The following is a 57,671-nucleotide window of genomic DNA, read 5'->3' as shown; positions in this document are numbered from 1 at the left end:
CGGTTCGCCGAATGGGTGCAGGTTGCCGATCACTTCCAAGCCGGTGACGGGTTCGCCGTACTGGGTGAGGTCGACGTGCTGGAGCAGGAAGAACCGGCCGGGCATCCATTCGTAGCGCACGGTTCCTTCGGCGCCGCCGCTGACCTTCCAGGTGCCGACGAGGCGGTCCAGGGCCTGGAGTTCGGGGGTGGGCTGCTGGATGTCGTTCATTGTTTTACTCCTTCTGTGTGGGTCGTTCGCTGGTACCTCGGAGCGGTCGAAGGGTCTTCGACATCACTTGACTGTGATCTGGATCACTTTCGAGCCGTGTCGGGATCTGCCAGATGACTCCGAGGTAGCAACAGATCCAGATCGCGATCGACGGTTCGGCGCCTGCACCGGATTACCTGGGCGGCACGGCACCGGCGGCGCTATCTCGATCGAGCAGGTCACGGTCGCATCCCGGCTACCGTGACGAGAACCCACCACATCGGAGGACCCCGTGAAATATCTGCTGCTCGGCTACACCCCGGCCGCCGCGTGGGACGCCGCGACCGCCGACACCCCGTCCGAGGAGGCGCTGGCCGCATTCGCCACCTACCAGCAGCTGGAAAAGGAACTGTTCGCCTCCGGTGAGCTGGTGAGCACCGAGGGCCTCGGCCATCCGGCTGTCAGCACCACCGTGCGCAAGACCGACGATGGCGTGGTCGCCACCGACGGGCCGTTCGCGGAGTTGAAGGAAGTGCTGGCCAGCTTCGCGGTGATCGACGTCGCCGGACATGAGCGGGCGGTGGAGATCACGGCCCGCATTGTCGAAGCACTCGGTGAGCCGATCGAGATCCGCCCGATCATGGGCGAGGAATTCGGCGCGTGAATCCCGAGATCGAGGACCTGCTGCGCGCCGAAGCGCCGCAGGTCCTCGGTGCGCTGGTCCGCCGGTTCGGGCGCTTCGACATCGCCGAGGACGCCGTGCAGGAAGCGCTGCTGGCCGCGGCACAGACCTGGCCGGACGAGGGTGTTCCGGACGGGCCGCGCAGTTGGCTCATCCGCGTCGCCTACCGGCGCATGGTGGATCTGCTGCGCTCCGATCAGGCGCGCAGGCGCCGTGAGCTGGAAGCCGGTGCCGCCGAGCTGGCCATGGCCGAACCCGCGCGTGCCGGGCAGACCGGCGGAACCGACGACAGTCTCACCCTGCTGCTGCTGTGCTGCCATCCCGCGCTCGGCCACACCTCGCAGGTGGCGCTCACCTTGCGCGCCGTCGGCGGCCTGACCACCGCGGAGATAGCGCACGCCTACGGCACGTCCGAGGCCACCATGGGCACCCGGATCAGTCGCGCGAAACAACAACTCGCGAAGGCGGGCGCCCGTTTCACCCTCCCCACCGGCGCCGACCGTGACACCAGGATGGCCGCGGTGCTCCAGGTGCTGTACCTGATTTTCAACGAGGGCTACACCGCCACCGCCGGAGCCGACCTCACCCGCGTCGACCTCACCGCCGAGGCCATCCGGCTCACCAGAATGCTGCACGCCACCATCCCCGATGATGCGGAGGCGACGGGCCTGCTCGCATTGATGCTGCTCACCGAATCCCGCCGCGCGGCCAGGACCTCAGCCGGCGAACTGATCCCCCTGGACCAGCAGGATCCCTCGCAGTGGAACCGCGAAATGATCACTGAGGGAACAGCTCTCATCGACAGCGTCTGGAACCGCGCACCGGCGGGGCCCTACCAGATCCAGGCCGCGATCGCCGCCGTGCACGCCGCCGCCGAACCCGGCCGCACCGACTGGCCCCAGATCGCGATGTTGTACCTGTGGCTCGAACGCCTCACCCCCACACCGCCGGTCCAGCTCGCCCGCGTGGTCGCCGTCGCCCACGCGCACGGCCCCGCCCGCGGCCTGGCCCTGCTCGACGACCTCAACCAGCGCCACCACCTCGACACCAATCCGCTGACCAGGCAACGCGAATACGCCGTCCGCGCCCACCTCCTCCAGCAGGTCGGCGACACCACCACCGCCGCCGAACTCTTCCGCCGCGCCGCCGAACTCACCGACAACCAGGTCGAGCAGCGCTACCTGCACGGCAAGGCCGACGGGATCGCCTGACCACCGCCAGGCGATCGCTACCGCCACCCGAGCCGACTCGACCGGCCACCGCCATCGCACGATCTCCCCGCCGTGTGCACGCGATTCCACGACCACCGCCACCACGCGATCCGCCGCGTCGGCCAGGCAGCCTCGATTGTCCACTGCGCCTTCACCCCTCGACCGGACGGCGGCGGCCAGCAGGGCGAGGCCGTTCCATTCCCGCGTGGTGGCGCGCAGGTCGGCTGGCCTCCAGGCGTGCCACGCGGTCGGCCGACAAGACTGGCCGCCACCACGCCGACCGCGGAAACGATGGCGGCTCACAGCAAGTAGAGGCGTTCGGTCGGCGGCCGGGGCGGACCGCGTGGGTCGGTGGCGAGGATGGCGGCGACGGCCAGCAGGGCGAGTGAGCCAGTCCCACTGGTGACGCCGGCCGGCCGGCCGGGCGGTTCACCGGATCGGCCGACTCGACTGGCCGCCACCGCGCCGAGCGCGGACACGGTGGCGGCTCACAGCAGATAAAGGCATTCGGTCGAAAGCCGAGGCAAGCGGCACGGTCGGGCAACTCGATTGACCACTGCCACCACGCGCTCGCCGAGATATCGACGCCTCACAGCAGGTAGAGGCGTTCTGTCGGGAGCCGGGGCAGGCCGCGCGGGTCGGTGGGCAGGATGGCGGCGGCGCCGGGATGGTGGCGGGTGCGCCATTCGGTGATGAATCGTGTTGCGGCGCTGGGGCAGATGGCGAAATCGAAGCGCAGGCCGTGCAGGAAGACGCTCAGGTGGACGTCGGGTTCGTTCGGGCGCGGTGAATCGCTCATCGGGGGTATCCAGTGGTGGGGGTGCGCAGCCAGCCGCCTCGGCCTGCGCAGGTGCGGATCGAATCGATCACGGTGAGGCCGGAGGGGCGGAAGGGGCTGCGGGGTGGCTGGATCCAGCGGCGGAAGCGTTCGCCCTGGTCGGTCGGGGAAGGCAGGGCGATGGTGGCGCCGGTGCGGACTACCGAGACGTCCAGGCGGAACATTTCGGCGAACAGGGCGGTGTCGTCGGGCAGATCGGGGCGGATCAGGAAGGTCCAGCGGCCCGAGCGCATATGCGAGATGATCGGGCCGACACCGGAAGCGGAGTCATGGTCGCGGGAGCGGCGCAGATCGCCGTGCACCGCCAGTCCGAGCGCCGAGGGCATCATCAATCCCCACACGTGATCCGCGCGCATCACTATGCGCCCGATCTCCGGCGGGTCGATCCACGCGGGCAGATCGCAGACACGCCGATAGAACTGGCAGCGGGAACGCGGTGTGTCGCCGAACGGAACATTCTCCATCGCAGCACCTTCGAGTCGCGGGTAGACTTGGGCGCGCTCGGCCCGGTGTGATGACGGACACCGGATCGAGAATTGAGGGAGGGGCGTTTCCCGGAGCAACTCCCACCGAGCGCGAACACAGTTGAGCACCGCCGATCCGGCCGAATCCAGCCGATCGAGCGATGTCCGCGAATTGCGGGGAATCACCAGGACCAGGGGCATCTTGATAGCGGTTTGCTGTCGTAATGACAGCGCCGACCGGGGAATTCCGGCAGCGCACAGCTGCCGGACCGACAGACAGCCAAGGGGACACGTCATGAACACTGAGGACGGCACCGGCCCGTCACTCCCACTTCGCCAGCTGGGAAATTACTTTCGCCGCGCCCGCAGCGACGCCCACCTGACCTTGGACCAGGTGGCGGCACTGATGGAGTGGAGTCCGAGCAAGTTGAGCCGGTTGGAGCGGGGGCAGCCGGGGAAGTTGACGACTCGGGACATCGCGGCGCTGTGCGAGTTGCTGGAGTTCGAGGACGACCAGAAGGCAACGATGATCGGCCTTGCCCAGCGAACGGCGGTCGAGCACTGGTGGTACGCCTACACCGATTTGATTCCTGGGATGTTCAACGTGTACGTGGGCCTGGAGAGTTCAGCACGCCACTTGACCTTCTTCCGGCCGGACATCGTCCCGGGTCTCTTCCAAACCGCCGAGTACGCCCGCGTCCTCGATCAGGCCTATTTTCCAGACGACTCTCCGGACGAACAGGATCGCCGGATCGAGCTGAGGATGAAGCGGCAGAAGATCTTCACCCGCAAGATCAAACCCGTGACCGTGGAGGCGGTGGTGCATGAGTCCGTGCTGCGCACCGTCGTCGGCAATTCTTCCGTGATGGCTGAGCAGCTGGGCCACCTGGCGGACATCAGCACACGACCCAACGTCGACATCCGCGTATTGCCGTTCACCGCAGGGTATCCGGTCGGGTATGCGGTGGGGTCGTACATCATTCTCGAATTCGGTTCTGCCCGTTCGCAGCCGAGTGTCGTATACGCCGAAAACTACACGGGCGACCTGTACCTTGAAGGAGAATCTGATTTGCGAAAGTACCGCTCGGCGACCGCGACCATCCAGCGAGCCGCGCTGGATGCCGTCTCCAGTAGAACGCTACTGAGGCAGACTGCAAAGGAGTACCGAAGTGAACGCTGATCTGCGCGGGGCACACTGGTTCAAGAGCAGCTATAGCGCAGGCGGAACCGAATGCGTCGAGATTGCCCACCTGAACCACGGTCATGTCGGCGTCCGCGATTCCAAGAACCCGACAGGCCCCGCCCTGGTGTTCGCACCGACGGCGTGGGACCGCTTCACGTCGGCGCTACGAAGTGGGGTGTTCGCGTGACTCCAGGTTTGTCCGGTGCCCGCTGGTTCAAGAGCAGCCGAAGCTCGATGGGCAAGGAATGCGTCGAAGTTGCCCACCTGACCCACAACCACGTCGGCGTCCGCGACTCCAAGAACCCCACCGGCCCGGCACTCATCTTCACCCCCACTGCCTGGGACAGTTTCACCTCCACACTCCAGCAGCAAGGGTTCCCGCCCGACGCGTAACCGCACCCCGCCGAGCGCTACATGAGCGAGAGGCCTTCTCGACCGATGCCTGAGCCATGTAGCGCTCGGCGATGCGCCACCGGAATGAGTGCGGGCGAGAAGTTCTGGGGTGGTCACGAGAACGTCACGATGACCGCCACCACAGCGCGGCGTTACTGTGATCTCCATTACGCATGGGCGCTTGTCCTGATCACGAGCATGATCAGATAGCCGCAGGTAGCGAGTGATAGCGGGTCGGCACTAACGTCCAAGAATGAATTTGAATGATGGATTTTCACAAAATCCGCTGGTAGATAGCCCTTTCCATTCTTGGGACGGACGGTTGGGTCCGCCGTAAACTCCGCGCCGTCCGGCAATACGCCGGGCGTTTCGCGTGAGTAAGGGATTCCAGGAATGAAGTTCGGCACCTTCGCCGCCACCACCGTCGTCGCCGTCGCCGCCCTCGGCATCTCCGCGGGCACCGCGCATTCGAAACCACCGACGGTCACCGAGGAACTGCGCGCCCAGGGTGTCGAGCAGGGCATCGACTACACCACCACCTCCGACCCGTCGGGCCGCACCATCACCACCAAGGTCGAGGACGGCACCTTCGAGGTCGTCGAGGGTGAAGCCGACAAGGCCGATCGCGCGGTGCTGAAGTCCGAGGACGGTGCGGTGGTCGCGGAGATCCCGCTGGCCTACGAGATCTCGGGCGCGAAGGTGTCCGTCGCCCACGAAATCGCCGACGACGGCCGCGAACTCACCCTCACCACCAAGCCTTCGGCCAAGGAGATCGGCGAGATGCGGCCGATCAGCTCGATGTCGCGGCTGGTCGCCGAGCTGGAGAAGAACGTCGTCGGTGTGGTCGCGGGCGCGGTGATCGGCGGCCTGATCGGCGCGGTGATCGGCATGGGCTTCTTCACCCTGCTCACCGGCCCGATCGGCGCTGTCGTCGGTGCGCTCGCCGGTGGCGCGATCATGGGCGGGCAGCCGTTCGTCGACGCGATCATGGCCGTCCTCAACGGCCAGCCGTGACCGAGCCCATGTCCGGCAACGACAATCCCACCCCGAGCCGCAGCAAGCGGCGGATGACGAATACCGCGCTGATCGTCGCGATCGGCGCGTTCGTCACCGCGGGCATCCTGATCGTCGGCGTCTCGGTGCTGGCCTCATCGTTCGAATCCACCGTCGCCGAGGCCAAGCAGGGCGCCACCTCGACCGGTACGACCACCACGGCCGCACCCTCGCCGGCGAAACCCGCTCCGGCGACGCAGCCGGGCCTGGCTCCGCCGGTCACAACCACGTCGAAGACCACCACCACCTCCGCCACGCCCATCGCGGCGAACAAGACCGCGAAGGAAGCGGTGGCGCTGCAAGTGGACGTCGGCGACTGCGTGGTCCTCGACCCAGATCCGAAGAAGGTGGGCACCACCGCCTGCGGCAGCCCCGATTCCACCTACCGGGTGGTCGACAAGACCGGGGAGGGCGGCAGCTGCCCCTCCGACGCCGACCACTCCCACTCGGTCGACAAGACCACCCTCTGCCTCGACATCGACTGGACCGTCGGCTCCTGCATGACCCTGAAGCCCGCCCCGGCCCGCATCCCCTGCACCTCCCCGGACGGTGTGAAAGTGGTTGCGGTGAAACAGAACACCACCGAGGTGGACACCTGCCCCGACGCCGACCGCGGTTTCGTCTACTCCGAGCGCAAGTTCGTCATCTGCTTCGCGGACCTATAGTTGTTCGCACACCTTCTGGTGTCTTCGCACAGGTTGGAACTTGTGCGAAGACACCACAACCTGTGCGAGGACGCCGCAGTCGTGGCGGGTGGACGCCGGTCTGCCCGGCTAGCATTGGGCGGGTGCTCTTGATGCCGCGGATTCGTCCGGTTTTGGCCGGGCTGCTGGTTGTGGGCGCGGTGGCGCTGACCTCGTGCGGGCAGGAGGTGTCCGGCGAGGCTCAGCCTGTCGCCGGGAACGCCGGCGCGTGTGATGCAGCGGTAATGGTCGTGCTCGATGTCTCGCTGTCCATGGAGGCCACCGATGTGGCGCCGTCACGGTTCGTGGCGGCCAAGCAGGCCGTGCGGGATTTCGCCGACGGCCTGCCGGAGGACACCCGGCTGGGATTGGTGACGTTCGCCGGCACCGCGAGCGTCCAGAGCTGGCCGGACACCGATCGCCGCGCGTTCACCAACGCGCTCGAGTCCGTGAAGCTCGCCGAGCGCACCGCGACCGGTGAGGGCCTCTACTCCGGGCTCTCCTCGTTCAGCGGATTGCCCGAAGGCGAAGTGCCGCAGCGGATCATCCTGGTCTCCGACGGAAAGCAGACAGTTCCCGCGAGCCTGGACGACCCGCGCGGCGCCTACACCGCGGCGCGGGACGCGCAGCGAAAGAACGTGCGCATCTCAACGATTTCCCTGGGAACGCAGGGCGGGTTCGTCGAGGTGCCCGGTTCCTCGGGCGCCCCAGCCCAGCAGGTCCGGGTCCCCACCGACCCCGAATCGCTCCGCGAGATCGCGCGACTGGCCGACGGGGACTTCCATGAAGCGGCGAGCCCGGAGCGGCTTGCGGCGGCCTTCGACGCGATGACCTGCTCGTAACAGGGGCCGCGGCGTTTCACAAGGGACGCGCAGGAGAGCCGCTCGCAGATCGCTCCGCGAGCGGCCCGCAGTGCTTCCCGATCCTCCGGGCCGAGCCGGAGCGGTTGCGCTTACTTCCCGATGGCGCCCGTGCTCAGGAACCCGAGCAGGTCGTGGCGGGTGATCACGCCGACGGGCTTGCCGTCCTCCACCACCATCAGCGCATCCGAATCCGACAGTGCCTTGGTGGCCGCGGAGATCGGCTCGCCGGAACCGATCAGCGGGAACGACGGCGACATGTGCTGGGCCACCGAATCGGTGAGGTGCGCGCGGCCCTCGAACACGGCCGAGAGCAGGTCGCGCTCGGAGACGCTGCCGGCGACCTCGCCCGCCATGACGGGCGGTTCGGCGCCGACGACCGGCATCTGGGAGACGCCGTACTCGCGCAGGATCTCGATGGCGTCGCGCAGGGTTTCCGACGGGTGGGTGTGCACCAGGTCGGGCAGGGCGCCGGACTTGCCGCGCAGCACGTCACCGACCAGCGGTTCGGCGGTGGTGCCGTCGAGGCGGGTGCGCAGGAAGCCGTAGGAGCTCATCCACTCGTCGTTGAAGATCTTCGACAGGTAGCCGCGGCCACCGTCGGGCAGCAGCACCACGACCAGCGCATCGGGGTCGCGGCGGGCGACCTCGATGGCGGCGACCACGGCCATACCGCAGGAACCGCCGACCAGCAGGCCTTCCTCACGGGCCAGGCGGCGAGTCATGTCGAAGGAGTCGGCGTCGGAGACGGCGATGATCTCGTCCGGCACGCTCGGGTCATAGGCCGAGGGCCAGAAGTCCTCGCCCACGCCCTCGACCAGGTACGGCCGGCCGGTGCCGCCGGAGTACACCGAGCCCTCCGGGTCGGCGCCGATGATCTGCACCTTGCCGCCGGACACCTCCTTGAGGTAGCGGCCGGTGCCGGTGATGGTGCCGCCGGTGCCGACGCCGGCCACGAAGTGGGTGACCTTGCCGTCGGTGTCGCGCCAGATCTCCGGGCCGGTGGTCTCGTAGTGGCTGTCGGGGCCGCCGGGGTTGGAGTACTGGTCCGGCTTCCAGGCGCCGTCGATCTCGCGGACGAGGCGATCGGAGACGCTGTAGTAGCTGTCGGGGTGGTCCGGCGGGACGGCGGTCGGGCAGACCACCACCTCGGCGCCGTAGGCGCGCAGCACGTTGCGCTTGTCCTCGCTGACCTTGTCGGGGCAGACGAACACGCACTTGTAGCCGCGCTGCTGCGCGACCAGCGCCAGGCCCACACCGGTGTTGCCCGAGGTCGGCTCGACGATCGTGCCGCCCGGACGTAGCTGCCCGGATGCTTCGGCGGCGTCGATCATCTTCACCGCGATCCGGTCCTTGGAGCTGCCGCCCGGGTTCAAGTATTCGATCTTGGCGGCCACCACACCGGCGTTCGGCCCGACGACCGAGTTCAGCCGGACCAGCGGGGTGTTGCCGATGAGGTCCACGACATGATCCGCGATGCGCATGACTCCATCGTTGCAGAACCGTTGCCGGTAGGTGCGGGCCGGTAGCGCACACCACACCGGCCGCGCCGGGCGGCGGCGCGCTCTCCTGCGGAAAGTGCCTCCGCCGCCTAATATCTGCGGCTATGAGGCTGCCGAACACTGCCCGGATCGCCGCGGTGCTGGCCGGATCGACGGTCGCGCTGGTCGTCGCCTCCGGTGCGCCCGCTGCCGCGACGACCACCGTCGCGTTCCCGGACGTCCCCACCATGGCCTATGGCGGGCTGTGCTGGACCAGCATCCACACCTGGGCCGACACCAGCCCCGACTGGCCCGGCCGCGCGGTCGTCAACGTGCGCGCCGCACCGGTCGCGGGCATCGGCCCCGGCCAGTACCCGCTGGCCCCGCTGTGCGAGGTGCGCACCACCGTGGCCTGGCGCAACACCACCACCGGCGCCACCGGCAGTTACGAGAACAACGTGGTCACCGGCATCTACGGCAGCATCCAGTACTCGCTGTTCCAGGACACCGGGCCCGGCAACATCGAGGTCACCGTCAGCACCAACCACGCCAGCATCCCCGCGCGCGGATCGTTCCACGTGCCGGGCTGAGCGCCCGGCGAGCGCCGAGCGACTGCCAGAGCGCTGATTAGCCGCGCGAGCCGAGCGCGGGCGCGCACGCTGGGCGCCGGACCGGCCAGGAGGCGGCCCGGGTTCAGCGGCGTCCCCAACTCGACGGCGCCCCAGCTCGGCGGTGCCCCAGCTCAACAGCGCCCCAACTCAACAGCGCCCCAACTCAGCGGCGCCCCAGCTCAACAGCGCCCCAACTCAGCGGCGCCTCAACTCGACGGCGCCCCAACTCGGCACGCCCCGGCTTGGCAGCGCCCCGGCAACCGTGAGCGCGCAGCTGCCACCGCGAGGGGTGGTGCTCACCTGGGCGGTGTCGGGTGCGATGCCACTGTCGATGTTGATCGTGATGCTGGCCGATCCGGTGTCCGGCCTGTCCGATCGCATCCGCACCGGTATCTATGTGCGGCGGGAGACGCGCGGCAATTCGCCGGCTCGAGTGCCTGCCCACCGGCGCAGATGCGAGCTGCGGACGCTGCGAGAGCACGTAAAATTCGGGGCCGTGGGCGAACCTCGAATCCGATGGCGGACCGCGGCGGTGACCGGCGCCGCGACGGTGCTCGCCGGGTCGAGCGCGGGCACCGCGTCGTGGGCGGCGTACCGGTATCTGATGGCGCAGGCGGGTGTGGCGCGCGGTGTGATCGGCCGCGACACCTCCAAGCCGCCGGAAGCCGACGGCATCTACCTGCCGGGCCGCGTCCACCCCGAACCGTGGCGGCTGGACCGGCACGCCGACCTGCACCTGATGATCTTCGGCGATTCCACCGCGGCGGGCGTCGGCTGCACCGAGGCGACCGAGGTCCCCGGCGTGCGGCTGGCGCGGGGCCTGGCCGAAGCCACCGGCCGCAGCATCCGGCTCAGCACCAAAGCCATCTCCGGCGCTACCTCCAAGGGCCTGTCCGGCCAGGTGGACGCCATGTTCGTGGCCGGTCCGCCGCCGGATGCCGCGGTGATCCTGATCGGCGGCAACGACATCACCAAGAAGCATTCGGTGGGCCGTTCGGCCGGCCGGTTGAAGCGGGCCGTGGCGCGGCTGAGCGAGGCGGGCAGCGTCGTGGTGGTCGGCACCTGCCCGGATCTGGGCACCGTCACGGCTATTCCGCAACCGCTGCGCAGCGTGGTGCACACCTGGAGCCAGCGACTGGCCCGCGCCCAGACCGCCGTCACGCTCACCGCGGGCGGCCACCCGGTATCCATGGGCGATCTGCTCGGCAAGGACTTCCAGGCCGCGCCGGAACAGATGTTCTCCGCCGACGGCTTCCATCCCTCGGCCGCCGGATACGCCCTCGCGGCCGAGCATCTACTGCCGGTTCTGCTCAGTGCTCTCAGTGAGCGGGATCTGGTCACACCGGGTGTTTCCCCCTCGACGGGCGCGACGTAGATTCGAAGTGATCCATACCCCGCGAGTGCCGCACGGCCTGGTCGGCGACCACCGTGCGTGCTCCGAGACATAAGGAGTCCTCATGCCTGAGGCCGTCATCGTTTCGTACGCCCGCTCCCCCATCGGCCGCGCAGGCAAGGGTTCTCTGGTGAGCATGCGGCCGGACGACCTCGCCACCCAGATGGTCCGCGCCGCCCTCGACAAGGTCCCCGCCCTCGACCCCACCCAGATCGACGATCTGATGCTCGGCTGCGGCCAGCCCGGCGGCGAAGCCGGCTTCAACATGGCCAAGGTGGTCGCCACCCAGCTCGGCTACGACTTCCTGCCCGGCGTGACCCTCAACCGGTACTGTTCGTCGTCGCTACAGACCACCCGTATGGCGCTGCACGCCATCAAGGCCGGTGAAGGCGATGTGTTCATCTCCGCCGGTGTGGAGACCGTCTCCCGCTTCCCGAAGGGCACCTCCGACGGCTGGCCCGACACCCACAACGAGAAGTTCGCCGAGGCCGAGGCCCGCACCGTCAAGCGCGCCGAAGGCGGCTCGGACGGCTGGACCGACCCGCGCGAGAGCGGCGAGCTGCCCGACGTCTACATCGCGATGGGCCAGACCGCCGAGAACGTCGCCCAGTACACCGGCATCTCGCGCGAAGACCAGGACCACTGGGGCGTGCGCTCGCAGAACCGCGCCGAGGAAGCCATCAAGGCCGGCTTCTTCGAGCGCGAGATCACCCCGGTCACCCTGCCCGACGGCACCGTCGTCACCACCGACGACGGCCCCCGCGCCGGCACCACCTACGAGAAGATCTCGCAGCTCAAGCCGGTGTTCCGCCCCGACGGCACCGTCACCGCCGGCAACGCCTGCCCGCTCAACGACGGCGCCGCCGCCCTGGTGATCATGAGCGACACCAAGGCCAAGGAGCTGGGCCTGACCCCGCTGGCCCGCATCGTCTCCACCGGTGTGTCGGGTCTGTCGCCGGAGATCATGGGCCTGGGCCCGATCGAGGCCGTCCGCAAGGCGCTGAAGATCGCCGGCAAGACCATCGACGACATCGACCTCTACGAGATCAACGAGGCCTTCGCGGTGCAGGTGCTCGGCTCGGCCCGCGAGCTGAACATGGACCTGGACCGGCTCAACGTCTCCGGTGGCGCCATCGCCCTCGGTCACCCGTTCGGCATGACCGGCGCCCGCATCACCGCGACGCTGATCAACAACCTCCAGACCCACGACAAGCAGTTCGGCCTGGAGACTATGTGCGTCGGCGGCGGCCAGGGCATGGCGATGATCATCGAGCGCCTCAGCTAGCTGTCCCGCCTCTCCGGGATTTTTGGGCTGTCCCGCCTCCCCGCGATTCTTGGCCAGACTCGAGTGTCCGGGCCGTCGCGTTGGCGGCCGGCGGTGAGGGTGGTGGGCACCTCAGCCCGTACCCGGTGAGTTACCCGGATCTTGCGAGATCAGTGGAACGGTCCCGAATCTTGTGGTTCGGGACCGTTTCTCTGTGATGGCGATGGATCCGCCCTGATATACGCCGAAGGGGCGGCCGCTTTTGCGGCCGCCCCTTCGGGTCGTCGTCTGCGCGGTCGGGCCGCGCGAACGCTAATCGTTCTGGAAGTAGCTCAGCAGTCGCAGGATCTCGACGTAGAGCCAGACCAGGGTGACCGTGAGGCCGAGGGCGACGCCCCAGGCGGCCTTCTCCGGCGCCTGCGCGCGGATCAGCTGGTCGGCGGCGTCGAAGTCGAGCAGGAAGCTGAACGCGGCGATCGCGATGCAGACCAGGCTGAAGATGATGGCGATCGGGCCGCCGTCACGCAGGCCGAAGCCGCCGTCGGTGAAGAAGCTCGCGATCAGGTTGCCGACGATCAGCACCAGCACACCGATCATCGCGCCCACGATCATGCGGGTGAAACGCGGGGTGACGCGGATGGCGCCGGTCTTGTAGACGACCAGCATGCCCGCGAACACACCGAACGTGCCGAGCACCGCCTGCCCGATCAGCGCCGAACCGCCCGCACCGCCGAACGAGATGTCGGTGAACATCAGCGACAGCGCACCGAGGAACAGGCCCTCGGCGACCGCGTAACCGAGCACGATGGCCGGGTTGTCCATCTTGCGGCCGAAGCTGGCCACCAGCACCAGCACCAGGCCGACCAGGCCGCCGCCGATCACGAACAGCGGCGCGAGGCCGTTGTTGGCGCTGCTGAGGATGTAGGAGATGAGGGCCGAGACCGCCAGCACACCCAGCGTGATGCCCGTCTTGGTCACCACGTCGTCGATGGTCATCGATCGGGTGGCGGGGGCCTGCTGGTAGGGCTGGTACTGCGGGGGCTGGCCGTACTGGTTACCGAACTGCTGGCCCAGCTGCCCCGCACCGGCCACGCCCGAACCGAAGTTGGCGTAACCGCCGCCTTCCTGTTTCGGCAAGTTCTTGAATACCGGATTGCTTGTGGCGCGCACCGTTCATCCCTTTCTGGAGTCGTGGCCCACGTCGATGCGTGGCCGCCGGAATCGAGCTAGCGCCCGATTTCCAACTTGTTGTGTCCAACGTTCGTCGCCGGCGTCGAGTTCCCGGACGGCGACTCGGCGTTGCGGCAAAGACCGACAAATCGGACTCTACCGTTCGTGGGCATCGTGCAGGCCACACACCGACCTGGTGACGGTGAATTTGCGGTTGCGCCCGATGACGTCGGTGCGTCCGACCATCCGCTCCACCACACCCCGGTAATTGAGATGGGAGTTGTAGACGGTCCACAGTTCCCCACCGGGCCGCAGCACCCGCCCGGTCTGGGTGAACATCTTGATCGCCGACCCGGTGTGCACCGCCGCGCCGACATGGAACGGCGGATTACACAGCACCAGATCGGCGCTGTTGTCCGGGGCGGTCGACATCGCGTCGTCGCGCACCACCGTTACCCGGTCGGCGACGTCGTTGGCGGCGACCGTGGCCACCGCCGACGCCACCGCCGCGGCGGACTGATCGGTGCCGATCACCTCCAGCCGGGGCCTGGCCTTGGCTAGCGCGACGGCCAGGATGCCGGTGCCGCAGCCGAGGTCGATGGCGGTGCGGGCGTCGGGCTTCATCGTCTTCATGTGCTGGAGCAGGAAACGGGTGCCCATATCGAGGCGAGCCCCGGAGAAGGCGGCGCCGTGCGCGACGACGTCGATATCGAGTTCGCCGAGATGCTCGCGCACCGGAAACGGCGGCTCGCCGACCTGTTTCGGGCCGCTGACCAGCAGCATGCGCGATTTCTGCCGGCCGCGGCTGGCCCGCACATCGGTGAAGGATTCACCGAGGACCTCGTTCATCGTGGTGGTCAGGTATTTGTCGCGGCCGCCGGCGAACACCTTGACGTCGGGTTCGGCGAATCGGGCGATGGCGTCGGCGATCTCGCTCAGCCCGGCCAGCACGCGCGGCAGCCGCAGCAGGACCACCCGCACGCCTTTGAGCAGTTCGGCGTCGAGGGCGTGGGCGGTGTAGCGGTCGGTCAGGCCGAGGGTGCGGGCGTTGGCGGCGAGGGCGAGTTCACCGGTGAGCAGATCCTGGTGCACGCGTAAACCGCGCAGGTCGTGTGCGGCGGCGGCGCCGAGGGTCAGGGCGCCGTAACTGTCACCGATAACGGCAACTTCCCCGCTATCCGCGGCGGCCAAGGCATCGGCCGCGACATCGAGAATCAACCGATCAGCGGCATCGACGGCATACAGGTTCGGCGCCTCCACATCCGGATACCGGCGCAGCCGCCCCAGCAGATCCTCCACATTCAGCACCCGTCAAGTGTGCTAGATCGTTGCCCGGCAAGCACATCTGCCCCGATCCGGGCGGGTTCCGGCGTGCGAACACCCCGGCCGAATACCCCATGCGAGCGGGCAATGATGGGTAACATTTGCCACATGCGTAACAAGCTGGTGGTCGGCATCGTTGCCCTCGGCGTCGTCGGATTCGCGGCGGCCTGCGGCGACAGCGAACCGGCCCCCGCCACCGTCGTCGACGCCCCCACCACCTCGCCCGAGACGAGCACCACCATGGCCGCACCTCCCTCCGCCCCGGCCGATGCCGCGCCCAAACGCGCCCAGGCCTCCGGCGACGCCGCACTGACCGTCACCGACATCAGCGTCGGCCACCACGAGGGGTTCGACCGGGTCGTCTACGAACTCGGCGGCACCGGCACGCCGGGCTGGGAGGTCGAATACGTCGACAAGGCCGTCCAGGATGGCAGCGGCACCGCCATCGACGTCGCTGGGCAGTCGGTGCTGGAAGTGCGGATCACCGGCTCGGTGTACCCGTTCGACAGCGGCGTCGAGCCGTACTCGGGGCCGGACCCGGTGGTCGACCCGTCCGCGCCCGCCATCGCCGGGGTCTACCGGACGATCGTGTTCGAGGGCGTCACCCAGTCGTTCATCGGCGTCAACGGTGAGCGGCCCGCGTTCTCGGTGGACGCGCTGAGCAACCCGACCCGGCTGGTCATCGATATCGCCACGTCCTGACCCGGTCTCAGTTCGTCAACTTTCCTGCCACGCTTCGCCATCGGCTGTAACGACCCAGTACGGTCATGAAGACTTACGGTCAGATGCCGGCAATGTCTGTCTCCGCGAAGACACGGGGCGGCCGGCATCCGCGAGGGGAGAAAGACCGATGCGACGCTACGAACGCATGAGCCTGGGCGCCGCCTCGGTGGCGCTGGCGGGCGGCCTCGTTCTGGTGAGCGCCTGTTCGAACAGCGTTTCCGGCACCGCCCAGGTCAATCAGGCCGATCTGGCCACCTATACCTCGATGGCGGCAGCGTCGTCGTCGGCGGCGGCCAAATCGGCGGCGACCACCGCCTGCGATGCGTTCAGCGACGCCAACGGCAACGCCGTGCGCAAGTTCAACGCCTACATCGACGCCAGCAACAACGACGCCCCCGACACCGCCGCCAAGTCCGCCGAGGCCGAATCGGCGCTGCGCGACGGCGCGAACGACGTCGACCGCAAACTGGTCAAGAACGTCCCCGCCGGCGTCGCCCAGGCGTTGCGGGACTGGCGCGACGACAGCAAGAAGCTCGCCGACATGCTGAAAACGAACGCGCCGACCGACCTCATGAACGACCACATCGACGTGTTCAACCTCACCAAGGACGCCGCCGTCGACGCCTGCGAAGACTACGAGTAAGTACCTCTCCGGGGTATTGCCCGCGCCATCTCTAGAATGGGGGCCGTGACCGATCAGCATCCGACTTCGCGCCTGCCGGGACTCGCCCGGCTGTTCGCGCTGGTCGTTTTGCTGGGCGGGATCGTCGGCATGCATGTCGGGGTGTTCGATTTCGGGCACGCCTGGGGTGGGGCGCACCACGGAGCACCCTCGGTAGGCGGCGACCTACACGCGACCGCACCCGCCACACACTCGGCCGCCAGCGACCCGCACGCCGTCGGCACCGCCTCCCCGCCGGTCGTCACGGAAAGCGCGGTCTTCGATCGACACGCAGTCGCTCCCGCCGCACACTCGGTTGCCACCACCCCGCACGCGGTCGTGAGCGCCCCCCACCCGGTCGTGACCGACGCTGTGCCGCGGGCCTTCCCGGCAGCCGACGCCGAAAATCCCTTACTCAGTGCACAATCGGTCGCCGACTCCAGCGTGCGCGAGGATCGGCCCGAATCCGACCTGATCGCAGCCACGTTCGCACCGCCACTGCTGTCGCTGGACGGCATGGGCGGCCACGAGCAGGACTGCGGGGACTGCGGCGTGCACGGTGGGATGCACGGGTGCGTGTTCATCCTGTCGATGCTCGGCCTGGCGATCGGGCTTGTGCTGTTGTTCCGGTTGGCTTTTCAGCCGCTGGACAGTCACGGCACGCCTGGACGCAACCGTCCGGCTCGGCGCGAACGTCCACCGCCGTGGACCATGCCGACGCTGTCGGAATTGTCGATTCTGCGGATCTGATGGGCCCCTCGCGCCCTGGTCACCGGGCCAGGGGCGCGACTGACGCCTGTCCGCATTTCATCGCAATTCCCCAGGAGCACAGACATGTTCATCACCCGTACCCGTTTGCTGATCGCCGCCGTCGCCGCGGTCACCCTCACCGTCGCCGGGTGTGGCGACGACTCGACCACCGCCACCGAGACCACGACCAGCACGGCAGCCACCACCACCGCGAGCACGCGCACCGACTTCAACGAGGCCGACGTCACCTTCTTGCAGATGATGTACCCGCATCACGCACAGGCGGTCGACATGGCGAAGATGGTGCCGGGCCGCAGCCAGAATCCGCAGCTGCTGGCCTTGGCGGCGGCGGTCGAGGCCGCGCAGGCGCCGGAGATGCAGCAGATCACCACGCTGCTCGAGAGCTTCGGCAAGCCGGCGCCGACCGCCGGTGAGCACGGCGGACACGGTGGGCACGAGATGCCGGGCATGATGACGCCCGAGCAGATGACGGCGCTGGAGAACGCCACCGGACCCGAGTTCGACCGGCAGTGGATGCAGATGATGATCGAGCACCACACCGGCGCCATCGACATGGCGAACACGGTGCTGGCCGACGGCGTCAATCCCGACACCAAAGCCCTCGCCACCAGCATCGTCGCCGCCCAGCAGGCCGAGATCGATCAGATGAAGCAGATGCTCGGCCAGAGCTGACCCGACCGGGTGCTACTGCTCAATTCCCATCCGTGGTGACCCCACAGCAACCGTCTTAGCATGAGCCAGCTTTCGGCGCTTGACAGGACATGAGATTGAGCAGTAGCACCCCGGCCAGCCCGCGAACACGAACCCGCCGCCGGTCGGCCGGGTCGTCGCGCACCCTCGCCACACTGTTGACCACAGCGGTCGAACGCGATCCCGACGCTATCGCCCTGGTGTGTGGAAATGTCTCGCTTCGATACCGCGAACTGGACGAGCAATCCACTCGGCTGGCTCGAACATTGCTGTCCCGAGGTGCCGGTCCGGAGTCGGCTGTCGCGATCGTGTTGTCGCGTTCGGTCGAGTCGATCATCGCGGTCTGGGCCGTGGCGAAAACGGGCGCGGCGTTCGTGCCGATCGACGCGAGTTACCCGGCCCATCGCATCGACTATCTACTCGGTGACTGCGGCGCGCTGATGGGAATCACCGATCGGTCGACGCGCGGGCGGCTGTCGGCCGGCATCCCGTGGCTGGTTCTCGACGACGCCACGGTCGTGGCCGAGATCGCCGCCGAATCCACCGCCGCGGTGTCCTACCAGGACCGTCCCACTCGGCTGGGCGCGGCCAACCTCGCCTATGTGATCTACACATCCGGATCCACCGGGCAACCCAAGGGCGTCGAGGTATCGCACACCGGTCTCGCGGAACTGTGCGCGCAGCTCACCGAGCGGTACTCCGTCACCGCCGACGCTCGCACACTGCATTTCGCGTCGCCGAGCTTCGATGCGTCGATCTTGGAGCTCCTGCTCGCGGTGGGTTCGGGCGCCACCATGGTGATCGCGCCGCCGTCGATTCTCGGTGGCAGCGAATTGGCGAATGTGATCGCCGCCGAGGGCGTGACGCATGCCTTCCTGACGCCGTCCGTGCTCGCTTCCATCGATCCCGCCGGACTGGACTCGCTGCGCGTCGTCGTCGTGGGTGGCGAGGCCTGCCCGGCGAGCCTCGTTCGCGAATGGGCCGGTGCGGGCAGGCGGTTCTACAACGCGTACGGCCCCACCGAGACCACGGTTGTCGTCACGATGAGTGATCCACTCGCGCCGGACGAGCCCGTCAGCATCGGATCGGCTATCGGTAGCACGCGCTGCTATGCCCTCGACTCACGCCTGCGACTCGTCGGCGAGGGCGTGATCGGCGAACTCTACGTTTCCGGCCCATCGGTCGCTCGCGGATACCACGAGCGTCGAGCACTGACGGCGCAGCGATTCGTCCCGGATCCGTTCCGTGGCTCGGGCGAAAGGATGTACCGCACGGGCGATCTCGTGCGGCGGACCGCTTCGGGCGGATTCGAGTATGTCGGTCGCGTCGACGACCAGATCCAGGTCCGCGGCGCGCGTATCGAACTCGGCGAGGTCGACGCCACCCTGGCCGGGCTCGACGGGGTACGCACCGCGGTGACCGTCGATTTCCGCTCGGTGTCCGGCGAGACCATCCTCGCCGCGTTCGTGCAGCCGGAACCCGGACACACACTCGAGCCCGCCCGGCTGTCGGAGGCGTTGACCGAGCTGTTGCCGCGGCATCTGCTGCCCAACGCGATCCACCTCGTCGACGCGATACCGACGACGCCATCCGGCAAAGCCGACCGCGCGGCATTGCGGGCCGACGCGACCGCCACCTCCGGCTACCGGGCGCCGTCCGGTGTGGGTGAGGACCTGGTCGCCGATGCGTTCGCCCGGGTGCTGGGCCGAAACATCGGCGCGGAGACGGACTTCTTCACCGCGGGCGGCAACTCGCTGCTGGCCACCCAGGTGACCGCCCTGTTGAGCGATGTCTGGGGCATCCGGGTCCCGCCGCGGCTGCTTTTCGATCACGCAACGGTGGCGACGTTGGCAAAGGCGTTGCGAACACAGGAATTCGACGTTCCCCGTCCGCCGTTGCGTGCCGGTACGCGCCCGGAGCGCATTCCGCTCTCGCCGGCACAGTTACGGTTCTGGCTGCGCAACCAGTTCGACACCGACTCGGCAGTCGACAATCTGGGTTTCGCATTGGCACTGTCCGGGGATCTGGATGTGCCGGCGTTGCGGGCGGCGTTCGCCGATGTGGTCGCCCGCCACGAATCGCTGCGGACCAGGTATCCCGCGGACGCGACCGGCCCATTCCAGCAGGTGCTCGAACCAGACGCGGCGGGCCTCGACCTGCTGGTCGCCGATATCGCGGCCGGAGCGTCCTCCGCTCAGGTCGCCGAACGGGTCCAGCAGTTGCTGTGGCGGGGCTTCGATGTCGCCGCCCGGACTCCGGTGCGGGTCGCCCTGCTGCGCGCCGACGACGGATACGTCCTGGTCTGCGCCATGCACCACATTTGTGCCGACGGATCGTCGCTGGCACCACTCGCGCGCGACATCACCGCCGCCTACGCGGCCCGCTGCGCGGGCACGGCCCCGGCATGGCGGCCGCTACCGGTGCAGTACGCCGATTACGCGCTGTGGCACCAGGACCTGCTCGGCTCCCGTGCGGACCCCGAATCCCTGCTGGCCCGGCAACTGTCCTACTGGACAGCCGAACTCGACGGTCTACCCGAGGGCCTCGATCTGCCGATGGACCGGCCGCGGCCGGCGGTGGCGTCGCTGAACGGGTCCGCGGTGCAGCGCATCGCGGATGCCGAACTGCATCGCGGCCTGATCACCGTCGCCCGCCGGCACCGCGCGACCGTGTTCATGGTGATGCGAACGGCGCTGGCGGTGATGCTAGGACGGCTGTCCGGGGCGGCCGATATCGCGATCGGTGTTCCGATGACCAATCGCGCCGAACCCGCCCTCGACAATGTGGTCGGCATGTTCGTCAATACCACCGTCTCGCGCACCCGACTCGATCCCAGCGAACGGTTCACGGCGCTGCTGGACCGCACGCGCGAACGCGACCTGATCAACTTCGCGCATTCCGATGTCCCGTTCGAGCAGGTCGTCGACGCCGTCGGCCCGATCCGGTCACCGGGTCGCCATCCCCTCTACCAGGTGGGCTTCGCGTTCCAGAACTTCGCCGAAGCGAAGCTCGATCTGTCCGAGGTGCGGTTCTCGGCCTTCGAAGTGGACACTCGAACATCCAAGACCGACCTGCATATCGCCGTGGTCGACACCCGCGACGACGACGGCAACCCCGGCCCCATCGCGATCCGGTTCACCTACGCGACCGACCTCTTCGACGAATCGACCGTCCAGCGCTTCCTCGACACCTACCTGCATCTGCTCCACCAGGTCGCGACACGCTCGGACACACCGGTCGGTGAACTCGACATCGTCGGCCCCGCCGACCGCCGGTCGTTGCGCGAGTGGTCGTCCGGAGATTCGCGCCGCATCGGCGAACAACGGTTGACGGCGCCGATCTGGCAGCGGGCGCGGGCGACACCGCATGCGGTGGCCGTGATCTGCGGTACCGAATCGGTGACCTTCCAGCAGCTGCACGACCGAGTCCACCGTGTGGCGCGCTGGTTGATCGAGCAGGGCATCGGGCCGGAAGACGTCGTCGCCGTGGCGATCCGCCGATCGATCCACCAGGTCGTGGCGTTCTGCGCGATCGCCGAAGCGGGCGCGGCCTGGGTGCCCATCGACCCCGGACACCCGGCCGAGCGGATCGGGTATGTGCTCGATTCGGCGGCACCGCGTTGTGTGCTGACCACCGTCGCCGACGGCTTCGCCGCACCGGGCGCCGAAACCGTCCACGCCATCGATGAGCTGGAGTTGTCGTCGGTGAGCGCGGAACCGATATCCGACGGCGAGCGAGTGGCCGGGACACACGGTGCGCAACCCGCGTACATCATCTACACCTCGGGCTCCACCGGCCGTCCCAAAGGCGTCGTCATCAGCCACGAAGCGATCGTCAATCAGCTCGCCTGGATGACCGACCGCTACCGCATCGACCGCACCGACAGCTACTTGCAGAAAACTCCCGCGACGTTCGACGTGTCGTTGTGGGGCTACTTCCTGCCGCTGTGGGCAGGCGCCGAACTCGTGCTCGCGGGGCCGGAGGACCACCGTGACCCAGCGGCGCTGTGCGGTCTGATCGAGCGGCATCGCTGCACGCTCACCGACTTCGTGCCGTCGATGCTGACGGTGTTCGCGGCGCATGCCGAACCGGCGGAACTCGCCACCCTCCGAGCGGTTTTCGTCATCGGCGAGGCGCTGCCGCCGGAAACGGCACACGCCTTCACCACTCGCTGCCGCGCCGAACTACACAACCTGTACGGGCCGACCGAAGCCGCGGTCAGCATCACCGAACATCAGCTCACCTCAGCGGATCCGGCCGGCGCGCAGATTCCGATCGGCATCCCGCAGTGGAACAGCCGGGTCCTCGTGCTCGACGCGCGGCTTCGGCCCGTGCCCGTCGGTGTGACGGGCGAGCTCTACCTGGCCGGGGTACAGCTGGCGCGTGGTTATCACGCGGCCGCGCCGCTCACCGCCGACCGATTCGTCGCCAACCCGCTCGGCGAGCCCGGTGAGCGGATGTACCGGACCGGTGATCTGGTGCGCTGGAACTCGGCCGGTCGACTGGAATACCTCGGTCGCACCGACTTCCAGGTGAAACTGCGTGGTCAGCGGATCGAACCGGGTGAGATCGAAACAGCCCTGCTGGCAGAACCGTCGGTGGGGCAAGCCGCCGTCACCGTGCGCCGCTCCGAGGCCGGCGACCGCCTCATCGGATATGTCGTCGCCATAGCCGGCGCCGAGATCGACCCCGGCGAGCTACGCAGCCGAGTAGGTCAGCGACTGCCGATGTACATGGTCCCCGCCGCGATCATGGTGCTCGATTCGCTGCCGATGAATTCCAGCGGCAAGCTCGATCGTGCGGCCCTGCCCGAGCCCGTATTCGCCGCGACAACCCGTGTCGCACCGCGATCGCCGCTGGAAGAGCAGATCGCGGAGGTCTTCCGGGAGGTACTCGGACTCGACGCGCTCGGCGTCGACGACGACTTCTACGAACTGGGCGGCTCATCGCTGCTGGCATTCACGCTGCACCAACGGTTGTCGGCCCGCATCGATCGCCGGATCGCCATGTCGGCGCTGCTGTCGACACCGACCGTCAGCGGTCTGGCCGCGCTCCTGGAAGGCACGACAGAGCCCACACCGATTCCCACGCACACCGTCGATGCCGTACTCGACGACGATATCGACGCGGCCGGGCGCACCGCGGTGGTCCCTGGCCCCGCGCCCACCATCCTGTTGACCGGCGCGACAGGCTATCTGGGTGCGCATCTGCTGCGGGAACTGCTCGACCGCACCGACGCCACCGTCCGATGCCTGGTTCGGGCGCCCGACTCCGAGGTAGCCGCGGCCAGGATCAGGACGGCGCTGCGGCGATACCGGTTGTGGGACCGCGCGCTCGCCGACCGCATCGTCGCCGTGCCGGGTGACCTCGCCGCACCGTTCCTCGGGCTCTCCGAGCCGGAGTTCGATCGCCTCGCCGCCGAGGTCGACGTGATCTACCACAACGGCGCCCGCGTCAACCACATCGAGCCGTACAGCCGGTTGCGGTCGGCGAATGTGGAAGGCACCCGGTGGGTTCTGCGTCTGGCCGCCACCCGGCGAGTGAAGCCGACGCACTTCGTGTCGACCATCGGCACCGCGATCTCGGCGACCGAGCCGCGCGACGTCATCGACGAGACGATCCGCCTCGCTGCGGGCGAACTACCCGACAGCGGCTACATCACCTCGAAATGGGCTGCGGAAGAACTGGTTCGGCAGGCGAATGCCCGCGGCATCCCAGCGACCATCTATCGCCCGAGCACCGTCTGCGGTTCGGCCGGTCATGGCATCAACAACGAATCGGACTCGTTGTGGAGTCTCGTACGCGCGGCGGCGGTCTTGCGGATGGCCCCCGATGTGGCGGAGGCGACCGTGTCCCTCGCACCGGTGGATTACGTCGCCGGTGCGATAGTCGCGATTTCGCTGAACGACCCATCGGAGACCGTCTACCACCTCGTGAACAAAACACCGGTGGCTCTCGGCGACATCTTCGACAGCCTGCGCGATCACGGTTTGCCGATCTCGACCACGGCCCTGCCGGCCGTGCTCGAAGCACTCGACCGCGAATCGAAGCTGCGGGCCGCAACAGGAGACGAATCCCTGGTCCGTGCGGCGCTGCTGCATTCGGGCTCGCTCGGCCCGACCCGGCACCTCGACTACGCCGATCACAACACCGTCGCGGCATTGTCGGCGACGGGGATCACATGCACGACGGTCGACCGGACGGTGATCGACACCTTCGTCGAAGAGTTCATCGCCTCCGGCTACCTGCCGGAGCGCATCGAGACCCTCGCCTGAGGTTCGCCGCCAGGGGTCCCGAGCACGGCTACGGCGTCTGGAAGGCGCCGAAACCAGGGACGATGTTGCCGCTGGTGGCGAAGACGGTGGCGGTGACCAGGCCGGTGCCGGTGGTGACGATCACCGGCTTCGGCTTGCCCGTCGAGTTGGTCGTGGTGGGCAGTTCGATGGTGCCGTTCGCGCCGGTGTTCCAGTTGCGCCAGTTGACCTGCACGGTCGGCGAGAAGGGGATGATCGAGAAGATGGGGTCGTCGACCGTGAGGGCGGTTTCCCCTGGCGTCCCGGTCGGCGTCGCCGCCACGTGCACCACGCCGACCGACGGCGACAGGTCATAGGCGTAGTTGAACACCACCGGGACCGGGAAGACGGTGGTCGGCTGGGCCACGGCGGGGCCTGAACCGCCGACCACGAACCCGAGAGCCAGCGCGATCGCGGCCAGCGCACCGGCGACGGAGCGGATCACGATATGCACCAATCTCCTCCTCGCTCGCGCGGGAATCGGCCATTCGACCCGAGTATTGCCCGCTTGCCGGAAAAATGTGCTGGTTTTTGATCACCAGTACGTCTCGATACCACAATTCCGGCGACTCGCGAAGGCCGGCGCGAGCCGGGTGCGGCGACCGGGTCCAGATGGTTGCGAATACGGCATATCGGGCGTCTACTTAATGCGACGGCAGGTCCAGAAACCGGCCTGCACCGTCATCGCTACACCTGATCGGATCCACCTCATGATCATCATCGGAGCCGTACTCCTCATTGCCGGACTGATTTTCGACGTTTCCGCGATCACCATGCTCGGCGTCGTCATCCTGATCATCGGCGCGGTGCTGTTGCTACTCGGCAGTGTCGGCCGTCCCGTCGCGGGCAGGCGTCACTACTACTGATTCACGCCCGACACCTAGTCATGAGGAGGGCGGAATGCGACGCCTAGTGACGATCGTGGCAGTCGTATGGCTGCTCATCGGCGCCTTCGCCGCCGTACAACGCGGCTATTTCACCGACCGGGAACAGAACTGCGCGAGCATCGGGACCGTCGCGGTAACCGTGATCGCCGGTCCGTTGAACTATGCCGGGGTCAACCCCAAGGTCAACGATTGCAAGCTCCCGCAACCGAGCCCGTGAGTCATTCTCCCGGCTGATCCGCGCACGGCGTAGATCATCCGGGCGGCCGATGTGGGCAAGACCCGCGACCACCTAGCGTTGCGGCATGACCCACACGGCGCAGCCGGCACGGCGCATCGGCGAAGTGGATATGCTGCGCGGTTTCGCGCTGTTCGGAATTCTGGTCACCAATGCGGCAGTGCTGACCATGCTGCTGTCGTTCACCGGACCGAATTCCGACCCGGCGCCGATGTACGACGGCACCTGGGACCGGCTCGCCTACGGAATCATCTACGGGTTTTTCCTCGGCAAGTTCTATGTGCTGTTCGCATTCCTGTTCGGGTATTCGTTCACGCTGCAAATCGCGGCCGCCGAACGCGCCGGTGCCGCACCAGTGCCGCGGCTGCTGCGCCGGTGCGAGGCACTGCTGCTGATCGGCCTGGCGCATGTGTGCCTGTTGTGGATCGGCGACATCCTCACCCTGTACGCCGTGCTGTGCGCGATTCTGGTGCTGCTGCGCAAGATTCGGCCTCGCACCGCACTGATCAGCGGCGTGCTGCTGTACGTGCTGTTCGCCGCGCTCGCGTTCGCGCCGGGCGGCGACGGCGGCGTCGGCAAGCTCGGCGCGTTCTTCGACCTGGAAGCGATTCGCACCGGATTCCTCGGTTCCCCTGCCGACGTCTTCACCACCCAACTGGCGACCGGGCCGATCTTCGTGCTGTTCACCATCGTGGGCCAGGGCTTCACCAGCATGGGCATGTTCCTGATCGGTATGGCGGCAGGCAAGGTGCGGCTGTTCGAGGACCCCGAACGGTTGCGTCGCTGGACGCCGCGGGCGCTGCTGATCGGCGTTTTCATCGGGCTGCCCGTATCGATCACGACGGTGGTCCTGCACACGCTGCACGGCAAAGTGCCGAGCTATCTGTTCGGTCTTCAGGAATTGCTCAACCCCGTGATGACCGTGCTGTACATGGCGGTGATCGTCTGGTTGGCGCAATCGAGCCGTGCGGCGTCGGTGCGCCGAATGGCACCTGCCGGACGCATGGCGGCCAGCAACTACATCGGCCAATCGGTGGTGATGGCCGTCATCTTCACCGGGTACGGGCTCGCGCTGGGCGATCGCGTCCCGCCGTTCGCCGTCCTCGCGATCGCCGTCGTCACCTATTTCGTTCAGCTATGGGTGAGCGAGCGGTGGTTGCGCGGGCACACCTACGGCCCGGTGGAATGGGTGCTGCGCGCCGCGACCTACCGGCAGTGGCCGGCGTGGCGCCGGAACGCGAGCATCAGTACCGAGGATGCTGCCACGCGCGCTTAGCGCCGACCGACGTCGACGCCGCCAGCGCCACCCACGCGGCGGTGGTGACAGCCACCAGCACCGCGGACCGGTCGTTGATGATCTGCAAGAAGATCGACGCCGCGAGAATCCCCAGCGCGAGGACGGACAGCACGATGCCGACGCGAGTTATCGGTGCCATGCAGACCATTGTCCAACTTCCGTTCACCCCGCTGCACCCGTTGGTGGTAAACCGCACACCCGGTCAACTGAATTAGAACGTGTTCTATATTTGAGGGACTGTTCCGGCGATCCCTCGGGAGTTCACGCGATGTACCAGTGGTCCGACGAAGACCTGATGTTCCGCGACGCGGTGCGCGGCTTCATCGACAAGGAGCTGAAACCCCACGTCGACCAGCTGGAAAGCGGTGCCATGCCGCCCTACGACATCATCCGCAAGCTGTATGCCACCTTCGGCCTGGACGAGATGGCGCGGGAAGGGCTGGCGAAATCGCTGGCCCGCGAGGAAGCGGGGACCACCGGCAAGTCCGGTGGCGGGTTCAGCGGCGCGGGCAGCATGGGCGTCATCCTCAACAGCGAGCTCGCCGGCGTCAGCCTCGGCCTGGTGGCCTCGATGGGCGTGAGCCTCGGCCTCACCGTCGGCACCATCCGCAGCCGCGGCACCCTCGCCCAGAAGAAGCGCTGGCTGCCGGAACTGGTGACCATGGAGAAGGTCGGCGCCTGGGCCATCACCGAACCCGATTCCGGCTCGGATGCCTTCGGCGGCATGAAGTCCTACGTGCGCCGCGACGGCGAGGACTACATCCTCAACGGGCAGAAGACGTTCATCACCAACGGGCCCTACGCCGACGTCACCGTCGTCTACGCCAAACTCGACGAACAAGACGGCACCGACCGGCGCGACCGCAAAGTCCTGACCTTCGTGCTCGACAAGGGCATGCCAGGGTTCACCCAGAGCCCGCCGTTCAAGAAGATGGGCATGAACTCCTCCCCCACCGGCGAGCTGTTCTTCGACAACGTGCGCATCACCCCCGACCGCCTGCTCGGCGAAACCGAGAACCCGGCCAAGGGCGACGGCAAGGACAGCGCCAAGGAATCCTTCGCCGCCGAACGCATCGGCATCGCCTCCCTCGCCCTCGGCATCATCAACGAATGCCACCGGCTCTGCGTCGAATACGCCAAGTCCCGCAAGCTCTGGGGCAAAGAAATCGCCCAATTCCAGCTCATCCAGCTCAAGCTCGCCGAAATGGAGATCGCCCGCATCAACGTGCAGAACATGGTGTTCAACGCCATCGAACGCACCGCCGCCGGCGAAAAGGTCTCCCTCGCCGAGGCTTCGGCGATGAAGCTCTACTCCTCCCGCGCCGCCACCGAGGTCGCGATGGAAGCCGTTCAGCTGTTCGGCGGCAACGGCTACATGGCCGAATACAAGGTCGAGCAACTCGCCCGCGACGCGAAGTCCCTGATGATCTACGCGGGCAGCAACGAGATCCAGGTGACGCATATCGCCAAGGGGCTGGTGGGCGGATAGCCAGGACGGCACCGCGAGTGCAGTCGCGTGCGGTCGGTCATCCGGTCGGCACGCGACTACACGATGCGGGCTCGAAACCGCCGATGCCCGACAGCGCGGCGATCAGCTGCCGGTGCGCTCGCGATGCTTGCATCCGGGCCAGCAGCACGGCCGGCGCTGCCCCTCCTCCAGCTCCTCCTGGGTGCGCCGAATCCGCCGCTCCCGCGTCTGCGGCTGCACCGCGTCCTCGACCCAGCAGATGAACTCGTTGCGGGCCAGCGGCGTGATATCGCGCCAGGCGGCCAGCGCCACCGAGTTGCCGGCCAACGCCGCGCGCAGGTCGTCGGGCAATTCGTGCACCACCCCGCCGGGAACCCGCTGATCAGTCATAACGCCACTGTAGGCCGCGTCCCCGCGACGACCGAAGCGGCAACACCGCTCCACCGCCTGGTGCGGACTCACTGCGGCTCGCGATGGCCGATCAGTCGGACCACGCGCACGCAGGTACCGATCTACCTGCGGATACGTGGTGCCCCCAGTGGGACTCGAACCCACACTGTGCGGATTTTAAGTCCGCTGCCTCTGCCAATTGGGCTATAGGGGCGTCGGCTCACCCTACCGACTCGTACGGGTGTACCGGAATCCCCCGGGGCGGTGGGTCGGGTCAGGTGGTGGGGTCGGATTGGATGGTTTGGCAGGTTTCGACGAGGACGTCGGCGGCGAGGAGGCCGGATTCGTTGGCGGTTTCGCGGATTTCGGCGGACAGGGCGGGGTCGGTGGTGACCTTGCACAGGGCGATCTGGAGGGCCTCGCCGAGCAGGGCCAGGTGGCGGGCGATGGCGAGTTCGTCGGCGTCGGCGTTCACCTCGTCCAGGCCGACGGGCTGGGCGTCGGACTGGATGCGGTAGCGGCGCAGGGTGTCCTCGCCGAGCACCTTCATGAACTCCACCGACGCCGCCAGGCAGCGGTTGTTGGCGACGCGGTATTCGGTGCGGTCGCAGACCCGCTCGATGAGCACCGCGGCGATGGTGGCGGCGGTGAACATGCCGTCGCACACCCGGGCCGGACCCGCTTCCGGCGGGCCGGGAGGCGCGTCCGCCAGCCCGGTGGTCACCGCGTCGATCCAGCGGATGACCAGATCGGTGCCGGAATGGTCGACGGCGCGGGCGGGAGGTTCCGCCCGGCGCCTGCGTCGCCACGGATTGCGCATCGTGTCACCCCTGTTCTGAGACGGACTTCCCGAGCACCGAATGCCGCTTGCCGTATGCGAAGTACACCACCAAACCCAGCGCCATCCAGACAATGAAACGCAGCCAGGTTTCCACCGACAGGTTGAGCATCAGCCACAGGCAGGCCAGCACCGCCAGAATCGGCAGCAGCGGCACCCACGGCACCCTGAACCCGCGCGGCAGATCCGGGCGGGTCTTGCGCAGCACCAGCACACCGATGGAGACCAGCACGAACGCGAACAGCGTGCCGATATTGACCATCTCCTCGAGCGTGCCGAACTCGATGAAACCGGCGAGCACCGCACACACCGCGCCGACGATGACCGTGATCCGCACCGGCGTGCCCCGGTTGCCGGTGTGGGCGAGCCTGCGCGGCATCAGCCCGTCGCGCGACATGGCGAACAGCACGCGGGTCTGGCCGAGCAGCATCACCATGACGACGGTGGTCAAGCCGGCCAGCGCGCCGACGGAGATGATGTTCTTCACCCAGGTGGCGCCGTGGATCGCGAAGGCGGTGGCCAGCGTCGCGTCGTCACCGGCGAGGTCGGTGTAGGGCACCATGCCGGTGAGCACCAGCGACACCGCGACGTAGAGCACGGTCACGATCATCAGCGAGCCGAGGATGCCGCGCGGCATATCGCGTTGCGGGTTCTTGGTCTCCTCGGCGGCGGTGGCGACGACGTCGAACCCGATGAAGGCGAAGAACACCAGGCTCGCCGCGGCGAGCAGGCCGTACCAGCCGAAGGTGCTGTTGCCCGCGCCGGTGACGAAGGAGAACAGCGACTGGTGCACGCCCTCGCCGCCCTCGCCCGGCTTGGATTCGGGGATGTAGGGGGTGAGGTTGTCGGAGTTGAAGTAGGTCACGCCCATCACCAGCACCAGCGCGATGACGCCGAGCTTGATGGCGACGGCCACCGCCGACACCCGCGACGACAGCTTGGTGCCGAGCGCGATCAAGCTGGTGAGCACCGCGATCAGCAGCACCGCACCCCAGTCGAAGTCGACCGAGCCGATATGCAGGATCGGTGAGCGCGACCCCATCAGCTCACCCAGATACTGCGACCACCCCTTGGACACCACCGCCGCGGCCAGCGCGAATTCCAGGATCAGGTCCCAGCCGATGATCCAGGCCGCAAGCTCACCGAAGGTGGCGTAGGAGAAGGTGTAGGCGCTGCCTGCCACCGGGACGGTCGAGGCGAACTCGGCGTAGCAGAGGGCGGTCAGCGCGCACGCGATGGCGGCGAAGACGAACGCCAGCGACACCGACGGGCCGGCCACATTGCCGGCGGTGCGTGCGGTCAGGGTGAAGATGCCCGCGCCGACGACGACGGCGACGCCGAAGACCGTGAGATCCCACGCGGTGAGCTCCTTGCGGAGTTTCGAATCCGGTTCGTCGGTGTCGCGGATCGACTGCTCCACGCTCTTGGTGCGCCACAATTGTCGGCGGCTGGTCGGTATCGCCACGGCGATCTCCTTCGTGTCGAGGTCTCCAGGTGGTGGTCAGTGGACGCCTTCCATATGCCTGCTCACCCAGGGTGAGAGGCCGGCGACAACCAGACCGGCGAGGATCGCGACCGCGCCGATGATGCCGAAGTAGGCGAACTCGTCTGCCGGATCGTAGTAGCGAGCGAGGGTCCCCGACATCGAAGTGCCGAGACCGACGGAGAAGAAGTACAGCGCCATCATCTGCGCGCGGAACACTTCGGGCGCGAGTTGGGTGGTCACGGCCAGGCCGATCGGCGAGATCAGCAGCTCGGAGACCGCGAACACACCCATGATGAACAGCACCAGCAGAGCGGGCACCGCGCGGCCGCTGCTCTGCGACATCGGCGTGAACAACCAGAACGCCAGGCCCATGCCGATCACGCCGAGGGCGAACTTGCGCGGGGTGCTCGGCGCGCGGGAGCCGAGCTTGGTCCACATCAGCGCGAACAGCGGCGAGAGCGCGATGATCCACACCGGCTCCACCGAGCCGATCCAGCTCGACGGCGCGGTCCAGCCGAAGATGTTCCAGTCCATCCGCTCATCGGAGTAGACGGCGAGCACGGTGAAGATCTGCTGGAACAGCGACCAGAACACCGCGTTGGCGATGAACAGCGGGATGAACGCACGCACCCGGCTGCGTTCGACCGCGGTCACTTTGCGGTCGACGAGCATGACCACGAAGTAGACGATCGAGGCGACGGCGATGACGCCGGTGGTGACGTCGGAGAGATTGTCCAGGGTCACCAGCCCCGTGAACGCGGCCATCGCGACGATCACCGCCGCCGCGGCGACCAGCCCGAGGACCTTGCCGATGGCGCTGCGCGGCAGCGGATCGGGGACGTTGCGTCCGGCGGTGCCGAGATTGCGCCGGAACACCACGTACTGGGCCAGCCCGAGCCCCATGCCGATGGCGGCGGCGCCGAAGCCGGCATGGAATCCCCACTCGCGTTGCAGCAGGCCGGTGAGCAGCGGGCCGACGAAGGCGCCGAGGTTGATGCCGAGATAGAACAGCGTGAACCCGCCGTCGGTGCGCGGATCGCCGTGCGGGTACAGCGTGCCGAGCAGCGAGGAGGCGTTCGCCTTGAGCGCACCGCTGCCGAGCGCCACCAGCACCAGGCCGACGCCGACGCCCGCGAGCCCGGGCAGGATGGCCAGGGCGATATGGCCGGCCATCACCACCACGCCGCCGTAGAAGACCGTGCGCTCCATACCGAGCAAACGGTCGGCGACCCAGCCGCCGAGCACCGTGGACAGATACACCAGGCCGCCGTACGCCCCGACGATGCCGACGGCGGTGTCCTGATCCATCCCGAGGCCGCCCTCGGTGGCCGAGTAGTACAGGTAGTACCCGAGGATGGTCAGCATGCCGTAGAAGGAGAATCGCTCCCACATCTCGACACCGAACAGGTTGGTCAACCCGATCGGGTGCCCGAACAACGTCCGCTCGGCGGGCGATTGCTCGGTCTTCACTGCATCGGACATGGTCAGACAATCCCACGTTCGCCGGTTGTTCACAGGCATCCACACCGAAAATGCATCGAAACGCGACGTCGTCGCGCGATTTGCGCTGGTGCCGTATCCGTCGCGACGCGCCGGGTTCGCCGCGGGTGATTAGGCTCGGGCTTCGGAACATCACTGACGTGGCGAGTGCGGACGGTCGGGCAGACGACGGAGGCGGTGCGCGGATGACGGAAGTCGAAGTGACGGTGCCGGTGCCGATCGACCAGGCCTTCGCGGCCCTGGCCGACGGCTGGTTATATGCGAGCTGGGTCGTCGGCGCCTCCCATATCCGGGTGGTGGACCGTGGCTGGCCCGCCGTCGGCACCCGCATCCATCACAGCGTCGGCCTGTGGCCGCTGACCATGCAGGACGTCACGAAGGTCACCGCTGTCGACCCGCCGCACATGCTCGAACTCGACGCCCACCTGTGGTTGATCGGCGCGGCCTGGATCCGCTTCGACCTCGACGAGCCACAACCCAACCTGACCCGGATCACGATGTCGGAGCGCGCGTCCCGTGGCCTGGGCAGCCTCATCCCCGGCATCGCGCAGGACCTGTTCTTCACCGCCCGCAACCAGGAGTCGCTGGACCGGCTCGCGCACCTGATCATCGGGCGGGCCGAAGCGCAGCCGTGACGCCGCGGTGGACGAGCGCAATCAGTTCGATCTTCCCACCGCACAACAGTTCTGGGTAGTCTCGATGCCGCGGCAGACCACCGCGTCAACGGGAGGGAATCACATGCGTTTCGCACGAGCAGCGATGGGCGCCGCAGCGCTCACGGCCCTGGCCGCCGGCTTCTGCGCACCGGCCGCGCAGGCCGCACCGCCGGGATATGTCACCTGCGGCGCGACGCCGGTCGGTTCCCGGCTGGACGTCACCTGCACCAACACCGACGTCGGCGCGGGCACCGGCACCCTCGTCGGGCTGTGCAGCAACCTGCGCATCCTGTATGAAGCCCACTTCCGGCTGGCGGGCAACTCCTCGGGCACCTTCAGCCAGGATTGCGGACCGGGTGCGCAGCCGATCTGGTGGCACACGCCGGGTATCACCGACTACCAGCAGATGTTGCAGAACCGGGGCACCTGAGGCGAATCAGGCGATCGAGAGGGCGATGCCGTCGAGGATGTCGTGCTCGCTGACCACCAGTTCGGTGATTCCGGCGCGGCGGGCGAGTTCTTCGGACAGCACTTCGGTGATGACGGCGCCGCCGCCGATGACGTCGACGCGGCCGGGGTGCATGGGGCCGAGAGCGGCGCGTTCATCGTGATTCATCGCGACAAGGCGGTCACAGACCTCATGCAGCTGCTCGAGCGTCAGCCGGGTGAGATGCACGCGCTCGGAGTCGTATTCGGGCAGATCCAGGGCGACGGCGGCGATGGTGGTCATGGTGCCCGCGACGCCGACCCAGGTGTGCGCCGAATCGACGGGCACATGGGTGAAGGCCTCGGCGAGGCGTTCGGCGGCGAAAGCGCGTGCGGCGGTGACCTGTTCTGCGTCGGGCGGGTTGCCGGGCAGGCAGCGTTCGGTGATGCGGACGCAGCCGATGTCGGCGGAGTAGGCGGCGTGCACGCCGTCGCTGTCGCCGAGCACCAGTTCGGTGGAGCCGCCGCCGAGATCGACGACGACGAACGGGCCTGCGTCAGCGGACAATTCGCCGACCGCGCCGGAGAACGACAGCCGCGCCTCCTCGTCACCGGTGATGACCTCTGCCTCCGCGCCCGGCACCACGGCACCGAGTTCGGCGCGGGTCATGGCGAAGAAATCCTCGCGGTTGGCGGCGTCACGGGTGGCGGACGTGGCGACCATCCGCACCCGGGCGACCTGGTGCGCACGCATGAGCGCGACGTAGTCGGCGAGCGCGACGCGGGTGCGTTCGATGGCTTCGGGCGCGAGCCTGCCGGTCGCGTCGACGCCCTGGCCGAGCCGCACGATGCGCATCTCGCGATGCACGTCGGTGAGCTTGCCGTCGGCGCCGATATCGGCGATCAGCAGGCGGATCGAGTTCGTGCCGCAATCGACGGCGGCGACCCGGTCACTCATGCCTGCTCCTCCGCACGCTCGAACCGCGGCCAATCCGCCGGGACCGCGGTGCCGCGCAGACCGTGCTCGGCGGCCAGCGCGACTGCCTCGTCGCCGAGCGGATTCACACCGGGGCCCTTGGCCAGCGAATGCGCGATCAGCACGTGCAGGCATTTGACCCGCTCGGGCATGCCGCCACCGGTGAAATCGGTGCCGAGCGGCTCGATGGCATCGCGTTCGGCCAGATAGCTCTCGTGCGCGGCGCGATAGGCGGCGGCCAGCTCGGGATCGGTGCCGAGGCGTTCGGTCATCTCCCGCATCACACCCGCCGACTCCTGCCTGCTCGCCTCGGCGGTGAGCCGCGGATCGGTGAGGTAGTACAGGGTCGGGAACGGGGTGCCGTCGGGCAGCCGTGGCGCCGTCTTCACCACCGCGGGCACACCATCGGGGGTGCGGTAGGCGATGGCGAGCACCCCGCGCGGGGTGCGGCCCAGCTGTTCTTCGATGATCCGCAGATCCCGGTCGTCGGGTTCGGTCACCTGGGTCCTTCCGGGTTCGGCGCGGGCGCGGCCGGCGGCGTCGTGGTCACGGGTGCGGGTTCGGGGGCCGGCTGTGGTTCGGACACACTGCGCCACAGGCCGGTATACCAGGGGTCCGGTTCCCGCGACGGCGTCGTCGGGCCCGGGCGCGCGGGCGCCTCGATACCGGGAACCTGCACGATATACGGCGTTTCGCCGGGCATCACCAACCGCAGCCGGTCCTTGGCCTCGGAGCGGATATAGGCCGGATCCTGCTGCTGGGCGCGGCGATCACGCAACCGCGCCAGATCGGCCTCGAGCTGCCTGCGTTCCTGAGCCAACTGGGCGGCCTCGGCCCGCTGACTGAAATAGGTGCGCATCGGCACCGCCAGCGTCAACGCCAGCGCGCACACGACCATCGCCAGAATGACCGCCTTGCCGGTGGACAAACCGAGGATGGTGCGTTCGGGCGCGTCCTTGCCCGCCGGCTTCTTCTTCCGGGCGCGGATCTTGCGCGGCTCGGCCTTGTCGTCGGGGCGGCGCCGCGCGGTACGGCTCGGCGCCGCGGCCCGGCCGTGCTGATCGGCGGCGGGACGGGAACGGGCGGCACGCGACGTGCGGCGGTCGCCTCGTCCGGCTGGACTGGTACCACGCGCACGTCGCTCCGTCATATCCCTACCCCATGTATCGCTGCTGTCAGTCCTCGAACGCGAAGCGCGGGAACGCGACGTCGCCCGCGTAACGCGCCGAATCACCGAGGGCGTCCTCGATGCGCAGCAGCTGGTTGTACTTGGCCACGCGCTCGCTGCGGGCGGGCGCGCCGGTCTTGATCTGACCGCTGCCGACGGCCACCGCCAGGTCGGCGATGGTGGTGTCCTCGGTCTCGCCGGAGCGGTGGCTCATCATGGTCTTGTAGCCGTTGCGGTGGGCGAGCTCGACGGCGTCGAGGGTCTCGGTCAAGGTGCCGATCTGGTTGACCTTCACCAGCAGCGCGTTCGCGGCGCCCTTGCTGATGCCCTCTTCCAGGCGCTCCGGGTTGGTGACGAACAGGTCGTCGCCGACCAGCTGGATCTTGTCGCCGATCTGATCGGTCAGCGCGACCCAGCCGTCCCAGTCGTCCTCCGACAGCGGGTCCTCGATGGAGACCAGCGGGTAGGCGGTGAGCAGGTCGGCGTAGAACTGCGCCATCTCGGCGGCGGTGCGGACGTTGCCCTCGAACTTGTAACCGGCGTCGGAGTAGAACTCGGTGGCGGCCACGTCCAGCGCCAGCGCGACATCGCTGCCCAGCTTCAGGCCGGTCTTGGCGATCGCGGAGCTGATCAGGTCGAGCGCCTCGCGGGTACCGGCGACGTCAGGGGCGAAACCGCCCTCGTCACCGAGGCCGGTGGCCAGGCCCTTCGACTTCAGCACCGACTTGAGCGCGTGGTAGACCTCCGCGCCCCAGCGCAGCGACTCCTTGAAGGTGGGCGCGCCGATCGGGGCGACCATGAACTCCTGGACGTCGACGCCGGTGTCGGCATGCGCGCCACCGTTGAGGATGTTCATCATCGGCACCGGAAGCACGTGGGCGTTCGGGCCGCCGAGGTAACGGAACAGCTCGAGACCGGAGGATTCGGCGGCGGCGCGGGCCACCGCGAGCGACACACCCAGCAGGGCGTTGGCGCCAAGGCGCGACTTGTCCGGGGTGCCGTCCAGATCCAGCAGCACCTGGTCGACGGTGCGCTGCTCGACCGCGTCCAGACCGATGACGGCCGGGGCGATCTCGTCGAGCACACCCTCGACGGCCTTCTGCACACCCTTGCCCAGGTAGCGGTCGCCGCCGTCGCGCAGTTCCACCGCCTCGTGCTCACCGGTGGACGCGCCGGACGGCACAGCCGCCCTGGTCAGCGTGCCGTCGTCGAGGGCGATCTCGACCTCGACGGTGGGGTTTCCGCGCGAATCCAGGATCTCGCGAGCTCCGACCTGTTCGATGATGGCCACGAAAACGACACTCCTTCGGCTGCTGGCACGGTGGTTGATGACGTGTTGGCCGTGCGCTGCGAGCCTAACGCCCACCGCGCTCTGGGAGTAACCGGCACTCCGAGTGCACCGGGGGCGGGACCGCGGGCGTGGGCGGCCTCACGCTCGCCGCCCCACACTGTAGGCAGCGGCGCGGTCGCGGACATCTCGCATGTAGCTCTCGGAACGGTTGTAGGTGAACAACGCCTTGGACCAGCCTTCGGGCGAGGTGAGCACGCCGCCGCTGTCGCAGAGATAGCGGGCGGCGGTGAGGGCGGCGTCGTCGATGCTGTGCGGATCGATCACGCCGTCGCCGTTGGCGTCCACGCCCCAGCGCTTCCAGGTCTCCGGGATGAACTGCAACGGGCCGACGGCGCGGTCGTGCACCGGGTCGCCGTCGAGGGCGCCGTTATCGGTGTCGGGGATGCGCGCCACGCCCGGGGAGCCGTCCAGGGCGATCCCGATGATCGGCGGGTCGACGCGGCCGGTCTCGCTCACCTCCGAACCGCGGTAGGTGCCGTGCTTGCTCTCCACGCTGCCGATCCCGGCGAGGGTGGTCCAGGCGATGCCGCAATCGGGCCGCGCGCGCACCATCACCGCGGCCGCGTACCCGTAGGCCTCCAGCGCGGGCACCGGGATGCGCAGCGTGTCGGCGTGTTCGGTGGCCCAGGCGTTCAGCTGAGCGGCGGTGCGTCCGGGAGCGTCGATGTCGATCACGGGCAGCGGCGCGCCGGGCCCCGGCGGCAGCCCCTCCGGGATCGGCACCAGGTCGCGGTCGATCCCGCAACCGGCGAGCACCAGCGCGGCGAGGGTGACGGCGATCGCGCCGGTCTTCTTCGAGAGCACCCTTCCATCATCCAGATCGGCGGGACCGGGCACGGGCGCCGCACGGTGGGGTGGGTCACTCGGTGGCGAGCGAGGAAGCGTGAACCGGTGTCGCAGGGCTCGGTCGAGGGGCGTGCGTGCGACCGCCGGACAGGGGTGCGGGCGGGGATCGAATCGGGTAGAGGGGTGTGCAGGCGGGACCGTTCGGTCGCTGAGTACCGGGTGGTGCGGCGGTGCGTGTCCTCGGTCCCGAGATCGGCCGTGGCAGGCTCGGGGTCGATTGCGGCGGCAAGGCGGCTCCCTCGTACACGTTTGTGGCTGAGACTTGCGGCAACTCGGCAGGTAGGTAGCCGAGTGGCCGAGGTGCGTTGACATGACGAATGACGTGGAGAAACGCTGGACCGATGAGGGGACCTACCGGCGTGCGGCGACGTATGCGCTGGCGGTCATCGCGGTGGCTGCGGTCGTCTTCGGGGTCAGCGCGTTCTGGGCGAGCGCGCACTGCGGTGAACACGAGCCGCTGATGTGCGATGTGCCCGCGCAGTCGGCGATCCTGCTCGGGCCGACGGTGGTGGCGTTGCTCGGCGGGATCGGCGCGTTCGTGCAGACGCTGCGTCAGTGGCGACGGGGCAGCAATTGGGTGATCTGGCAGGGCGCCGGGTGGTTCCTGTTCACGCTGACGATGTTCTATATCGCGATGGGCGCGCGGTCCATCGGCGTGAACTGAGCCCGGCGCCCGACTTCGATGCCACAACTCCGGCCACACGCTATGCCACGAGGGTGATCGGCCCCCGCACGCTGGCTGGTCCCCTTTCCCGCGCCGATCCCGGAACAGGCACTATCCCGTGCCGAGAGCGAAGACGAGTGTTGCCAGGCCGCCGAGGGTGCACAGGAGGCCGATCAGGTTGGACCAGAACGCGATTCGTTCGATATGCCGCTGCCGTTCGCGGTGCCGGAAGTACCCGGAGGTGGGGATCCAGTCGCCGACGAAACAGAAATCGGCGGTGCGCCGGGCGCGTGCACCGACCACGTGCGCGACGGCACCCGTCACCAGGGCCACGAGCGCGACCGTGCTGAAGATGGCGATGGCGGCGACTGCGAAGGAATGAGCCATGAAAACCCCCTGTGATCTCTGGTTCTTCACCAGTGTGGCAGAGGGGTACGACAAGTTTCGGGGCCCGGGAACGCCCTCGTGTGGTGCCTGTTCAATGCAGCAGTTCGCGAGTGGCTGCGTGGTCCGGCTCAGCGAGAATGGTTGCGGTGGACCCTGATTCGACCGGGCGCCCGTGGTCCAGGACCAGGATGCCGGGGCAGTGGGCGGCGACCACGGTCATGTCGTGGGTGATGAGCAGCAGGGCGGTGCCGCGTTCGGTGCGGATGCGGTCGAGCAGCGACATGATGGCGTCGGCGGTGGCGTGGTCGAGCGCGGAGGTGATCTCGTCGCACAGCAGGACCGCGGGCTCGGAGGCAAGGGCGCGGGCCAAGGCCACCCGTTGGCGTTGACCGCCGGAGAGTTCGTGCGGGTAGCGCGAGGCGGTCTCGGGATCCAGTTCCACCGATTCCAGCAATGCCGTGATCTGCGCGCGGAGTTGCTGCTTCGACGGCCGGTCGAACAGGCGATCCCGCATGGCGATGCTCCCGAGCGCGGAACCCGTGCGGTGCCGCGACTTCCGGCGCAGCGGGCGAGCCAACGTCTGCGCGACGGTCCGGCGCGGGTTCAGCGCCGACTTCGGGTTCTGCGTGACCAACTGGATCCCGTTGTGTACCTGAACTTTCCGGCGGGCCGGAGTTATCGGCAGCGATGCGCCATGAAGATCGAGCGAACCCACCGCCTCACGGTGTAGGCCCGCCAGCACCCGGGCGAGGGTGGTCTTACCCGCACCGGAAGCCCCGACCACCGCCAGCGCGGAACCGCGAGCGAGCGCGAAGTCGATCCCCGACAGCACCTGCTCGCCCTTGATCGATGCCCCGACTCCCCGCGCACGCAGAACGATCGGCTCATCGACCGGCGCCGACGCCGCCGCCCGCACTTCCCGCGCCGACACACTGCCCAACTCCACGACCTGGTCGGCGATCGCGTGCACGGTCTCGGTGTCGTGGCCGGTGAGCAGCACCGTCACCCCGGTCGCGGCGATACCGGAGATCACCCCGGCGATCTCGGACCGCAGCGTCGCGTGCAGGCCCGCGAACGGCTCGTCCAGCACGAGGATGCCGGTGCGGCGCACCAGCGCCCGAGCCAAGGCCACCCGCCGTTGCTGACCGCCGGACAGCTCGTCGGGACGGCGATGCAGATGATCGGCGGACAGGCCGACCTGGTGCAGCGCATCGAGCAGTGCTGCCTCGGACCCGTCGCGCGCGACCTCGGCGAGCAGCGTCCGCACCCGCATGAGCGGATTGAGCGCCGAACCGGGATCCTGCCCGACATAGGCGATCCGGTCACGCCGGAAGGCCCGCAGCTGTGCCGGCCCCAGCGTCAACACCTCGCAGCCCGCCACAGCTACGCTGCCCTCGACCCGCGCGTTCGCCTCCGGCACCTGCCCGACCAGCAGCCGCAACAACGTCGTCTTCCCGCACCCAGACGGCCCCGTCACAGCGGTGACACTCCCGGCACCGGCTCGAAACGAGACCGGCCCCAGCATTTTCTGCCCATTCGACCCGACCACGACAAGGCCGTTCACCACCACACCGGCGTCATCCGCCCGCCGCACGCCCTCGGCCACGACCGCACCCCCGATCGAGACGCCGCGCGGCTCAGCCGCCACCGCACCATCGTGTAGCTCCCCTGCCGCCGCACCCTGGATGGAGTCGTCACGCCGAGCAGTCGCCACCGCATCCGGGATCGAGCCGCCGCGCGGGCCGGCCACTTCCTCGCCCGAGGTCAGACCATCGCGCACCTCGGCCGCAGTGGGATCAACCAGTCCGGTGGCCCCACGATCAGAGATGGGCGTCGTGCCCGTGCTCGGCGCTGCTTCCCGGCCGAACTCCGATACCGCGAGGTTCACGCTCACCGCGACGATGGCGATGGCCAGGCTGGGGGCCAGCGCGGCCCAGGGGTTGAGCAGGAGCCCGGAGGTGTTGTCGCGGACCATGCCGGCCCAGTTGGTGGCGCCTAGGGTGGTGGGCAGTTGCAGGAAGGAAGCGGTGGCGACCAGGTAGACGCCTGCCACGATACGCAGGCCGAGTTGAGTGGCGAATACCTCGCGCAGGTTGGGCATCATTTCGCGGAACACCAGGTGGGGCAGGGTTTCTCCGCTCGCCTGCGCCGCTTCCACGTAGCCGCTGGAGGCCACGCCCGCAGCGGCGGCGGCGAATACGCGGGCGCAGTAGGGGGCGCCGAACAGCAGGGCCAGCACGATCAGGCCGGCCACACCCGCGTCCGGCCAGGAGGACAGCACCAGCAGGATGCCGAGGACCGCTGGCAGCAGGATGACGAAATCCATGGCGAGTTCGATCACCGCACCCGCCCGGGGACGCAACGCGGCCACCGCTCCGAGGACGCTCGCCACCACAGTCACCGCCACCGCGATCACCGCGGCCGTCAACAGCAGGCCCCAGCCGCCGTAGAGCAGCCGGCTCAGCACATCCCGGCCCAGCCGGTCGGTGCCCAGCCACGCGTCACCGCTTGGCCCGGAGAACGGAATCCCGACCGGCTGCTCGGCCCCGCGCACGGCCAGACTCGGGCCGAGCAGTGCGAGCACGACCACCACCATCGCCGGCGCCACCGCCGCGATCCGCCGCAGGTTCACCGAATCACCGCCCTGGCTCGAATGCGGCCGGTCGCCGGCCGGACCGCGCAGGCAGGCCCCCGCAACGCCGATGCCGCACCGGCGAACTCTCCCGATCCGCGGCTCAGGTCGCCGACCAGGTGCCGCACGCCGGACCGATGGGCCTTCACATCCGCCCCCGCAACGCCCAGGTCCGCACCGCGTCGGCGGTAGCGAGCATCAGCATGATGACCACACCCGTCAACGCCACCACCGCCGCCATCAGCGTGGTATCCCGGTCGGCGACCGATGCGGCGAGCAGAGCGCCGAGCCCCGGATAGTTGAAGATGGTCTCCACCACCAGCGCACCGCCGAGCAGCATGCCGACGGTGGTGGCGAAGCTGGCGACGATGGTCGGCAGGGCGAAGGGCAGCACATGCCGGGCGAGCACGGTCCGCTCCGAAAGCCCGTCCAGCACAGCCGTTTCCACGTGCGGCAAGCGGGCGGCATCCGCCAGCGCCGCACGCACCACCCTCGTGTTCCAGCCGATCTGCGGGATCGCCAGCGCGAGTACCGGAAGCACCAGCATGTCCGCCGAGATCGGGAATCCGGACCGCCCGGTGATAGTGACGGCGGGCAGCCAGCCGGTGGCCAGCGAGAACACCAGGATCAGCAGCGTCGCGACCACGAATTCCGGCACCGCGACAGCGGTGGTGGTGCTCGGTTGCAGGACCCGGCCGAGCACGCCGCGTGGCCGGATCGACCACCACGCCCCGAAGGCCAGCGAGGCCGCGATCGTCACCGCGAACGCCAGCCCGCCCAGCAGCAGGGTCTGCGGAAAGGTGTCGGCCAGCAGCTCACCCACCGATCTCCCGCGCGCCGTCTGCCCGAAATCGCCGGTGAGCACCCCGGCGAGCCAATCGCCGAAGCGCACCGGCAGCGGACGGTCGAGACCGAGTTCGCGTTCCTTCGCCGCGACCGCCGCCTCGGTGGCGTCACGGCCGAGCACGGCACGTGCAGTGCTGCCCGGCAATAGGTCGACGGCCGCGAACACCGCCGCCAGCAACGCGATGAGCAGGGCGACGCGCCGGAGCAGCAGGCGGGCGAACCTGGTCACGACAACCAGGCGCGTTCCAGTTGGACCCGCGCGAAGCCGCCGAGCGTGGGCAGATCGTGTGCTCTCGTGGTCGCGATATCGATGCCGTCGGCCATGCCCCACACCAGGTAGCCGCCGCGCTCGTGCTGGATGCGTTGCAGCTCACCCGCGGCGTCGGCTTGTTCGGCCTGGCTCTGCGCTGCCAGCGCTTTCGCCGTGGCGGCGTCGAAAGCCTGGTCACGGAAGGCGGTTTCATTGCGATTGGAGGTGCTCGACATCAAGCTGTTGGCGAAGAACAGCGTGGAATCGTTGGTGCCCCACGAGATCGTGTAGAACGGCGCCAGCAGCCAGGTCTGGTCGTAGAAGGTGTTCGGCTCCTGCGTCACGACCTCGACCCGCAGGCCGATATCGGCCAGCTGAGTGGCGATCACCTGCGCCGACTCCACCTCACCCGGAGCCTCCGCCTTGGTCACCAGCGGGTAGCTGCGGCCGAGGTCGAATCCGGCCTCACGCAGCAGGTTCTTCGCGCGGTCGATATCGCGGGAACGCTGCGGAATGCTCTTGTCGTACAACGGATCACCGGTGCCGAGAATGTCGTTGGCGACGGTGCCGTAACCGGAGTGCACCTGGTCGACCAGCGCACCGCGATCGACGCCGAGACGCACAGCGGTGCGCACCCGCGAATCGGCGAAGGGCCCGTCAGAGGTGCGCATGGCCACCCCGACGACGGTGTCGTTCGGCCTGCGCACCACCTGGAGATCGCCGCGCCCGGCCGCCGTGCGCCCCGCGATGGCCCCGACATTGGATGCCAGGTCGATCTGGTTGCCGAGCACGGCGTTGCTCAGCGCGGTGACGCTGTCGAACATGGTGACCTCGATCGCGTCGAGCAGCGCGGGCGCGGCGTGCCAGCGATCGTTGCGCACCAGCCGGGCGGTGCCACCCTCGAAGGATTCGAAGCGGAACGGCCCGGTGCCGTTCGGCCGGGTGAAGTCGGTGGTGTCCTTCTTGACGGTGAACGTCATCAGGCGCACGAGCAGCGGGATCTGCGAGTTGGGTTCGGGGGTGGCCAGCACGATATGACCCGGCCCGTCGGCGGTGATGTCCTGGACCGCCGCAGGCATTTTGGACGGACCGCCCTGCTCGCGCAGTCTGCGCAGCGACCAGACCACGTCCTCGGAGGTGACCGGCGTGCCGTCGTGGAAGGTGGCGCCCTCGGCGAGGGTGAACCGCCAGCGCTTGCCCTCGGCGTCGGGTTCCCATGCCGTGGCCAGCCGCGCGGCCACGGTCGGGTTCGCCGCCGGCACCGTCAGCGGGTCGTAGACCAGCGAGGCGATGAGGAAATCGCTGTCGTTGCTGAGGTTGGCGTGCGGATCGCGTTCCAGGCGTGCGGGCGTGCCGAGCGCGCCGACGCGCAATGTGCCGCCCGGCCGGGGCGGACCGGCCGATTCGGTCCCATTCGAACAGGCCGCGGCCAGCAGCACGGCGCCGACGCCGACACCGGATCGCAGCAACTGTCGTCGGTTCAAACCCATTGCGCCGCCTTCCCTACCGAAACACACCCACCCGTCAACCCTGGAGAAATCACCCAGGGAAGGCTAGCCTAATCGTGTTCTGCGTCTCGCGGCGGCCGATGTGCCAATTGGGTGATACCGCCCACTAGCTGCGCTTCGGCTCGGTTATGCTACATCGCTATCCAATCGCCAAAGTTAGGTAAGCCTTGCTCTAGCTCGAGGGAAGCACTAGCTTCGCAGTTCGAATCGTCACCACTCGCTTTTCGACCCCATGCGAAGAAGGGAATACCCTGGTGAAAAGCGTTCTCTCCGAACGTAAGACGCTTCACCCCCAGATGATCGAACGACGCGAGCTCCCCCCGGCCGCCGGACGCGCGGTACGCGAGCTGGCTCGTGTGATACACGACACACTCGACTATCCGGGCGTCGACGGCGCACAAGCCGCGCGAACGCTCACCGACCCTGCGCTCGTCGACCAGGTGCAGGCCCGCGTCCACGAGTTACCGGCCGCGGTGCGCCACGCCATGCGCGCCCCGGAGACCTCGGCCGGCGCCGCCGTCGTCAGCAGGCTGCCGCTCGACGACGCCGAATGCGGCCCGACCCCGCCCAGCTGGCGCGAAGCCGCACTGTGGAGCGGGGATTCGAGCCTGTGCTCGTGTTCGCTCGAACTCGACATCGTGATGCTGCTGCTGGCCCGATCCGCGGGCGAACCGTTCGGCTGGCAGGGCCAGCAGGACGGACGCCTGGTCAACAACATCGTCCCGGCCGCGGGCCATGAGCACGAACAGTCCGGCGCAAGCAGCAAAACCCTGCTCAGCCCGCACACCGAAGACGCCTTCCATCCCGGCCGCGCGCATCTGCTGATGCTGTCGTGCCTGCGCAATCCCGACCGCGTCGGCACCACCGTCTCCTCGGTGCGCCGGGTCGAACTGGACGCGCGGCAGCGGCGACTTCTCAGCACACCCGTGCTGCCGATCCTGCCCGACGTCTCCTACGGCTCCGGCTACGATCGCGCGACCGCGACACCGGTGCCCACGGTGTGGAGTGCGAGCGAAAATCACTGGAAAACAGACGATCTGACGCTGCGCTACGATCCCGCCTACACCCCGCTCGACGACGCCGATCCCGAATACCGCGCCGCCTACGCGTACCTCACCGACGAGCTCGAACGCGTCTGCGTCACCGCGGCGCTCGAACCCGGTGAACTGCTGCTGGTGGACAACGACGTCGCCGTGCACGGCCGGGTGCCGTTCACCGCCCGCTACGACGGCACCGACCGCTGGCTCAAACGAGTGAACATCCGGTTACCCGATCGACGCCGACGCGACGCCGAGGCCGGAGAGAATGGGTATGGACAGCTATTGGTCCGCCCATTCCGGGCGGCCGGACCGGAAACGGTTCCGGCGGAAGTAGAGCGGGACGGCACAGATGATCGAGGATCCTTTGAGCACGCGTGATCGAGTCACCCCGCTGCGGGTGCTGAGCCGAAGCGACCTCGCCGACGTGCCGATCTCGCCGTCGGCCGTGGTGCGGGCGGTGGAAGACGCGTATCTCGCCTTCGCGGCGGGAGATTCGGACAATCCACGGAAGTTGAGCGTCGCCAATCCGGATGGCTGGTCGGTCGCCTACGCCATGCTCGGGCGTGACGGCCGCCGCCGGGTGGTAGCGATGAAGACCTCCTACAAGTTCGATCCCGGTCACGACCGCAGCACCAAGCGGTACTACACCACCATCACCCTCTACGACGACACCACCGGCGCCCCGATCGCGATGATGGACTGTGCGCGGGTCGGGGCGCTGCGCACGCCCGCGGTCTCGGCGCTGCTGGTGCGCGAAACCGCCCGCCGCGACGCCGATACCGTGCTGCTCATCGGCACCGGCACGCAGGGCCGCAACGCGCTGCCGCATCTGCTCGCCGCCAATCCCGGGCTGCGCAAACTGATGCTGTACGGCACCCACCCGGAAGGGATCGAGGCCGTGCACCGGCAGCTGGCCGAACATCATCCGCACGCGATGCTGGAGACCGTCACCGATCCGCGCGCCGCCGCCTCCGTCGCGGATGTGGTGCTGGCGACGGCGGGCCCCGGCACCGAGGTTGCCCTGGAATCCGATGATCTGAAGCCGGGTTCGGTGGCGGTGCTGGTCGGGTACGGGCTGGCGCCGTCGACGCTGAACGACGCCGACCGCGTCGTCGCCACCAGCGCCGCGCAAATGGCGGTGACCGGCACCGACATGGCGGGCCCCGACGGCGTGCTGCGCCCCGTCGACGCCGAGCTACCGCAGATCCTCAGCCGCCGCGCCGTCGCCAGGCGTTCGGAGAAGGAGCGGATCTTCGTCTACAACAGCGGGCTCGTGCTCACCGATATCGCCGTCGCGCACGCGCTCGCCGAACGTGCCATCGCCGAAGGAAGAGGTACCGAGGTGCCGCTGTGGGATTGACGGAGACGGATGGCGCGGCCGCCGTGGTGAACTCCGACGCGGCAGCGGATGAGGCGGGGCATCGCACGAGCGGCGGCGCGGTCACTCTCGCCGCCACGGCGGTAGCAGGCCAGAGCGCTGAGCTACCCGCCGGCGAGTTCGACTCATCCGGGAGCGAGTCCGCAGTCTGTCGCGCCGGTGGCCCGGCGGGCACCCCGGGCATCGGCACGACGACGGCTCCGGGAACTGGCCGTGCCACCGGCACTGCCTCGAACATCGGCGCGGGCACTGTCGCAGGCGGTGCCACGGGCACGGCCACCGCCGCGAGCAGCGGCGGGATCATGGCCATGCCGCTGCCGGCGCACCGCGACGAATGGGAACAGCGGGTCTTGGATGACCCGAACCTGCTGGGCGACATCGCCTTTGCGGTGGGCGGGCCGTTCCACCTGATGTATCCGGAGCGAGTCGCTCGCAATGTCCGCGGCTTTCAGCAAGCGTTCGCCGCGGCGGGCGTCGATGGGTTCGTCTACTTCGGCAAGAAGGCGAACAAGGCCGGTTGCGTGGCGCGGGCGTGCGCGGAGCAGGGCGCGGGCGTCGACGTGGCGAGCACCGGGGAGCTGACGGCGGCGTTGGCTCAGGGTGTTCGGGGCGCGGAGCTGATGGTGACCGGCCCGGAGAAGTCCGATGACCTGCTGTGGCTGGCTGCCAGGCACGGGGCGTTGATCGCGGTGGACAGCGTCGGCGAACTCGAGCGGATCGCCGCGCTCGGCCTCGAGGTGCGGGTGCTGTTCCGGGTGCTGCCGCCGGCGTCGGCCAGCCGTTTCGGCATGACCGACACCGAAATCGAGCACGCCCTCACCGCCGCGACTGCGATGACCTCGGTTCGGTTGGAGGGCTTCAGCTTCCACCTGTCCGGCTACGACCCGGTGCCGCGCGCCGAACTGGCCGCCGACCTGGTCCGGCTATGCCTGCACGCACGCACCCTCGGTCATCCGGCGAACACGATCTCGATCGGCGGCGGGTTCGCCGTGGACTATGTGCCCGCCGAAGCCTGGTCGGGTTTCACCGCCGAGGCCAGCCGCCGCTGGTTCCACACCGGCAAGAAGTTCGACAGCTACTACCCGTACCACTGCCCCGCACCGGGCCCGGCTATGCTCGCCGCGATCCTGGACCGCGCAGGCCTCGCCGGGCAGTTGCGCGACCACGGCATCCGGCTGGCCATCGAGCCCGGACGGGCACTGCTCGACCGGGCGGGCAGCACCGTCTTCCGGGTGCAGGGCAGCAAGACCCGGCTCGCGCACGGGCACCCCTACCGCATCCTGACCGTCGACGGCTCCAGCCTGAGCCTGTCCGAGCAGTGGTTCGACAGCGAGTACCTACCCGATCCGGTGCTCTGGCCGGCCCGCGCGGGCACCGTCACCCCGACGGTGGTGGGGGCCGCGACCTGCCTGGAATCGGACATGCTCAGCTGGCGCCGGATCCCGCTGCCACGAGCGGCCGAACCCGGCGATCTGCTGATCTACCCGAATACCGCCGGATACCAGATGGACTCCAACGAGTCCGCCTTCCACGAATTACCCCTACCGCCGAAGGTGGCGCTGCACGACGCGCCCGGCGGCAGGTTCCGCTGGACGCTCGACACCCACTGATTTCGCAACGCCCAGACCCACCGACCCGGCTGGACGCCGGACAGTACCGACCGAGGAGACCTTCCATGCCGCTCGTCACGCGTGTGACGGACCTGATCGGCCGCACCCCGTTGTTCGAGCTGGCGGCCACCGCGACCGGCACCAGGCTGCTGCTCAAGCTCGAACAGTTCAACCCGACCGGCGCCGCCAAGATCCGGATGGCGCGCGAAATGGTGCTCGACGCCGAGCGAAGAGGTTTGCTGAGCGATGGCGGGCATATCATCGAATCGACATCGGGCAACACCGGCCTCGGCCTGGCGGTGGTTGCCGCCGAACGCGGCTACCGCTTCACCGCGGTGGTCGACCACCACGCATGTAAGGACAAACTGCGCGCGATGCGAGCAATGGGTGCGGAACTGGTGTTCGTGGCCGATGACGGCGACGACAATCTGGCCACCTCGGCCCGCGAGGACCTCGCCGAGGCGATGGCCGCCGCCCAGGACGACGCCTACTTCACCGAACAGCACAACAACGACGCCAATGCGGTGGGCTATTACGCGGTGGCCGAAGAGTTGCTGGAAGACGTCGAGCGCGTCGATATCCTGCTGTCCGCGGTCGGCACCGGCGGTTCGCTGTTCGGGACCGCCACCCGGCTGCGTCAGCTCGGGTGCGTGCCCAAGGTGATCGGTGTGGAGCCGGTCGGTTCGATCGCGTTCGGCGGTCCCGGCGGCCCGTACTGGCAGTCCGGCACCGGCACTCCGCCCGGCGCCACCATCGGCACGGCCGTCGACTATTCGTTGCTCGACGAGGGCGTGAAGGTCAGCGACGTGGCGGCCTTCGCCACCGCACGCGCCGTCGCGGCCGAGCTCGGGTTGATGCTCGGCGGCTCGGCGGGCGGTTCGGTACACGCGGCGCTGACCCGGCTCGAGGAGTTCCCGCCCGGTTCCACCGTGGTCACCATCGTCTGCGACGGCGGCGAGAAGTACCTCGACACCGTTTTCGACGACGACTGGATGCGCGCACGCGACCTGCTCGACCCCGACACCGAAGCCGAGGTGCGGAATATGCTCGCCCGCTACACCCCGGCCGCCCGCCGAGATCAACTGGTGGAGGCGCGGTGAATCTGTCCGACTTCCGCGCCGACGGCAAGCGGCTCACCGCACTGGCGACGCCGATCGCGTTGACGCAGCTGGCGCAGATCGCGGTCTCCACCACCAATATCGCCCTGATGGGCAGCCTCGGGGTGCGTCAGGTCGCGGCGGGCGGCCTGGCGATCGTGTTGTTCAACCAGATCCGGACCATGTGCGTCGGGCTGATCACCGGCAGCGGCAATCAGATCGCCTCGGCGGTGAGCGCGGCGGGCAAACGCGGCGTCAGCGCCGATCGCGAGGTCCGCGATGTGGTGCGGTCGAGTTTCCTGATCGCCACGCTCGCCGGCCTGCTCGGCGGAGTCGCGCTGGTGGGCCTCGGCTGGTCGCTGCAATGGCTGGGCCAGGACGCCGGTGTGCTCGCCGACGCGCGCCCGATGATGGTGGCGCTGGCCCCCGGCCTGCTGCCGTGCCTGTGGTTCCAGGTGCTGCGCCAGTACACCGTCGGCATGCAGAAACCGCAGGCGCTGCTGCTGGTGACGCTCGGTTCGGTGGCGTTGAATCTGGTGCTCGCGCTGACCTTCATGCACGGCTGGCTCGGCCTGCCCGCACTCGGGCTCACCGGCATCGGTGTGGCGACCTCGCTGGTTTTCCTGATCACCTTCGCCGTGTTCTGGGCGATGGTGCGCCGCGACCGGGAGCTTGCCGCGGGCTTGTCACTGCGGCCGTGGCCGGTGCGGATGACGACGGTGCGCACCGAGCTGAAACTCGGCGTGCCGATCTCGCTCACCTACGGCTCCGAGGCGGGCATGTTCTCGGTGCTCGCGCTGGTCATGGGCAGTATCGGGCCTGCCGCGCTGGCGGCGCACAACGTCGTCTACCAGATCATCTACATCGTGTTCCAGGTCGCGATCGGACTCTCGCACGGTGCGTCGATCCTGGTGAGCCATGCCGTGGCGCGCGACGAATTCGATCATGCGCGGGCACTGGCGTGGCTGGCGCTGCGCCATGCCGCGGTGATCGCCGCGGTCACCGGCGTGGCCTATGTGGTGATCCCCGATCTGGTGCTGCGGCCGTTCCTCGATCCCGGCGATACCGCGACGCTCGAGGTGGCGAAGACGCTGCTGCTCATCGGTATCGTGCTCCAGTTCTTCGACGCCGCCCAGAACATCGGCAACGGGCTGCTGCGCGGACTGAAGGCCACCAACGCGGGATTCCGGCTGTCGCTGGTGGGGTATTGGCTGGTGGGCCTGCCGACTGCGCTGCTGCTGGCGTTCCCGGCCGGACTCGGCGCGGCAGGCGTGTGGTGGGGGCTCACCGCAGGGCTGGCGGCCACGGCGGGGCTCATGCTGCGGAGGTACTTCACGCTGCTGGATACGGCGGCACGGGAACATACCGTGGTGCTCCCGCAGGCGCTCGGCACGCCGGGCTGATCACCGCCCCGAGCCAGATCGCCGACGCGAGCCGATCGCTGTACGCGGTAGTCACCGGCTCGGGAGATTCAGCGCAACACTCCAGGTGCCGTTCGCGTCGAGGACCGGGTGCACGCGCTGGAACGCGGCCATATCGCGGCGGACCCATCGGCACGTTCGGAGGCCCGCGTCTGCCGGCGATCGCAGGCCGTGCCGCCCATACCCGAACCGGCGGCACGGTCACCCGTCCGGTCGGGAGGATCTTGCCGACACCAGCACTGAATATTAGGCTAGCCTCACCATACTCAGACGAGAAGGGAGTCGCGGTGCGCGTCGTCATTCTGTTCGGATCGGAGATGGGTACGGCCGAGTCCGCCGCCGACAGCGTGGCCGACGAACTCGCCACCCACGACGTGTCGGTCCACGACATGAGCGACTTCGATATCGACGACCTCGATGTCCGCGACTTCCACATCATCGTCTGCTCCACCTACGGCGACGGCGAACTGCCGACCGGCGCCGAACCGTTCTTCGACGCGCTGAACGCCCGCACACCCGACCTCACCGGCCTGCGGTTCGCGGTCTTCGGCCTCGGCGATTCCGTCTACGGCGACACCTTCAATCGCGGTGGTGAGATCATTGCCGAGAAGCTCACCGAATGCGGTGCGGTGCAGGTGGGCGAGCACGCCCGCCACGATGCCTCCACCGAGATCAAACCGGGTGCGATGGCCCGGGAATGGGCCCGCGGGCTGCGGATTTCCGACCAGGCGGCACTGGCCGCGGTCTGAACGCCGTGCACCACAGCGGATCCGAACGCACGGGCGATCCGGACCGCGGCCCGATCTTCCCCGGCCGGTTGTCGGTATCAGCCCTTAAACTGGGTTCGGAGTGCGGCACAGCCCGTCGCGCGCGTCGATTCATGAGGTGATGAACATGGCAGCCGGAGTCAGCCCTGCGCAACATCAGGACCCCTCGACCGATCATCCCGAGCTGGACGTGCTGCCGGAATGGCCGACCGAGACCATCGCCGTGCTGGTCACCACCGATCCGGCGCCGCACGCGATTCCGGTGTCCTGGCCCGTGCGCGCGGGCGACCGCGCCATCCTGCTGAGCCTGAAGTTCGATCGCGGATCGCTGGCCCGGCTGCGCGAACGTCCCGAGGTGGCGCTGCTGATTCTGGCCGGCGGCAATGTCGCGCTGTGCGCGCGCGGCACCGCGAAGGTGATCGCGGAGGAAATGCCCGACGCCACCGACTATGTGGCGGTACGCATCGACGTCGACGTGATCGACGATCACCGCCAGTCGGCATTCCAGGTGGAGAAGGGGATTCAGCGCACCGTGCTCGACGCCACCGAACTGCACGCGCTGGAAGGCCGGGTGGCCACCCTGCGGTCCTGGGCGGAGAGCGAGAACTGAACCACGGCGGCGTCGCCTGCCGTTCGACATAATCGTGGGCAAGGGCGCAGCGTCAGCGCCGCGAGGAAGGGGAACATGAGCGTCACACTGGCCAAAGGCGGCAATGTCTCGCTGTCCAAGCAGGCCCCGAATCTGACCAAAGTCACCGTCGGCCTTGGCTGGGACGTGCGTACCAGCACCGGGGCCGATTACGACCTCGATGCCAGCGCGCTGGCCACCGGGCCCGACCTGAAAGTGCTGTCGGACCAGCATTTCGTCTTCTACAACAACCTGCGCTCGCCGGAGGGATCCATCGAGCACACCGGCGACAACCTCACCGGTGAGGGTGACGGCGACGACGAGGTGATCAACGTCGACCTGGCGGCCACCCCGCCGACGATCACCAATATCTTCTTCCCCGTCTCCATCCACGAGGCCGATGCCCGCAGGCAGTCCTTCGGCCAGGTGCGCAACGCCTATATCCGGGTGGTCGATTCGACGACCGGTTCGGAACTGGCGCGCTACGACCTCAGTGAGGACGCCTCCACAGAGACCGCCATGGTCTTCGGTGAGCTCTACCGGCACAACGGGGAGTGGAAGTTCCGCGCCATCGGCCAGGGCTACGCGTCCGGGCTGGCGGGGATCGCCCGCGACTACGGCGTCAATATCTGAGCCGTCCGCAAGCGAAGACGGCGGGTGCGTGAGGATTTCACGCACCCGCCGTTCGCCGGTGCAGCCCCGGCGCTCCCCCACCGGGCTCACCGTCTCACGCGCCGACCAGATCCCCGTCGCGCTCCGGTGTGCCCGCGCTCTCGCGAATTCCGAAGCGGTCGTGCAGTTTCCGCAGCGGCCCCGGCGCCCACCAGGTCCAGCGTCCACCGAGTTTCATGGTGGCGGGCAGCAGGAACCCGCGGATCAGCGTCGCATCGGCCAGCACAGCCAGCGGCAACCCTATCCCGAACGCCTTCATGAAGGTGATGTCGGAGACCAGGAAGCCGAGGAACACCACCGAGATGAGTACCGCCGCGGCGGTGACGATCCGGCCGATCCGCTCCAACCCGACCGCCACGGCGGCGGTGCCGTCACCGGTGCGTTCGTACTCCTCGCGGATCCGCGACAGCAGGAACACCTGGTAATCCATGGCCAGACCGAACGCCACACCGAACAGCATGATCGGCACGGTCGAGGCCAGCGTCCCGGTGACGGTGAAGCCCAGCAGCTCCGACAGATGCCCGTCCTGGAAGATCCAGACCAGGGCACCGAAGGTCGCGGTGAGGCTCAGGCAGCTCAGCAGCACCGCCACCACCGGCAGGAACACGCTGCCGGTCAGCAGGAACAGCAGGATCAGCATCATCGCCAGCACCACGCCGAGGGCGATCGGCAGCCGGTCCAGCAGGGCGTCGGTGGCATCGGCGCTCACCGCCGCCACGCCGCCGACCAACGCCTCCGATGGCGCGTCGACCTCGCGGATGGTGCCGACCAGATCCTCCAGCACGGCCGAATCGTCGGTGGAGGGAACCACCGAGAGATACACCCCGCCGTCGGCGGCGAATCGTGCGTTGAGTTCGGTCGGTGGCGCGATCTGCGTGCCCTCGGCATAGCTGCTGCTGACGGTATCGACCCGCTGCACATCCGGCAGCGCCGACAGCTCACGCGCGTACTCGGGCACACCCGAACCACCCTGCGGCAGCACCACACTCAGCGCACTCTGCTCACTGGTGTCGAACTCCGCGCGCACCGTCTCGGCGACCTGCCGCGAGGACGACGCCTCCGGCATGGACCGTTCGTCCGGATAGCCGAGCTTCAATCCGAGGAATGGTGCGCCGAGGAACAGCAGCACCACGGTTACCGTGATCGCCACCGTCCCCGGCCTGCGCATCACGAACATGGCCAGCCGGTGCCAGCGACCCTCGTGCAGTTCCCGGGACGCGTTGTCGCGGCGCCGGATTCGCCACTTGTCGACGCGGGTGCCCAGGATCGCCAGCAGCGCGGGCAGCACCGTCAGCGAACTCAACGCGGCGATCAGCGCCACCGCGATACCCGCGTAACCGACCGATCGAACGGCCAGCAGCGGGAAGAACACCAGACCCGACAGGGCCACCGCCACCGTCACCGCCGAGAACGCGACGGTGCGTCCGGCGGAGTTCATGGTGGTGCGCAAGGCCTGCCCGGGTTCCACGCCGGCTTCGAGTTCCTCCCGGTAGCGGCTGACGATCAGCAGGCTGTAATCGATCGCCAGACCCAACCCGAGCAGCGTGACGACATTGATGGCCAGTGCGTTCAGATCCGTCACCCCGGCCAGCAACCACATCGCGCCCATGGTGAGCAGCACCGTCACCATCGCGACCGCCAGCGGCAGCAGCGCCGCCATCACACTGCCGAACACCAGCACCAGCGCGATCAACGTGATCGGGAAGGCGATGGATTCGCCGGTCACCGCGTCCTTCTCCGACTGCTCCACCATCTCGTGCTGGAGCATGGCGTAGCCGCCGACCCGCACGTCGAGGCCGTCGTGGGTGCCGGAGTAGCGCGGGGCCAGCTCGGTGATCCGGTCTTCCACGGCGTCGTCGTCACCGAGGATGGTGGCCACCACCAGGCCGGTGGAGCCGTCGGCGCTGCGCAGCGCGGGCGGCCGGCCCGAGGTCCAATAGGAGCTCACGCCGGTGACGTCGTCTTCGCCGGTCAACCGCTGCACCAGCGCGGTCGCCGCCGCAGCGGTGCCGGGGTCGTCGACCGGGCCGCCGCCGCCGACCAGCAGCACCAGATTCGGCTGGCCCTGCCCGAACTGGTCGCGCAGCACCTCGGCCGCCACCCCGGATTCGGCGCCCGGATCGTTGAATCCGCCGCCCTTCAACTTGTCGAACAAGGTCGAACTGCCTGCTCCGGCCAGCATGAGCAGTACCGCGAAGAGAACCAGCACGGCGCGTCTGCGCCGCATGATGAAATCGATCAGTCCCGCCGGCATTACTGCCTCCTAGGTCGCGTCATTGCGGGTGGATACACGACTCGGACGAGACAGCGAACGCGGATGTGATGGGTTCGCCCGCCGCTGCGGCGCAGCTCACACCGGTGGTACGGGCGCGGTCAGCGAGAGGCCGGCCAGTACCTGCGCCAGGCGGCGGCGTCGAGGGGGGCGCGCTCGCCGCGGTCGGCTTCGGCGGCGTCCTCGGCGGCGCGGATGGCGTCGGCGAAGGCGAGGGTGGCCTTGCGCAGCCGTTCCTCGGCGCTGTCGCGACCGCCGAGGCGGACCATGCGCAGCGCGGGCGGAATCAGATCCTCGGGGAGTCCCGCACGATTACTGCGGTGCAAAACCTTCTCGGCCAAGGCCAGCGCGGGTTGCGCCATCGCGATACCGTCCAGGCACGACCGGCGTGCCTTCTCCGCGGATTTACGTTCCTCCCAGGCCTTTTCCTGCGCCGCGATCTTCTCCTCGACGCTCGCGTCCGCCGGCAGATCGGAAGCGGCGAGATGCGGGCTGCGGTTGACGAGCTTGGCGACCAGCGCGGCCGCCACATCGTCGACAGTGAACTCCCCCGCCGCCTGCGCGATCCTGGAATGGAACAGCACCTGCAACAGCAGATCGCCGAGTTCCTCCTTGATGGTCTCGGCGTCCTCGTGCTGGATGGCGTCGAGCAGCTCGTAGGTCTCCTCGAGCAGGTACGGGCGCAGCGAATCGTGGGTCTGGGTGGTTTCCCAGCCGCCGAAATGCCACAGCCGGTCCATCACCTCGACGGCCTCGGCCAGTCCGGCCGCCAGCGTCGCGGTATCGGTCTGCACGCGCAGCGCGTCCGGCATCGCGCGCGAATCGGATCCCTGACTCATCGGGCGACCGAGACCTCGGTGGCGACGGTGAGATCGACCGCGCCCTGGGCCTTGCCGTCCAGCGCCAGCAGCAGGTCGGCGAGGTATTGCAGCAGCGGGACGTCACGCAACCGGTCCGCGCCCACGCTGTCCTGCACCCGAGGCAGCGGCACGCCGACCACGCCGCTGGCCGCCTTGTAGGTGGCGCTCGGGTAGATCCGCTTGAGCCGCAACTGCTTGGAGTCGGGCAGATTCAGCGGCGAGATCTTCACCGTGGTGCCGGTGACCGCGATCTCGGTGACGCCGTACTCGCGGGCCAGCAGCCGCAGCTTGGCCACCGACACCAGCCTACCGACCTCCACCGGCAGCGGGCCGTACCGGTCGACGAGTTCCTCCACCACCGCGGCCAGCGTCGAATCATCGTGCGCGGCGGCCAGTTTGCGGTAGGCCTCGAGGCGCAGCCGGTCGCTGGTGATGTAGTCGGGCGGGATGTGCGCGTCCACCGGCAGGTCGATGCGCACCTCCTTGGTCTCCTCGGTGGTGATCGGCTTGCCATCGGCGGCGGCGCGATAAGCCTCCACCGCCTCACCCACCAGCCGCACATACAGATCGAAACCGACGCCCGCGACGTGGCCGGACTGTTCGGCGCCGAGCACATTGCCCGCGCCACGGATCTCCAGATCCTTCATCGCCACCGCCATACCGGCGCCGAGATCGGAGTTCTGCGCGATGGTGGCCAGCCGGTCGTAGGCGGTTTCGGTGAGCGGCTTCTCCGGCGGGTACAGGAAATAGGCGTAGCCGCGTTCACGGGAGCGCCCGACCCGGCCGCGCAGCTGATGCAGCTGCGACAGACCGAGCGCGTCGGCGCGTTCCACGATCAGGGTGTTGGCGTTGGAGATGTCGAGACCGGTCTCGATGATGGTGGTACACACCAGCACGTCGTACTCGCGCTGCCAGAAGCCCTGCACCGTGCTTTCCAGCGCGTCCTCGTTCATCTGACCGTGCGCGACCACCACCCGCGCCTCCGGCACCAGCTCGCGAATCCGCTTGGCCGCCTTGTCGATCGAGGACACCCGGTTGTGCACGTAGAACACCTGGCCGTCGCGCAGCAGCTCACGCCGGATGGCGGCGGTGACCTGCTTGTCGCTGTAGGCGCCGACGTAGGTGAGCACCGGATGACGTTCCTCGGGCGGGGTGAGGATGGTCGACATCTCCCGGATGCCGGCCAAGCTCATCTCCAGGGTGCGCGGGATCGGCGTGGCGGACATGGTGAGCACGTCGACGTGGGTGCGCAGCGCCTTGATGTGTTCCTTGTGCTCGACGCCGAAACGCTGTTCCTCGTCGACGATGACCAGGCCCAGATCCTTCCACCGCACCCCGGTCTGCAACAGCCGGTGCGTGCCGACCACGATGTCGACCTCGCCGGAGGCCATGCCCTCGAGCACCTCGCGCGATTCGGCCGGATCGGTGAAGCGCGACAGGCCCTTGACCGTCACCGGGAAGCCGGCGACGCGTTCGGTGAATGTTTGCAGATGCTGCTGGGCCAGCAGCGTCGTCGGCACCAGCACGACAACCTGTTTGCCGTCCTGCACCGCCTTGAACGCGGCGCGCACCGCGATCTCGGTCTTGCCGTAGCCGACGTCGCCGCACACCACCCGGTCCATCGGGACCGGCTTCTCCATATCCGCCTTCACATCGGTGATGGCGGTCATCTGGTCGACGGTCTCGGTGAACGCGAACGCGTCCTCCATCTCCTGCTGCCACGGCGTGTCCGGGCCGAAGGCGTGGCCGGGCGCGGCCTGGCGGGCGGCATACAGCTGCACCAGCTCGCCGGCGATCTCGCGCACCGCCTTGCGGGCCTTGCGTTTGGTGTTGGCCCAGTCGGAGCCGCCCAGCTTGGACAGGCTCGGCATCTCGCCGCCGACATAGCGGGACAGCTGATCCAGCGATTCCATCGGCACGAACAGCCGGTCGCCGGGCTGGCCGCGTTTGCCGGGCGCGTACTCGATGACCAGGTATTCCCGGCGCGCACCGCCGACGGTGCGCTCGATCATCTCGACGAAACGACCGATGCCGTGCTGATCGTGCACGACCATATCGCCGGCAGTGAGCGCCAGCGGATCGACCTGATTGCGGCGTTTGGCCGGCAGCCGCTTGCCCTCGGTGGGCGCGGTGACCCGGTTGCCGGTGAGATCGGATTCGGCGACGACCACCAGGCCCG

55 protein-coding genes and 1 tRNA gene (2 of these 56 only partly in view) are annotated in these 57,671 nt (G+C 68.4%); 31 read left to right on the top strand and 25 right to left on the bottom strand.

What is annotated here, in order from left to right:
- On the bottom strand, nt 1-210 hold the start of the coding sequence (locus FEK34_RS23050; protein ID WP_138450899.1) for a hypothetical protein. 216 nt of this gene lie to the left of the window's left edge; only the first 210 of its 426 coding nucleotides appear in the window; the start codon lies at nt 208-210; the stop codon falls past the left edge of the window.
- 271 nt (nt 211-481) lie between these two features.
- On the opposite strand from FEK34_RS23050, the gene FEK34_RS23045 reads away from it, so the two are divergent.
- Together FEK34_RS23045 and FEK34_RS23040 are read left to right on the top strand one after the other, a co-directional pair.
- Nucleotides 482-853, top strand: a complete 372-nt coding sequence (locus tag FEK34_RS23045) for a YciI family protein (RefSeq protein ID WP_036539708.1) — start codon at nt 482-484, stop codon at nt 851-853.
- Nucleotides 850-2,082, top strand: a complete 1,233-nt coding sequence (locus FEK34_RS23040) for an RNA polymerase sigma factor (RefSeq protein WP_138450897.1) — start codon at nt 850-852, stop codon at nt 2,080-2,082. Before FEK34_RS23045 ends, FEK34_RS23040 begins: the two co-directional genes overlap by 4 nt.
- Nucleotides 2,083-2,671: 589 nt before the next feature.
- Here FEK34_RS23040 and FEK34_RS23035 read toward each other — a convergent pair.
- Both FEK34_RS23035 and FEK34_RS23030 read right to left on the bottom strand, forming a co-directional pair.
- Entirely contained in the window at nt 2,672-2,881 is a 210-nt protein-coding gene (locus FEK34_RS23035; RefSeq protein WP_138450895.1) for a hypothetical protein, read from the bottom strand.
- The gene (locus FEK34_RS23030; RefSeq protein WP_138450893.1) at nt 2,878-3,384 is read right to left on the bottom strand and encodes a DNA-directed RNA polymerase subunit beta; all 507 of its coding nucleotides are present in this window, start codon (nt 3,382-3,384) and stop codon (nt 2,878-2,880) included. The genes FEK34_RS23035 and FEK34_RS23030 overlap by 4 nt, the downstream gene beginning before the upstream one ends.
- A 295-nt stretch (nt 3,385-3,679) precedes the next feature.
- On the opposite strand from FEK34_RS23030, the gene FEK34_RS23025 reads away from it, so the two are divergent.
- The 6 genes from FEK34_RS23025 (at nt 3,680) to FEK34_RS23000 (ending at nt 7,538) form a co-directional block, all read left to right on the top strand.
- Nucleotides 3,680-4,564, top strand: a complete 885-nt coding sequence (locus FEK34_RS23025) for a helix-turn-helix domain-containing protein (RefSeq protein WP_138450891.1) — start codon at nt 3,680-3,682, stop codon at nt 4,562-4,564.
- Nucleotides 4,554-4,754 (top strand): DUF397 domain-containing protein, encoded by a 201-nt coding sequence (locus FEK34_RS23020; protein WP_138450889.1) that lies wholly within the window; start codon nt 4,554-4,556, stop codon nt 4,752-4,754. The genes FEK34_RS23025 and FEK34_RS23020 overlap by 11 nt, the downstream gene beginning before the upstream one ends.
- Complete coding sequence (locus tag FEK34_RS23015) at nt 4,751-4,960, top strand: DUF397 domain-containing protein (protein WP_138450887.1); 210 nt, start codon at nt 4,751-4,753, stop codon at nt 4,958-4,960. The genes FEK34_RS23020 and FEK34_RS23015 overlap by 4 nt, the downstream gene beginning before the upstream one ends.
- A gap of 393 nt (nt 4,961-5,353) precedes the next feature.
- A complete protein-coding gene (locus FEK34_RS23010; protein ID WP_138450885.1) occupies nt 5,354-5,974 on the top strand; it encodes a hypothetical protein in 621 nt (206 codons plus the stop codon).
- On the top strand, nt 5,971-6,678 hold the full coding sequence (locus tag FEK34_RS23005; protein WP_138450883.1) for an LppU/SCO3897 family protein: 708 nt from the start codon (nt 5,971-5,973) through the stop codon (nt 6,676-6,678). The genes FEK34_RS23010 and FEK34_RS23005 overlap by 4 nt, the downstream gene beginning before the upstream one ends.
- A 263-nt stretch (nt 6,679-6,941) precedes the next feature.
- Nucleotides 6,942-7,538, top strand: coding sequence for a VWA domain-containing protein (locus FEK34_RS23000; RefSeq protein ID WP_171048340.1), 597 nt, complete (start codon nt 6,942-6,944; stop codon nt 7,536-7,538).
- Between the two features lie 110 nt (nt 7,539-7,648).
- On the opposite strand, the gene FEK34_RS22995 is transcribed toward FEK34_RS23000, so the two are convergent.
- Nucleotides 7,649-9,040, bottom strand: a complete 1,392-nt coding sequence (locus FEK34_RS22995; protein ID WP_138450880.1) for a cystathionine beta-synthase — start codon at nt 9,038-9,040, stop codon at nt 7,649-7,651.
- A gap of 122 nt (nt 9,041-9,162) precedes the next feature.
- On the opposite strand from FEK34_RS22995, the gene FEK34_RS22990 reads away from it, so the two are divergent.
- The 3 genes from FEK34_RS22990 to FEK34_RS22980 all read left to right on the top strand — a co-directional run bounded on the left by FEK34_RS22990 (nt 9,163) and on the right by FEK34_RS22980 (nt 12,326).
- Entirely contained in the window at nt 9,163-9,627 is a 465-nt protein-coding gene (locus FEK34_RS22990; protein WP_138450878.1) for a hypothetical protein, read from the top strand.
- Nucleotides 9,628-10,144: 517 nt separating this feature from the next.
- Nucleotides 10,145-11,023, top strand: a complete 879-nt coding sequence (locus FEK34_RS22985; RefSeq protein WP_138450967.1) for an SGNH/GDSL hydrolase family protein — start codon at nt 10,145-10,147, stop codon at nt 11,021-11,023.
- A gap of 82 nt (nt 11,024-11,105) precedes the next feature.
- Nucleotides 11,106-12,326: an acetyl-CoA C-acetyltransferase gene (locus FEK34_RS22980; protein WP_138450876.1), complete on the top strand. Its 1,221-nt coding sequence runs from the start codon at nt 11,106-11,108 to the stop codon at nt 12,324-12,326.
- A gap of 291 nt (nt 12,327-12,617) precedes the next feature.
- On the opposite strand, the gene FEK34_RS22975 is transcribed toward FEK34_RS22980, so the two are convergent.
- Together FEK34_RS22975 and FEK34_RS22970 are read right to left on the bottom strand one after the other, a co-directional pair.
- Entirely contained in the window at nt 12,618-13,475 is an 858-nt protein-coding gene (locus FEK34_RS22975; protein WP_104359988.1) for a Bax inhibitor-1/YccA family protein, read from the bottom strand.
- Between the two features lie 156 nt (nt 13,476-13,631).
- Complete coding sequence (locus FEK34_RS22970; protein WP_138450874.1) at nt 13,632-14,783, bottom strand: class I SAM-dependent methyltransferase; 1,152 nt, start codon at nt 14,781-14,783, stop codon at nt 13,632-13,634.
- 123 nt (nt 14,784-14,906) lie between these two features.
- On the opposite strand from FEK34_RS22970, the gene FEK34_RS22965 reads away from it, so the two are divergent.
- The 5 genes from FEK34_RS22965 (at nt 14,907) to FEK34_RS22945 (ending at nt 23,918) form a co-directional block, all read left to right on the top strand.
- A complete protein-coding gene (locus FEK34_RS22965; protein ID WP_138450872.1) occupies nt 14,907-15,500 on the top strand; it encodes an AMIN-like domain-containing (lipo)protein in 594 nt (197 codons plus the stop codon).
- A gap of 148 nt (nt 15,501-15,648) precedes the next feature.
- Entirely contained in the window at nt 15,649-16,164 is a 516-nt protein-coding gene (locus FEK34_RS22960) for a hypothetical protein (protein ID WP_138450870.1), read from the top strand.
- Nucleotides 16,165-16,209: 45 nt separating this feature from the next.
- Nucleotides 16,210-16,932, top strand: coding sequence for a hypothetical protein (locus tag FEK34_RS22955; protein WP_138450868.1), 723 nt, complete (start codon nt 16,210-16,212; stop codon nt 16,930-16,932).
- 84 nt (nt 16,933-17,016) lie between these two features.
- Entirely contained in the window at nt 17,017-17,625 is a 609-nt protein-coding gene (locus FEK34_RS22950; RefSeq protein WP_138450866.1) for a DUF305 domain-containing protein, read from the top strand.
- Between the two features lie 176 nt (nt 17,626-17,801).
- On the top strand, nt 17,802-23,918 hold the full coding sequence (locus FEK34_RS22945) for a non-ribosomal peptide synthetase (protein ID WP_171048339.1): 6,117 nt from the start codon (nt 17,802-17,804) through the stop codon (nt 23,916-23,918).
- A 28-nt stretch (nt 23,919-23,946) separates the two neighbouring features.
- On the opposite strand, the gene FEK34_RS22940 is transcribed toward FEK34_RS22945, so the two are convergent.
- Complete coding sequence (locus tag FEK34_RS22940; RefSeq protein WP_138450862.1) at nt 23,947-24,390, bottom strand: hypothetical protein; 444 nt, start codon at nt 24,388-24,390, stop codon at nt 23,947-23,949.
- 256 nt (nt 24,391-24,646) lie between these two features.
- Here FEK34_RS22940 and FEK34_RS30125 point away from each other — a divergent pair, with 256 nt between their 5' ends.
- The 3 genes from FEK34_RS30125 (at nt 24,647) to FEK34_RS22930 (ending at nt 26,334) form a co-directional block, all read left to right on the top strand.
- On the top strand, nt 24,647-24,802 hold the full coding sequence (locus tag FEK34_RS30125) for a hypothetical protein (RefSeq protein WP_085996257.1): 156 nt from the start codon (nt 24,647-24,649) through the stop codon (nt 24,800-24,802).
- A gap of 34 nt (nt 24,803-24,836) precedes the next feature.
- The gene (locus FEK34_RS22935; protein WP_138450860.1) at nt 24,837-25,040 is read left to right on the top strand and encodes a hypothetical protein; all 204 of its coding nucleotides are present in this window, start codon (nt 24,837-24,839) and stop codon (nt 25,038-25,040) included.
- Nucleotides 25,041-25,125: 85 nt separating this feature from the next.
- Nucleotides 25,126-26,334 (top strand): DUF418 domain-containing protein, encoded by a 1,209-nt coding sequence (locus FEK34_RS22930; protein WP_138450858.1) that lies wholly within the window; start codon nt 25,126-25,128, stop codon nt 26,332-26,334.
- Here the strand turns inward: FEK34_RS22930 and FEK34_RS22925 are convergent.
- A complete protein-coding gene (locus tag FEK34_RS22925; protein WP_138450856.1) occupies nt 26,303-26,494 on the bottom strand; it encodes a hypothetical protein in 192 nt (63 codons plus the stop codon). The two genes, FEK34_RS22930 and FEK34_RS22925, sit on opposite strands and share 32 nt — an antisense overlap.
- Before the next feature lie 129 nt (nt 26,495-26,623).
- Here FEK34_RS22925 and FEK34_RS22920 point away from each other — a divergent pair, with 129 nt between their 5' ends.
- A complete protein-coding gene (locus FEK34_RS22920; protein WP_138450853.1) occupies nt 26,624-27,844 on the top strand; it encodes an acyl-CoA dehydrogenase family protein in 1,221 nt (406 codons plus the stop codon).
- Between the two features lie 102 nt (nt 27,845-27,946).
- Here FEK34_RS22920 and FEK34_RS22915 read toward each other — a convergent pair whose 3' ends face one another.
- From FEK34_RS22915 to FEK34_RS22895, 5 genes are all read right to left on the bottom strand, one after another.
- Nucleotides 27,947-28,213 carry a YdeI/OmpD-associated family protein gene (locus tag FEK34_RS22915; protein ID WP_138450852.1) on the bottom strand — a complete coding sequence of 89 codons (267 nt, stop codon included), beginning with the start codon at nt 28,211-28,213 and terminating at the stop codon, nt 27,947-27,949.
- Nucleotides 28,214-28,350: 137 nt separating this feature from the next.
- Nucleotides 28,351-28,427, bottom strand: a tRNA-Leu gene (locus FEK34_RS22910).
- Nucleotides 28,428-28,487: 60 nt separating this feature from the next.
- Nucleotides 28,488-29,033 (bottom strand): hypothetical protein, encoded by a 546-nt coding sequence (locus FEK34_RS22905; protein WP_138450850.1) that lies wholly within the window; start codon nt 29,031-29,033, stop codon nt 28,488-28,490.
- Between the two features lie 4 nt (nt 29,034-29,037).
- Nucleotides 29,038-30,516, bottom strand: coding sequence for an amino acid permease (locus FEK34_RS22900; RefSeq protein WP_138450848.1), 1,479 nt, complete (start codon nt 30,514-30,516; stop codon nt 29,038-29,040).
- 36 nt (nt 30,517-30,552) lie between these two features.
- The gene (locus tag FEK34_RS22895; RefSeq protein ID WP_138450846.1) at nt 30,553-32,019 is read right to left on the bottom strand and encodes a peptide MFS transporter; all 1,467 of its coding nucleotides are present in this window, start codon (nt 32,017-32,019) and stop codon (nt 30,553-30,555) included.
- A 203-nt stretch (nt 32,020-32,222) separates the two neighbouring features.
- On the opposite strand from FEK34_RS22895, the gene FEK34_RS22890 reads away from it, so the two are divergent.
- Both FEK34_RS22890 and FEK34_RS22885 read left to right on the top strand, forming a co-directional pair.
- The gene (locus FEK34_RS22890) at nt 32,223-32,672 is read left to right on the top strand and encodes an SRPBCC family protein (RefSeq protein WP_138450844.1); all 450 of its coding nucleotides are present in this window, start codon (nt 32,223-32,225) and stop codon (nt 32,670-32,672) included.
- A gap of 103 nt (nt 32,673-32,775) precedes the next feature.
- Nucleotides 32,776-33,123, top strand: a complete 348-nt coding sequence (locus tag FEK34_RS22885; RefSeq protein ID WP_138450841.1) for a hypothetical protein — start codon at nt 32,776-32,778, stop codon at nt 33,121-33,123.
- A 6-nt stretch (nt 33,124-33,129) separates the two neighbouring features.
- Here FEK34_RS22885 and FEK34_RS22880 read toward each other — a convergent pair whose 3' ends face one another.
- From FEK34_RS22880 to FEK34_RS22860, 5 genes are all read right to left on the bottom strand, one after another.
- Nucleotides 33,130-34,077 (bottom strand): Ppx/GppA phosphatase family protein, encoded by a 948-nt coding sequence (locus FEK34_RS22880; protein ID WP_138450839.1) that lies wholly within the window; start codon nt 34,075-34,077, stop codon nt 33,130-33,132.
- Nucleotides 34,074-34,595, bottom strand: a complete 522-nt coding sequence (locus FEK34_RS22875) for a DUF501 domain-containing protein (protein ID WP_130917765.1) — start codon at nt 34,593-34,595, stop codon at nt 34,074-34,076. The genes FEK34_RS22880 and FEK34_RS22875 overlap by 4 nt, the downstream gene beginning before the upstream one ends.
- Nucleotides 34,592-35,245, bottom strand: coding sequence for an FtsB family cell division protein (locus FEK34_RS22870; protein ID WP_138450837.1), 654 nt, complete (start codon nt 35,243-35,245; stop codon nt 34,592-34,594). Before FEK34_RS22870 ends, FEK34_RS22875 begins: the two co-directional genes overlap by 4 nt.
- Nucleotides 35,246-35,270: 25 nt before the next feature.
- Entirely contained in the window at nt 35,271-36,554 is a 1,284-nt protein-coding gene (gene eno / locus FEK34_RS22865) for a phosphopyruvate hydratase (RefSeq protein WP_138450834.1), read from the bottom strand.
- Nucleotides 36,555-36,692: 138 nt separating this feature from the next.
- Complete coding sequence (locus FEK34_RS22860; RefSeq protein WP_138450833.1) at nt 36,693-37,418, bottom strand: lytic transglycosylase domain-containing protein; 726 nt, start codon at nt 37,416-37,418, stop codon at nt 36,693-36,695.
- Between the two features lie 352 nt (nt 37,419-37,770).
- Between FEK34_RS22860 and FEK34_RS22855 the strand changes: the two genes are divergently transcribed.
- Nucleotides 37,771-38,124: a hypothetical protein gene (locus tag FEK34_RS22855; RefSeq protein WP_138450831.1), complete on the top strand. Its 354-nt coding sequence runs from the start codon at nt 37,771-37,773 to the stop codon at nt 38,122-38,124.
- 111 nt (nt 38,125-38,235) lie between these two features.
- Here FEK34_RS22855 and FEK34_RS22850 read toward each other — a convergent pair whose 3' ends face one another.
- From FEK34_RS22850 to FEK34_RS22835, 4 genes are all read right to left on the bottom strand, one after another.
- A complete protein-coding gene (locus FEK34_RS22850) occupies nt 38,236-38,511 on the bottom strand; it encodes a hypothetical protein (protein ID WP_138450829.1) in 276 nt (91 codons plus the stop codon).
- A gap of 91 nt (nt 38,512-38,602) precedes the next feature.
- Complete coding sequence (locus tag FEK34_RS22845; protein WP_249359507.1) at nt 38,603-41,143, bottom strand: ATP-binding cassette domain-containing protein; 2,541 nt, start codon at nt 41,141-41,143, stop codon at nt 38,603-38,605.
- A 145-nt stretch (nt 41,144-41,288) separates the two neighbouring features.
- The gene (locus tag FEK34_RS22840; protein WP_138450827.1) at nt 41,289-42,218 is read right to left on the bottom strand and encodes an ABC transporter permease; all 930 of its coding nucleotides are present in this window, start codon (nt 42,216-42,218) and stop codon (nt 41,289-41,291) included.
- Entirely contained in the window at nt 42,215-43,729 is a 1,515-nt protein-coding gene (locus tag FEK34_RS22835) for an ABC transporter substrate-binding protein (protein ID WP_138450825.1), read from the bottom strand. The genes FEK34_RS22840 and FEK34_RS22835 overlap by 4 nt, the downstream gene beginning before the upstream one ends.
- A gap of 314 nt (nt 43,730-44,043) precedes the next feature.
- Here FEK34_RS22835 and FEK34_RS22830 point away from each other — a divergent pair, with 314 nt between their 5' ends.
- The 8 genes from FEK34_RS22830 to FEK34_RS22795 all read left to right on the top strand — a co-directional run bounded on the left by FEK34_RS22830 (nt 44,044) and on the right by FEK34_RS22795 (nt 52,321).
- Nucleotides 44,044-45,165, top strand: a complete 1,122-nt coding sequence (locus FEK34_RS22830) for a TauD/TfdA family dioxygenase (RefSeq protein WP_138450824.1) — start codon at nt 44,044-44,046, stop codon at nt 45,163-45,165.
- Entirely contained in the window at nt 45,137-46,147 is a 1,011-nt protein-coding gene (locus tag FEK34_RS22825; protein WP_171048338.1) for an ornithine cyclodeaminase family protein, read from the top strand. Before FEK34_RS22830 ends, FEK34_RS22825 begins: the two co-directional genes overlap by 29 nt.
- A 320-nt stretch (nt 46,148-46,467) precedes the next feature.
- Complete coding sequence (locus tag FEK34_RS22820) at nt 46,468-47,775, top strand: alanine racemase (protein ID WP_212748809.1); 1,308 nt, start codon at nt 46,468-46,470, stop codon at nt 47,773-47,775.
- Between the two features lie 65 nt (nt 47,776-47,840).
- Complete coding sequence (locus FEK34_RS22815; RefSeq protein ID WP_138450822.1) at nt 47,841-48,875, top strand: PLP-dependent cysteine synthase family protein; 1,035 nt, start codon at nt 47,841-47,843, stop codon at nt 48,873-48,875.
- Complete coding sequence (locus FEK34_RS22810) at nt 48,872-50,275, top strand: MATE family efflux transporter (RefSeq protein WP_138450820.1); 1,404 nt, start codon at nt 48,872-48,874, stop codon at nt 50,273-50,275. The genes FEK34_RS22815 and FEK34_RS22810 overlap by 4 nt, the downstream gene beginning before the upstream one ends.
- A gap of 305 nt (nt 50,276-50,580) precedes the next feature.
- A complete protein-coding gene (locus FEK34_RS22805; RefSeq protein ID WP_138450818.1) occupies nt 50,581-51,042 on the top strand; it encodes a flavodoxin domain-containing protein in 462 nt (153 codons plus the stop codon).
- A gap of 145 nt (nt 51,043-51,187) precedes the next feature.
- Nucleotides 51,188-51,670 (top strand): hypothetical protein, encoded by a 483-nt coding sequence (locus FEK34_RS22800; RefSeq protein ID WP_138450816.1) that lies wholly within the window; start codon nt 51,188-51,190, stop codon nt 51,668-51,670.
- A gap of 75 nt (nt 51,671-51,745) precedes the next feature.
- Nucleotides 51,746-52,321, top strand: coding sequence for a TerD family protein (locus FEK34_RS22795; protein ID WP_138450814.1), 576 nt, complete (start codon nt 51,746-51,748; stop codon nt 52,319-52,321).
- A gap of 94 nt (nt 52,322-52,415) precedes the next feature.
- Here the strand turns inward: FEK34_RS22795 and FEK34_RS22790 are convergent, their stop codons facing one another.
- From FEK34_RS22790 to mfd, 3 genes are all read right to left on the bottom strand, one after another.
- Nucleotides 52,416-54,614 (bottom strand): MMPL family transporter, encoded by a 2,199-nt coding sequence (locus FEK34_RS22790; RefSeq protein WP_138450812.1) that lies wholly within the window; start codon nt 54,612-54,614, stop codon nt 52,416-52,418.
- Between the two features lie 119 nt (nt 54,615-54,733).
- Nucleotides 54,734-55,444 (bottom strand): MazG family protein, encoded by a 711-nt coding sequence (locus tag FEK34_RS22785; protein WP_138450959.1) that lies wholly within the window; start codon nt 55,442-55,444, stop codon nt 54,734-54,736.
- A 23-nt stretch (nt 55,445-55,467) separates the two neighbouring features.
- Nucleotides 55,468-57,671, bottom strand: the 3' portion of a protein-coding gene (mfd, locus tag FEK34_RS22780; protein ID WP_138450809.1) for a transcription-repair coupling factor. It continues 1,411 nt past the right edge of the window; 2,204 of the gene's 3,615 nt are visible here — the last part of the coding sequence; its start codon lies beyond the right edge, outside the window — the gene reads right to left on this strand; its stop codon occupies nt 55,468-55,470.

It is taken from the genome of Nocardia cyriacigeorgica (genome assembly GCF_005863245.1).
GTDB lineage: Bacteria > Actinomycetota > Actinomycetes > Mycobacteriales > Mycobacteriaceae > Nocardia > Nocardia cyriacigeorgica_C.
This window is presented reverse-complemented; position numbering and strand designations above follow the sequence as displayed.

Bases quoted from the DNA above. Each gene is read 5' to 3' on its own strand.
- FEK34_RS23035 (WP_138450895.1), bottom strand. From the start codon at position 2,881: ATGAGCGATTCACCGCGCCCGAACGAACCCGACGTCCACCTGAGCGTC.
- FEK34_RS23030 (WP_138450893.1), bottom strand. From the start codon at position 3,384: ATGGAGAATGTTCCGTTCGGCGACACACCGCGTTCCCGCTGCCAGTTC.
- FEK34_RS23025 (WP_138450891.1), top strand. From the start codon at position 3,680: ATGAACACTGAGGACGGCACCGGCCCGTCACTCCCACTTCGCCAGCTG.
- FEK34_RS23010 (WP_138450885.1), top strand. From the start codon at position 5,354: ATGAAGTTCGGCACCTTCGCCGCCACCACCGTCGTCGCCGTCGCCGCC.
- FEK34_RS23000 (WP_171048340.1), top strand. From the start codon at position 6,942: ATGGTCGTGCTCGATGTCTCGCTGTCCATGGAGGCCACCGATGTGGCG.
- FEK34_RS22995 (WP_138450880.1), bottom strand. From the start codon at position 9,040: ATGCGCATCGCGGATCATGTCGTGGACCTCATCGGCAACACCCCGCTG.
- FEK34_RS22990 (WP_138450878.1), top strand. From the start codon at position 9,163: ATGAGGCTGCCGAACACTGCCCGGATCGCCGCGGTGCTGGCCGGATCG.
- FEK34_RS22980 (WP_138450876.1), top strand. From the start codon at position 11,106: ATGCCTGAGGCCGTCATCGTTTCGTACGCCCGCTCCCCCATCGGCCGC.
- FEK34_RS22965 (WP_138450872.1), top strand. From the start codon at position 14,907: ATGCGTAACAAGCTGGTGGTCGGCATCGTTGCCCTCGGCGTCGTCGGA.
- FEK34_RS22960 (WP_138450870.1), top strand. From the start codon at position 15,649: ATGCGACGCTACGAACGCATGAGCCTGGGCGCCGCCTCGGTGGCGCTG.
- FEK34_RS22950 (WP_138450866.1), top strand. From the start codon at position 17,017: ATGTTCATCACCCGTACCCGTTTGCTGATCGCCGCCGTCGCCGCGGTC.
- FEK34_RS30125 (WP_085996257.1), top strand. From the start codon at position 24,647: ATGATCATCATCGGAGCCGTACTCCTCATTGCCGGACTGATTTTCGAC.
- FEK34_RS22935 (WP_138450860.1), top strand. From the start codon at position 24,837: ATGCGACGCCTAGTGACGATCGTGGCAGTCGTATGGCTGCTCATCGGC.
- FEK34_RS22930 (WP_138450858.1), top strand. From the start codon at position 25,126: ATGACCCACACGGCGCAGCCGGCACGGCGCATCGGCGAAGTGGATATG.
- FEK34_RS22925 (WP_138450856.1), bottom strand. From the start codon at position 26,494: ATGGCACCGATAACTCGCGTCGGCATCGTGCTGTCCGTCCTCGCGCTG.
- FEK34_RS22920 (WP_138450853.1), top strand. From the start codon at position 26,624: ATGTACCAGTGGTCCGACGAAGACCTGATGTTCCGCGACGCGGTGCGC.
- FEK34_RS22915 (WP_138450852.1), bottom strand. From the start codon at position 28,213: ATGACTGATCAGCGGGTTCCCGGCGGGGTGGTGCACGAATTGCCCGAC.
- FEK34_RS22905 (WP_138450850.1), bottom strand. From the start codon at position 29,033: ATGCGCAATCCGTGGCGACGCAGGCGCCGGGCGGAACCTCCCGCCCGC.
- FEK34_RS22895 (WP_138450846.1), bottom strand. From the start codon at position 32,019: ATGTCCGATGCAGTGAAGACCGAGCAATCGCCCGCCGAGCGGACGTTG.
- FEK34_RS22890 (WP_138450844.1), top strand. From the start codon at position 32,223: ATGACGGAAGTCGAAGTGACGGTGCCGGTGCCGATCGACCAGGCCTTC.
- FEK34_RS22885 (WP_138450841.1), top strand. From the start codon at position 32,776: ATGCGTTTCGCACGAGCAGCGATGGGCGCCGCAGCGCTCACGGCCCTG.
- FEK34_RS22880 (WP_138450839.1), bottom strand. From the start codon at position 34,077: ATGAGTGACCGGGTCGCCGCCGTCGATTGCGGCACGAACTCGATCCGC.
- FEK34_RS22870 (WP_138450837.1), bottom strand. From the start codon at position 35,245: ATGACGGAGCGACGTGCGCGTGGTACCAGTCCAGCCGGACGAGGCGAC.
- FEK34_RS22855 (WP_138450831.1), top strand. From the start codon at position 37,771: ATGACGAATGACGTGGAGAAACGCTGGACCGATGAGGGGACCTACCGG.
- FEK34_RS22850 (WP_138450829.1), bottom strand. From the start codon at position 38,511: ATGGCTCATTCCTTCGCAGTCGCCGCCATCGCCATCTTCAGCACGGTC.
- FEK34_RS22835 (WP_138450825.1), bottom strand. From the start codon at position 43,729: ATGGGTTTGAACCGACGACAGTTGCTGCGATCCGGTGTCGGCGTCGGC.
- FEK34_RS22830 (WP_138450824.1), top strand. From the start codon at position 44,044: ATGATCGAACGACGCGAGCTCCCCCCGGCCGCCGGACGCGCGGTACGC.
- FEK34_RS22825 (WP_171048338.1), top strand. From the start codon at position 45,137: ATGATCGAGGATCCTTTGAGCACGCGTGATCGAGTCACCCCGCTGCGG.
- FEK34_RS22820 (WP_212748809.1), top strand. From the start codon at position 46,468: ATGGCCATGCCGCTGCCGGCGCACCGCGACGAATGGGAACAGCGGGTC.
- FEK34_RS22815 (WP_138450822.1), top strand. From the start codon at position 47,841: ATGCCGCTCGTCACGCGTGTGACGGACCTGATCGGCCGCACCCCGTTG.
- FEK34_RS22800 (WP_138450816.1), top strand. From the start codon at position 51,188: ATGGCAGCCGGAGTCAGCCCTGCGCAACATCAGGACCCCTCGACCGAT.
- FEK34_RS22795 (WP_138450814.1), top strand. From the start codon at position 51,746: ATGAGCGTCACACTGGCCAAAGGCGGCAATGTCTCGCTGTCCAAGCAG.
- FEK34_RS22790 (WP_138450812.1), bottom strand. From the start codon at position 54,614: ATGCCGGCGGGACTGATCGATTTCATCATGCGGCGCAGACGCGCCGTG.
- FEK34_RS22785 (WP_138450959.1), bottom strand. From the start codon at position 55,444: ATGCCGGACGCGCTGCGCGTGCAGACCGATACCGCGACGCTGGCGGCC.